This window comes from Nocardia mexicana NBRC 108244, from assembly GCF_001613165.1.
Taxonomy (GTDB): Bacteria; Actinomycetota; Actinomycetes; order Mycobacteriales; family Mycobacteriaceae; genus Nocardia; species Nocardia mexicana.
Map to the genome: position 1 here is coordinate 1 of NZ_BDBV01000050.1, position 57,040 is coordinate 57,040.

Consider the following 57,040-nt stretch of genomic DNA (forward strand, 5'->3'; position numbering starts at 1 on the left):
ACGGTGGCGGTGATGGGGACCCGCGCGGCGTGCGACAGGGCGGAGACCAGATCGGCGAGGGGGCCGTCGTCGGTGGTGTCGGCCGGGATGAGCAGCGTGCCGCCGTCGATGGAGAGCAGCGACAGGGCCGTATCGCCGCAGCGGGTGGCCAGTTCCGCCTGCACACGTCGAAGTTTGCGGCGCGCAACCACTTTCGCGTCCAGTATCGGATTCGACTCCTCCGGATGCGGCGGGATCGCGAGCGCGAGAACGCGATAGGTGTCGGCGATCTCGATGCCGCATTCGCGGGCCATGGTGGAGGTGGGGTGTCCGCCGAGCAGTGCCGAGGTGAGGGTGTGCACGGCCGTATGGTGTTCGGAGACAACGGCTCTGAGTTCGCGGACGTAGGCCATGGAGACCGCGGTGGTCATGGTGTCGAGCATTCCCACGACGCGTTCGGCGCCGCCCATCAACGCCTCGTAGTCGGAGAGGGTGATCGTCATGGTGCCGTCGCCGGTCTTGCGCTGCCGCGCGGCCGTGCCGGACACCACCAGCTCCAGGCCGATCTTGAAGCCCTCGTGGATGGCGTGGTGGATGGTATCGATCGGGACGCCCTCGCGGGCCCATTGCGCGGCGGCGTCTTTCAGCCGTTCGATCTTGTCGGGGATGTCCGTGCCGTCGAGCATGCTGACCGCGAACTCGAGGTTCATCCGGGTGATGGTGGTGACGTCGCCGTGGATGGCGTCGCCGGGCAGCGTCCCGCACGGCGCGACATTCTCGACGAAGTGCCCGACCATCTGCCGCGACAGCGCCCACACATCCTTCAGCGGCGATGAAATCGGGGCTCCGGCGATGGTGAGACCCGGTTGGGCCGAGCTGTCGGCGACCATGCTGACTCCTTCCGCATCGAGTTGTCTGATGCGGCGGTTAACACTAACGGCGGGTGGGTGCCGTACCTCCGGTTCGCCGACGATCTGTGCGAATGCGGAAGTCGCCTCCCGGCCGCTTGTGAGGCATCACAAGCCCGGTGTGGTCAGTGCCACAGGCTGCGGCAGGGCAGGGGGCGCATTCCGGGCCGCACTTTGGTATCGATGGTGACCGCCAATCCCGAATGCACTGCGGCCGCCGCGAATTCCCATGCCTCGGCGCGGGTGGCGGCATATTCGAGCACCAGTTCGTCGCCGGGGTCCGGACCGTCGAAATAGACGGTGACGCGCCTGGTCGGCGCCTCCGTGACGGTGTCGGGAGTGTACATGGCCGTGCTCCTTAGATCCTGCGCCGATGCCGATATGGAGCAGGCAGCGGCGCCGAGTTCGAAGGTACGTTCGTGTAACCGCTGTCAACAGGTTTTCGCGTGATTTCGTCTCGCAACACAGCCTCATATCCGGAGCGCTTGTGAGTTGTCAGGACATGACCCCCCGAGAGGAAGTCGGAAACGAGTCCTATTAATGTTTACGGCCATGGGGAACAACGCATTCCGGCGTGCGCTGGGCGCCTGCGCCGGCAGCTTGCTCTTGCTGGCGGGCGCGGTCGGGGCCGCGTCCGCGCAGCCTATTCTTCCGGCGGCGGATCCGGATCCGTTCTACGGCGCTCCGGCCGACGTCGCCGAGCACGAGCCGGGCGACGTGCTCGGTATCCGGGCGCTGCCGCCGCTGCTGATCTTCCCGGATACCGACGTGTGGCTGGTCAAGTTCCGGTCCACGAATTCGGAGGGGAAGCCGATCGCGGCGACGACCACCGTGCTCTCGCCGCGCAACCGGGCGACGGACGGTCCGCTGCTGTCGTACCAGACCATCATCAACGGGCTCGGCACCGAATGCTCGATCTCGCACACCCTCTACACCAGCGATCCCAATCTGATGGTGCGCGAGGCGCCCGCCTACAACGTGGTGCTGCAGCGCGGCTGGAGCATCGCGCTGCCCGATCATCTCGGACCCCAATTCGCCTACGGCGCCGCCAAATTGGGCGGTCAGATCACCCTGGACGGGATCCGCGCCGCGCAGCAGGTCAAGCAGCTGCGGCTGGAACACAGCCCCGTCACGATGGCCGGGTACTCCGGCGGCGGGATGGCGACGGCCTGGGCGGCGGCGCTCGCGCCCACCTACGCGCCGGAGCTGCGCATCGCAGGCGCCGCGGCGGGTGGCGTGCCGATGAACCTGGTGAAGATGCTGGAGGGGCTCGGCTACGGGTCGCATCCGGTGTTCGGCCTGGCCTTCGCCGCCGGTCTCGGCCTGGAGCGCGAATACCCGGACCGGTTCCCGATCTCGGAGCAGCTCAACGACCAGGGCATGACGATGGGCCGCCGGATCGCCAACGGCTGCACCAACGATCTGCTCGCCGCGGGCGCCGGGCGCGGTGCGCTCGATTTCGCGAAGTCCACCAAGATGACCGAGGATCCCGACGCCCGCAAGGTGATCGAGGAGAACAGCCTCGAGCTGCATGACGGTGTGCCGAATATGCCGGTGTTCGAATGGCATTCGCCGATCGACGGGCTGGTGCCGATCGACGCGATCGTGAACACGAACCGGCGCTGGTGCGCGGCCGGGGTGCGGCTGCAGTCCGAGGCGATCCCGGTGCCCGACCACCTGACCGCCGCGGTCCTCGGACTGCCGCAGGTCATGACCTGGCTGGACGCCCGGATGCGCGGCGAGCCCGCCCCGAGCAACTGCTGAGGGACGTGTTGTCGGGCCGGGATCCAGCAGTGGATCCCGGCCCACGGGGCATTCCGCAATGGCGGTGACGTCTCAGCGGGCCGTGGTGACGGCGCTGGTCAGATAGCCGCGACCGCCTGCGTGATCTCGGTATCCCCGGAGACCAGCTCCAGCGTCTTGCCGAAAGTGCCCGGCGCGCCGAGCGTTTCGGCGAGGACGGCGGCAACGTCCGCGCGCGGGATCGAGCCGTAGTCGCCCGGGGCCTCCACGAGAGTGACCCGGCCCGTGCCGGACTCGTCGGTGAGACGGCCGGGGCGGACGATGGTCCAGTCGAGGTCGCGGCCGCGCAGATCGTCCTCGGCCTGGGTCTTGGCGTCGATGTAGGCGGCCCACACCTCGTCGCGGCCGGGCGCCGGGGGCTTGCCCGCGCCCATGGTGGAGATCTGGACGAACCGCGCGGCCTTCGCCTGCTGCGCCGCCTCCGCCAGCAGTACCGAGCCGTCCCGGTCGACGGTGTACTTGCGGGCCGCGGTGCTGCCCGGCCCGGCCCCGGCGGCGAAGAGTACGGCGTCGGCACCGTCGAGCACGGCCGCCACCTCGGCGGCGGCGGAGTTCTCCAGGTCCAGCACGACCGGCCGCGCACCGGTCGCGGCGACCTCGTCGGCATGGGCGGGATTGCGGATCAGGCTGGTCACCTCGTCGCCGCGCCGGGCGAGGAGTTCCGCCAGCAGTACCGAGATCTTGCCGTGTCCGCCCGCGATGACGATGCGCATGGCCCTCCGTTCGGTTGGTCCGGGTGGTCCGCAGCGGTGAGCTGCGGTGATCCTTACGCACAGCAATCCTACGGACCCGTCCATTCCCGGACAGGCAGGCGGCGGATCGGGGCTCGAACCGCGGACGGTAGGTGGCGGATCGCGGCTCGTAGCGCACCGGAGAGACCCGGGACCGAACTTCGGAGCAGCATGGATACGCGATCGGGGGCCTCTGTCGGCGATTCCGCCGGGGGCACAAGGGAATCCGGACCGACATCCCGTGGCACGGCGTCCGGTATCGAACCGGACTCGTGATGCGCACGAAACGGACAAAACACGGTGTCGGACGATGCCGCGCCGGTAACCTCGAATGACTCGACCCGGCGGGCCCGGGAGTCTTGGGGCCGGACCCGTATGGCGGCGGTCGGGTGCGAGCTCACAGTGGGGGTGAGTCATGCGTGGCTGGCGCGTCCTCGTGACCGGGATGCTGATCGTGTGCGGGCCGACGGCGGTCGTGGCGCAGGGGCAGCCACCGGTGCCCGGTCCGGTAATTCCCGGCCTTCCGGTGCCACCGGCGATGCCGCAGCCGAATGTGCCCGCGGCACCGTCTGTTTCGCTTCCGGACAGCCTCGACCTGCCCGATCTGCAAGAGTGGATCAACGCGGTGGTCCCGCCGCCCCCGATCGTCGCGCCGTCGATGCCCGCGGTATCCGGGGCGCAGGACCTGCCACCGGACCTGGCGCGGTTGCAGCAGGCGGTGATGCCCTCGGCCGTCGGCGATCCGGTGTTCGACGTCTGGCCCGCGAACCTCGCGGAGTACGCGCCGGGGGACGTGATCGAGTTCCGCGACGTCACCGCCACCGCGCAACCGCTGATGGTGGTTCCGGTGCGGCAGGTGCTGCAGCTGAAGTACCGCACCACCGACGCCCACGGCGCCCCCTCGTACGCGACGGCGTCGCTGGCGATCCCGGCCGCGGCGTGGGCGGGTCCCGGGTCCCGCCCGGTGCTGGTGAACAACCTGCCGATCGATGCGCTCGGCCGCGAATGCACGGCGGGCTACACACTGGCGCATGGGTATTCGTTCGACGCCAGCACCACCGACTTCATCCCGCCGACGACCCAGCTGGGGCTGCTGCGCGGCTACTCCGTGCTGATCCCCGACCACGAGGGCCCGCGCATGGCCTATGCCGAACCGTTCGTGGCCGGGCACGCCGTGCTGGATTCCATTCGCGCCGTGCGCAATCAGCTGCCCGCCGAGTACGGCGACAGCCACTACGCCATGCACGGGTACTCCGGCGGTGCGATCGCCACGCGCGGTGCCGTCGCGCTGATCGACTCCTACGCACCGGAACTCGGGGCGGTGATCACGGGTGCGGCGCTCGGCGGCGTCCCGGCCGACTACGAGCTGCTCGGGCGCAGCATGAACGGCAATCTCGCGTCCGGCATATTCCTCGCCGCCACCTTCGGCGTCGCCCGCGAACGCCCGGAGATGCTGGCGCGGATGAACAATCTCGCCCGCTGGGCGGCCACCTCACCGCTGAAGGACACGTGCGCGGGAGTGTTCGCGCTGCCGGGCGTGCTGATGCTGCCGATCGACCTGGCCTCGGACATCCCCGATCCGCTGCGCAGCGACGTCGCCGCCGAGATCTACGAGGTGACGCGCATGCGCGGCATGAAATCGGCGGTGCCGCTGTACATCTACAACGGCGAGCAGGAATGGTGGATCCCCGCCGAGGGCGCCCGCAACCTGTACCGGGAGCAGTGCGACCTGGGTGTGCCCGCGGTGTATCGCAGCGTTCTGGGTGAGCACATTCTCGCGGCGGGACTGGGTTATCCGGAGGTGTTGCACTGGGTGGACCAGCGATTGCAGGGGATTCCGGCGCCCGACGAGTGCTGATTTCTCTGTCAATTCCCCGGCGCGAATTTGTGTGCCGCCCCTAGGGTTCCGGCCCGCCCTTGATGAATCGTCATCGGATTTGCGCTGTTTCGCGCTCGTGGCGATTCCGTAGCCGTACCGTGATGTGACGCGGCGCCGGTGTTTGCGCGGTCGGCGCCGCGTCTGGCATCGGCGCGCCGCACCTCGAGCAGGAAAGGAGGCGCCGGTTCGGTAGCCGGGTCAGCCACCGCCGGGCGGTGCCCCGAGAACAATCAACCCGCCCGCCGGCGCACCGCCGTACCGCGGCATGTGGACTACCAACCCCCTCCGTTGCGCGGTGCGTGTGCGCTGCAGTGGATCCACCCGCCGGGCGCGACCTCACCCCTGGCGCCCGGCGGGTACACACCCCGCGGTCACGACCTTTGGAGCGACCCGATGACATCATCCGCACCGGTCCTGAGTTCGCCGGGCGTGCGTCCGGCCGAGGAGCCCGCGAGACCGAGCGATCTGTCCGCACGACTGGCCGAGTACTTCCTTCGCGAACGCCCCGCGCCCGACTCGCGGGGGAGCGGCGCCGACTTGACCGCGGGCGTGCGCGACTGCCTGGCACTGGCGCTGGGCGTGCTGTCCGCACCCGGTCCGCAGGACGCGGCGCGACTGTCGGAACTGGTCGGCCGGGCGGCCGCGTGGGCCCGCGAGGGCATCGACCTGGACACCGTGCTGCGGACCTATCACGAGACGGTGCGGCGCGGTTTCGACCATGTCGCCGCCGAACAGCGCTGCGGCCCGGCCGAATTGCTGTCCGGCACCGAGCAGGTGCTGCGGCTGCTGGAGACGGTCACGGTCGCGACCTCCTCGGCCTACCTCGACGAGCACCGGCTGGCCGCCCGCCATCACCAAACGGCCGCACAGACTCTCGTGACGGCGCTGCTGAGCGGCCACGGCCGCGAGGCGCTCGAGCGCCGCACCGGCATCACGGTCGCGGACAGCTATCAGGTGGTGGCGCTGTCGATTCCGCCGCATCCCGGCGAGCGGGACCCCCGGTTGAACGTGGAGGGCGTGGCCCGCCGCAAGCTGCGGCGACTGCAGAGCGCGCTGGCGCCGGTCCTGGGATCGCGGGCGCTGTCGCTGCTGTCGGTGGACGGCGGCACGATTCTGGTGCCGGTGGAGGATTCGCCCGCGCTCACCGGCGGGCTCGCGATGACCGCCGACACCCTCGACGTGCTGTCGGCCGCGGCCTCGGTGCCGCTCACCGCCACCGTGGTGGCAGGCGCCACCGAATCCATTCCCGACCTCGCCGAGCAGGCCGGTGAACTGCTGGAACTGGTGCGCACGCTGGGCCGCCCGCCCGGCCTGTACCGGATGGCCGACGTCGCGGTGGAATTCCAGATGACCCGGCCCGGCCCGGCGCGCGAGCATCTCGCGGCGGCGCTGCAGCCGCTGGCGGCGCACCCCGAACTGCTGGAAACGCTGCGGGCCTTCCTCGACTCCGGGCTCGACCGCCGGGCCACCGCGCGGCAGCTGGGCATTCACCCCAACAGCGTGTCGCACCGGCAGCGGCGCATAGAGCGGCTGGCCGGATTCGATCTGTCGCATCCGGAGGGCATCTCCCGCGCCAGCCTCGCCCTGCTGGCCTTCGAACTCGCGACCGTCACCGGCTGAGCCGTTGCCCGAGTGCCGGCAGCGGACGACCGCTTCGCCGCCGGCACCGGCGCGGCGGGTTACGCCGCGGGACCGAACGGAGCGAGCAGCAACGGCGGCAGGCCGTCCGGTGTGAGGGTGCCGATCACCGGAATGCCCGCATCGGCGAAAATCCCGGTGGCCCTGGGCATATGGTCGGCGGAGGTGACCAGCACCGCATCCCCGGTGCCGATCGCCCGCATCAGCACCGCGGAATTGGCGGCGTTCTCGCGGGTGTCCGCGGCGGCCGGTTCGACGTGGATGCGTTCGGGAGCGATGCCGCGCTCGATCAGCCAGCGGGCCATGGCGTCCGCCTCGGTGACGCCGCCGCGCGGATTGCCGCCCGTCACGATGACCGGCGACTGCGGCGAGATGACGGCCTGGACGAATCCGGCCTCCAGCCGCTGGACCAGCTCCGGCCGCATGCGGCCGTCGGGCTCCAGGCCGTAGCCGAGCACCACGATGGCGGTGCCGGGCCCGCGCGGGGTGGGCAGCGGCTGACCGGGCTGGCCGGTCGCGGCCGCTCCGAGCTGACCGATCAGGGCGCCGATCGCGTCGGAGAGCGGATCGCCCAGGGCGGCAGGGGCATTCAGCAGCATCCCGGCCGCGACGACGGTGCCGGCGAGGATTCGGGTGCAGGATCGCAACAGTGGGATCGTATGGTGCGGCATCGGAGACTCCGTGATCAGAACGGCCGGCGTCGGCGGGGTGGAGCGGGAGTAATGCAGGAATGATGCACCTCGCCGCCGTAATTGGATCGTGATAGGTTGCAGTGCTGGAGAATTCACCGTGCCGATCGCTCGGAATTGTGCTGGCGACAGCCGAATATCGCGTGACTTCCCGCGCCTCGCAAATACCGGGTTTGTGTACTTTCACTGCGGTCCGGTGCGCCGCTCGTGAGGTTTCGAAGAGCCTGCGGCAGTTCGTATCCAGTGCCTGATTACCGGACCTAGCGTGTGAACGCGGTTCCGGCCGGACGGAATATCCCGTCCGGCACCGGAACTGGAGAACGCTGTGGTTCTGCAGGAAGGCATGGAATGAGACGAAGTACCCGCCGACGGCCGTTGAGTGCCGCGGTGCTCGTAGGAGTCTCGCTGCTCGCAGTCGGGTTCGGGGCCGCCGGTGCCGGCGCCCAGCCCGCGCAGGCGCCGATCGAGCAGCCGACGGAACAACAACTGGCAGACAACATCGCCCGGGGGCTGAAGAACCCCGCCGCACAACCGATCGCCGAGGACAGCGGCAGCGCCGGCAGTTCCGGGTCGGCGTGCACATCCGGAAGTGGCGCCGGATCCGGGAACGGGTCGGGTGACTGCTACGGCGGCTCCGGTTCGAGCTCGGGCTCCTCGGGCGGACATTCCTCGGACACCGTGGGGTACGGCCCGGCGAGCACCTCGTTCCTCGCCGCGTTCGGCTACGGGCTGCTGAACCCGAATGTGGCGCCCCCCGGCACCAACGACTGGAATTGCAAGCCGACGGCCGAGCATCCGGAGCCGGTGGTGCTGGTGCACGGGACCTGGGAGAACGCCTACAACAACTTCGCGTACATCAGTCAGCCGATCAAGGATGCCGGCTACTGCGTCTACACGTTCAACTACGGGCAGTCGAACCTGCTCGAGGGCGGCGGACTGGGCTCGGTGCTGCCGGGTGCCAACGGCACCGGGTACATCCAGGATTCGGCCAAGCAGCTGGCGCCCTTCGTGGATCGGGTGCTGGCCGCGACCGGTTCGTCGAAGGTGAACCTGGTCGGGCACTCGCAGGGCGGCACCATGTCGCGGCAGTACCTGAAGTTCGAGGGCGGTGCGTCGAAGGTGCACCACATGATGACCTTCGGTGCGACCAACCACGGCACGTCGCTGGACGGGATCGGCGCGCTCGGGCGCGCGATCAACAACTTCGGCATCGACGTGCTCGGTCTGATCGAGATCTTCGTGGGCCACTCGGGCATCCAGCAGACGATCGGCTCGGATTTCATCAACAACCTCAACGAGGGCGGTGACACCGTCCCCGGGGTCGACTACACGGTGGTCGGCACCCGCTACGACGAGGTCACCAACCCGTACGACCTGACGTTCCTGAAGGCCGGACCGGGTGCGACGGTACGCAACATCACGCTGCAGGAGGGGTGCGAACAGGACCTGTCCGACCACCTGACGTTGATGTACTCGCCGCGGGTGCTCTCGATCATCCTGAACGCGCTCGATCCGTCCCAACCGCTGCAGTGCACCTTCAACCCGTGGCTGCTGGGTGGTGGCGGCAAGCTCTGACCACCCACGAGCGGGTGTCCGGTGCGGTGCGAGAGCCCTGATTCCCTGGCGCGCCGCACCGGGACACCGCCCGCCGTAACGTCCGCGCGGGATGGGCACGCCGGCCCAGCTCCGTATCCCGCACACGGCGATTCACATACGGCGGTTCCTGCCCGCCGGGTGGTGGATTACCCACACCGCCCGGCGGGCACCGGCCTGTTCCGGCGAGAAGCGTGCCGGTAATGTTGCCGATCCCCAAGAACAGGAGACTCGAACATGATCCGAAAACTACTGCGCGGCTGCGTGATACCCGCCGTAGTGGTCGCGGCCGGCGCCATGCTGGGGGCGGCGCCGGCCGCGTCGGATGCCCCGGACGGGTCGGCGATCACCGGCTCGTGGCCGGTGGACGGCCGCACGATGCAGCTGCGGGTGCACTCGGCGGCGATGAACACCGACATCATGGTGAACGTGCAGCGGCCCGCCGACGCCGGTGCGCCCGCCCCGGTCCTGTATCTGCTGAACGGCGGTGGCGGGGGCCAGGATTCGGCCACCTGGCAGCGCAACACCGACGTCCTGGGCTTCCTGTCGGAGAAGCAGACCTACGTGGTGCAGCCGGTCGGCGGCAAGTGGAGCTATTACACCGATTGGCGCGCTCCGGACCCGAAACTCGGTGTGTACAAGTGGAAGACGTTCCTCACCGAGGAGCTGCCGCCGCTGATCGACGCCGAATTCCAGACCACCGGCGCCAATGCCGTTGCGGGCCTGTCCACCTCGGGCACCTCGGTGCTGCAGCTGCCGATCGCCAAGCCGGGACTGTACAAGGCGGTGGCCGCCTACAGCGGCTGCGCGCAGATCAGTGATCCGCTCGGGCGGCAGTTCGTGAAGCTGTCGGTGGAGGCCTGGGGCGGCGGCAATACGGTCAATATGTACGGCCCCGACAACGATCCGATGTGGGCCGCCAACGATCCCTACCTGCATGCCGAGCAGCTGCGCGGCCTGGCGCTGTACATCTCCAGCGGCACGGGCGCGCCCGGCGCGTACGACAAGTACGAGGGCAAGTACATGCAGCCCGGCCCGCGCGGCTTCTTCAACCAGATGCTGATCGGCGGCGTCATCGAGGCCGCGGTGAACCACTGCACCCACAATATGCAGAACAAGCTGGGCGAACTCGGCATCCCCGCGACCTTCGAGTTCACGCCCACCGGCACGCATTCGTGGGGCTACTGGCAGGACGCGCTGAAGAACTCGTGGCCCGTGCTGGCCTCGGGGCTCGGCGTGCCCGCATAACCGCACCGTCGACCCCGGCCACCCCGGGCCTGCCCGGGAACGTGGCGGCATGGTCGTACACTTCCGTCGTATAGCCGAGCCGGCGCCGCGCAGGGGCGGCGCCGGGGAATGTCGAACGTCGACGTTTCGAACGAGAGCGACAAGGCGGTCGGAGCGGTGCAGATGAGCTGGGCAGAGCGTGTGGTGACGATCGGTGGCGCGCGGTGACGGCCGCGGCCCTGGAGACCGAGGCCGTGGCCGAACCGGAGGTGCTGCGACCGGCACTCGAGAAGTTCGGATTCTCCGAGTTCCGGCGCACGGCCGCGATCGGGACGGTGCTGGGCGGGTCGGTGACACGCCGGGTGCTGCGGGGCGGCCTGCGGCGGTCGCGGCGGCGGCGCGCCATGGCCGACGGCATGGTCGACGGGTTCGAGGTGCTGGGCCCGATGTTCGTGAAGCTGGGGCAGCTGATCGCGTCGTCGCCGGCGTCGTTCCCCGACGAACTGGCAGACGCCTGCCTGCGCTGCCTCGACGACGTGCCGCCGTTCCCGGCCGTCGACGCGCGCGCCATCATCGAGGCCGACCTCGGGCGGCCGATCGGCGAGCTGTTCCGGGAGTTCGACGACGAGCCGCTGTCGGCGGCATCGGTGGCGCAGGTGCACGGGTGCGTGCTGGCCGACGGCCGTCCGGCGGTGGTGAAGGTGCAGCGCCCCGATATCGCCCGGCGCATGATCGTCGATCTGCGCGCGGCGTACCGGCTGGCCGGGCTCATGGAGCGGCGGTCGGAGAACGCGCGGATCGCCAACGCCCAGGGCGTGGTGCGCGACCTGTACGAGACCACGGTCGCCGAACTGGACTTCCGCAACGAGGCCGACAATCAGACCCGCGCCCGCGCGCATCTGGGCGCCTTCGGTGACAACACGCATGTCGTTGTGCCCGAGGTGTATTGGGGCTACTGCGGGCCCCGGGTGCTGTGCATGGAGCGCATGAGCGGGATGCCGCTGGACCGCTTCGACGATATCCGCGCCGTGCACCCGGATCCGGAGCTGCTGATCCGGCGGCTGGTCAAGGCGTGGGTGGAAAGCGTTGTCGTGCACGGCCTGTTCCACGGCGACGTGCACGCGGGCAATCTCTGGCTGCTCGACGACGGCCGCGCCGCCATGCTCGATTTCGGCATCGTCGGCACCATGACCCCGCAGTGGCGCGAGTTCGTGCGGGCGCTGTTCCACGCCAGCGCCATCGACGGCGACTTCCGGCCGGTCGCACGGGCCCTGCGCGAACTCGACCTGGTCGAGGGCGACGCGGGCGACGATGCCACCATCGGCCGCCAGCTGGCGACGGCGCTGGCGCCGGTGCTGTCGGGCAAGCTGGCCAAGCTCGATATGGGCAAGGTCGCCGCGCGGCTGGTCGAATTCGGCAAGCGCCGCGGCGCGTTCGGACCCGAGCAGCTCATCCTGATGGGCAAGCAGCTCGGGTACTTCGAGCGCTACGCGGTGGCGCTGGCGCCGGGCTGGCGCCTGGGCCAGGACCTGTTCCTGTTCCGCAACGTCTTCCCCGACGAGGTGGCCGCGAAGGCGGCAGAGCAGGGCGTCGAACTGCCCGCCGACTGACTGTCGCGGCGGGTCTGTCGGGCGCCCGTGTCAGTCGACGAATTCTCGATCGCCGTAGCGGACCGCGGCCGGATCCCACGCGGCGCCCAGCCGACCGGCGAGTTCCTGGACCAGCGGCAGGTCGGCCAGGTCGGCGATCAGGATCAGCGTGTCGTTCTCGGTGACGGAGCCGCCCACCAGCCGGGTGCGCGTCTCCGGGTCGGCGACCAGGGCGTCGTGGAAGCGGGTGACGTCGACGCCGGGAATTTCGACGGTGAAGGCGTCGCGAGCGGGGGAGTCGGCGGGCAGCGGCTCGAAGGTCAGCACCGACTCCTGGTGGAAACGGTTGCGGACCTGGTCGGCGATGCGGTGCAGCTCGGGTCCGGCGAGGCAGGCCAGCCGGAACTCCCGCGACCGCTCGTAGGTGGCCCGCTGCTGGGTATCCGACCAGAACACGCCGCTGACCAGCGTCGACCCGACCGGCAGCGTGAGCTCCCGCAGCGCGATCCCGTCGACCTGAAGTTCGAAGCCCTCCAACCGGTTTCGCAGCCTCGGATCGGTCGGGTCGGTGATGTTGTCGGTGTTGTCGGTGGCGAACAACTGCGCCTCGGCCTGCAGCGGATTGCCCGCCGCGCAGTCGCCCGGCCCCGCCTGCGCCGCCGGAGCTCCGGCGAGCAGCCCCGCCGAAATCGCCAGCGCCGCAAGCGCACCCGTAACCCTCGTACCGTTCATATCCACCCTCCATGTCGCTTCGTCAGCATTCGACCATGATTACCGAGAGGCCGTTCGAGCGTGCAGTGCCGCGCTCGAGCGGCTGTCGATGATTCGTTGCCGGGTGTGCTGCGGCTCGTCGTTACGGGGATATGCTCAGCCGAACCGGGACACATGGGCCCCACGATCACCGAAAGGGTGCGTTTCATGACCGACTCCGACCTGGGCGAGCTGCGGGAACGGGCGGCGGGCGGCGACAGCGATGCGATCGGTGAGCTGATCGTGCTGGCCGTCGAGCGCGGCGACATGGACGAGCTGCGCAGCCTGGCCGCCGCCGGAAGTTCCGACGCCGTCGACGAACTCGTCGAGCTGGCGGCCGACCGGGGAGACATGGGTGAGCTGCGGCGCTGGGCCGACAGCGGCAACGCCGACGCCGTCGACGAACTCGTGCAATTGGCGACCGACCAGGGCGACCTCATCGAACTGCGCCGTCTCGCCGCGGGCGGCAACCGCGACGCCGCGGACGCCCTGGCCGAACTCACCTCGGAGTAGTCGGCAACCGCTGCCGGAACGCCGCCGCCCGAACTCCCGGCCATGCCGTCGGTCATCGAATACCCGTGCGGCGGTTGAGATCTGCGTGTGCGAGACTCGTCGCGATGCTGACCTACTTTCAAGCGGCCGTCATCGGGGCGGTGCAGGGTGTCACCGAGTTGTTTCCGGTCTCGAGTCTGGGGCATTCGGTGCTGGTGGCCTCGTGGCTCGGGGGCGACTGGCAGATGATGGTCCGCTCGGACGAGCCCGGCGCGGACACGCCGTATCTGGCGTTCGTGGTCGCATTGCACGTGGCGACGGCCGTCGCACTGCTCGGTTACTACCGGCGGGATTGGCAGGCCATAGTGGCCGGATTCCTCGCGACCCTACGCACCCGGCGACTGCAGACCGTCCCGCAGCGGTTGGCGTGGCTGATCGTGATCGGGACCGGCCCGGTCGCCGTCCTGGGTCCGTTGCTCGAACATCCGCTGCACGTCCTGTTCGCGGCGCCGATCTACGCGAGCGTGTTCTTGACCCTCAACGGTGTCTTGCTGATTGTCGGAGAGGGCCTGCGTCGACGCAACGAACCGACGCTGGCGCAGTATGGTCGCAGGTTCGCGCTGCGGCAGGCGCATGGCGGACTGTGCACGATGGAGGTGCGCCAGTCCGACCGGCCGCTGGCGGCTCTCAGCCTGCGCGATGCTGCCGGTATCGGATTCGCGCAGGCCGGGGCCCTGTTGACGGGGTTCAGTCGATCCGGACTCACCATGGTCGGCGGTCTGTACCGAGGGCTCGAGCACGAGCACGCCGCCAAGTTCGCGTTCCTGCTCGCGACACCGGTGATTCTGGGCGCGGGCGTGGTGGAGCTGCCGGAGCTGACCGGACCGGCGACCGTCGGCATTCGTGGGCCGGTGCTGGTCGGCGCCATCGTGTCGGGCCTCGTGTCGTGGTTGTCGGTCCGGTTCCTGGAACGGTTCTTCCGGACTCGTACGTTGCTGCCGTTCGCGGTGTACTGCCTGGTCGCCGGCTCGCTGTCGATCGTCAGGTTCAGGTGAGAACCTACAGGCTCCTGCCGATGATCATCTTCATGATCTCGTTGGTGCCGCCGTAGATCTTCTGGATTCGGGAGTCGGTGAAGGCGCGGGAGATGGGGTATTCGGCCATGTAGCCGTAGCCGCCGAACAGCTGCAGGCATTCGTCGGCGACGCGGCACTGCTGTTCGGTGAGCCACCATTTCGCCTTCGCGGCGGTCGGCACGTCGAGTTCGCCGCGCAGGTGCTTGGCGACGCAGTCGTCGGTGAAGGACCAGGCCACGCTCTTGATGGTGTCGCATTCGGCGAGGACGAACTGGGTGTTCTGGAACTTGAAGATCGGCTTGCCGAACGCCTCGCGCTCCTTGGTGTAGGCGATCGTCATCTCGACCGTCTTCTCGATGGCGGCGGCGGCCGCGACGGCCAGAATCAGGCGCTCCTGCGGCAGCTGCTGCATGAGCTGGATGAATCCGAGCCCCTCGGCGGTGCCGAGCAGATTCGACTGCGGCACCCGCACCTCGTCGAAGAACAGCTCGCAGGTGTCCTGGCCGTGCTGGCCCACCTTCTCCAGATTGCGCCCGCGCCGGAACCCGTCGCGGGTGGTCTCCACCGCGATCAGCGAAACCGTGTCCGCGCCTTTGCCTTCCGCGGTCTTGACGGCCACGACGACCAGATCGCACAGCAGCCCGTTGGAGATGAAGGTCTTGGCGCCGCTGATGACGTAGTCGTCGCCGTCCTTGACCGCCTTGGTGCGGATGCTCTGCAGATCCGATCCGGTGCCGGGCTCGGTCATGGCGACGGCGGCCACGATCTCGCCGCTGGCCATCTTCGGCAGCCAGGCCCGCTTCTGTTCCTCCGTGCCGTAGGAATTGATGTAGTGGGCGACGATGGTGGAGTGCACCGGGTTGCCGAGGCTCGGCGCCATCGCCCGGGTCTGCTCGACGGCGACGACCGCCTCGTGCGCGAAAGTGCCACCGCCCCCGCCGTATTCCTCGGGAATGCTCAGGCACAGCAGCCCGACGTCGCCGGCCTTGTTCCAGATCTCGCGGTCCACGTGGTGCTGGCGTCCCCACCGGTCCTCGTTGGGGGCGCACTCCTTCTCGAAGAAGCGGCGCGCCAGCTCGGACAGCGCGTCCAGATCCTCGTCCATCCACGGTGAACGGTGCAAAGACACAGCAGAACTCCTCTGTTCGGATGCTTGCCTCCGATGATGCGCAGCGGTCTGTGTGGTGCCAATGACCCGGCCGCTCGATTCCTTGACCGCAGCGCTCGAGCAGGAGCTACCGCTGGTACGACCCCGGAGGACTCCCCGTCCAGCGGCGGAAGGCGCGGGAGAACGCGCTGGGCTCGGAAAAGCCCAGCCGCCGCGACAGCGCGGTGACGGTCTCGTCGCCGCGGACCAGGCTCGCGACGGCGGCGTCGCGCAGGATCTGCTCGCGGATCTCGCGGGCGGAGGTGTGCTCCTCGCGCAGCTTCCGGCGCAGCGTCTGCGGGCTCACGGCCAGTTCGGCGGCGACCTCGTCGACGGTGGGCCACGAGCCCCGCAGGCCGCGCTCCAGAATGCGGCGCACCTGCGCGCTCGGCGCGACCGAGTAGTGGCGGCGGCCGATCACCGCCGACGGCGCGTTGCGCAGGAACTCCAGCAGGTCGGCCTCGTCGCGCACCAGCGGGGTGTCCAGCACCGCGGCATCGAAGACGAGTGCCGGTGCGGGTGCCGAGAAGACAACGGGCGCACCGAATATCAGGTCGTAATCGTCGAGATCCGAGGGGGGATAGGGGACTTCGATCTGTCGCAGCAGAATCCGCCCGCCGACCGCCCAGCCGAGGAAGCGGTGGGTGATCGTCAGCATGGTGTCGATGATCAGCCCCACCGGCTTGCGGACGGCGCCGATATCGAAGGCCACCCGCGCCTGCCCGCCGTCGACCGTGAGCGTCAGCGGCGGGAATCCGGGCAGCGATTTCTGGAAGCCGACGAAACGCCGGATCGCCGCGCCCACGTCGGCGGCGCCGATCAGCGCGAAGCACACCAGCCGGAAGGTACCGCGCGGCATCGGCCCCAGGCCCAGGCCGAACAGTTCGTCGTCGGTGGTGCGCCACAGCCGCTGCACCATCAGCACCGTCTGCTCGACGGTGACGCGAGACCGGCCCTCCGCGAGCAACTCCGGCGAAATACCCGCCTCGCCCAGCATGCCGCCCACATCCCACCCCCGCGCCTCGGCCAGATCGACCATGGCCCGCACCCGCTGAATGGGCAGCGTGTATCCGGCATCGGTCGAGGTCACCTGCCGACCGTAGCAACGGAGCGCGGCGGCTCCGGAGGCCGCCCGGTGAACTTCGTGCACGCGGTTGAAACTTCGCTTCCGTCACCGGAACTGCGGACTATTTCTACGAAGAGTGACATGTCAGTCGGCTAACTGTTATACGCTCTCGCTCGAAGGCGCAGGCGGGTTTGCGGGGAGTGCTATGACGACCATCGAGAAGGTTGTTCGAATATCGGCGCCGATGCTGAGATGGTCGATCGACCTGGTGCTTTCGGGCTTGTGCACCTTCGGGCGCACGCTGCAGATGGGGGTGGCGGCATTCCGCTATCTGGTGCAGGACATCATCGGTCTGCGCCATCCCTGGCGCGACACCCTGCAGCAGGGCTGGTTCATCGTCAGCGTCACCGCGATTCCCGCTGTCCTGGTGGCGATTCCGTTCGGCGTGATCGTCTCGGTGCAGGTCGGCAGCCTCACCCAGCAGGTGGGCGCGACGTCGGTGTCGGGCGCCGCCGGGGGCCTGGGGGTGATCCGCCAGGGCGCCCCGATGGTGACCGCGCTGTTGCTCGGCGGCGCCGCCGGATCGGCGATCGCCGCCGACCTGGGCGCGCGCACCATTCGCGACGAGGTGGACGCCCTGCGCGTGATGGGCATCGATCCGGTGCGGCGGCTGGTGGCCCCGCGGCTGGCGGCGATGCTGGCGCTGACGCCGCTGCTGTGCCTGCTCATCATCTTCATGGGCGTTTTCACCGGATACGTTGTCGCCGTGGTGTTTCAGGGCGTGACGCCCGGGAGCTACCTGGCCTCGTTCTCGTCGTTCGCCTCGATGGCGGATCTGGCGGTGGCCATCGTGAAATCGGTGGTGTTCGGGGTGATCGTGCTGATCGTGGCGTGCCAGCGCGGGCTGGAGGCCACGGCCGGCCCGAAGGGCGTGGCCAATGCGGTCAATGCCGCGGTGGTGCTCGGGGTGATCGCGGCCTTCGGCGTGAATCTCGTGATCACCCAGCTGGTTTCGATGTTCCTGCCGACGAAGGTGGGCTGATGACCGAGGTTCCCTCCCGCTACGTTCCGCTCGGGGCGGTCGGCCGCACGGCGGTTTCCGGTGCGCGCGCCCCGATGACGGTGTTCGAGGCGCTCGGTCACCAGGCGACCTTCGTGGTGCACGTGCTCGGCGCGGTGCCGCACACGCTGCGCGCCTACCGCCGCCAGACCATGCTGATCCTCACCGACATCACCTGGGGCAGCGGCAAGATCATCGTCGGCGGCGGCACGGTCGCGGTGCTGGTGTTCCTCGGGGTCGCGGTCGGCGGGTCGATCGGCGTGGAGGGCTTCACCGCGCTGAACATGGTCGGGATGGGCCCGCTCACGGGGTTCGTCTCGGCCTACGCCAACACCCGCGAGATGGCGCCCATGGTGGCGGCCATCGGGTTCGCCGCGCAGGCCGGGTGCCGGATGACCGCGGAGATCGGCGCCATGCGCATCTCGGAGGAGATCGACGCACTGGAGGCCATCGGGATCCGGCCGATCCCGTTCGTGGTCACCACGCGGGTGATCGCGGGCATCATCACCATCGTCCCGCTGTATCTGCTGACGCTGATCCTGTCCTATATCTCCTGCGCGGTGGTGGTGAACGTGCTGCACGGGCAGTCCTCGGGCACCTACTACCACTACTTCGGGGCCTTCCTGCAACCCAGCGACGTGCTGGCCTCGCTGGTCAAGGCGACGGTGTTCGTGGTGATGATCATCATCATCCACGGCTACCAGGGGTTCTTCGCCACCGGCGGCCCGGAGGGCGTGGGCCGGGCCTCGGGGCGCGCCATCCGCGCCAGCCTGGTGCTGGTGGTGGTCGCGGACATGATCATGACCATCGCGTTCTGGGGCCTGGACGTCGGCATCAGGATCTCGGGGTAGCGCCATGGGTGTATTCGTCGATCATTCGGGCCGGTCCGCGGGACCGTGGTCGCTGCGCCTGCGCGGCGTGGTGATCGCCGCGCTGATAGCGGTGGTGGCGATCGTGGTCACCGGGTATGCGCAGGGCCGCTTCACCGATCGGTTCCGGCTGACCATCGATGCCGTTACCCTCGGCGAGGGGCTGGCGCCGGGCGCGGAGGTGAAGTTCCACGGCTTCGCCATCGGCCGGGTGCGGCACGTGGAGACCGTCGGCTACGGGCATCAGCGCATCGAGCTCGATCTCGACCGCGGGCAGGCCCGCGCGCTCACCGACGCGATCTCGGCGCGGTTCACCTCCTCGAATGTGTTCGGTTCCAGCGCAATCGAATTGGTCCCCACGGGCCAGGGCGCGCCGCTGCCCGAGAACGCCACCCTGCACATCGGCGAGAACGCGCAGAACGCCACCGTCGCCGGGATGTTCCGCCGGGCGGCGCGGCTGACGCAGGTGCTCGACTCCGATACCGTCCGGCACCTGTTCGACCTGCTGATCGACAACAGCGACGCGCTCGGCCCGACCGTGGAGTCGTTCTTCGAGACCGCCCGCATGCTGGCGACCGACCAGCGGGCGCCGCTGGCCCACTATCTCGGCGTCGGCGCCGAGGTCAGCGGCGGCGCCGCCGAGCTGAGCCCGCCGGTGGTCGAGGCGATCCTCGGAATCCTGGACCAGAGCGTGTATTTCGGCGAGGCCGCGAACCGCGCCCGCACCAACCGCTCGCTCGACGGGGTGGACACGGTGCTGCTGCGCGGTGTCGCCGATCTGCTGGAGCGCGGAAATCCGGATCTGGCGCGGATTCTCGGCGGCGTCCTGGACGTCGCGGTGCCCATCGGAGTGTCCCTGGGCACCGTCGCGCCCGCCTACGACCGCGTCCACGGCCTGATCGAGCACATGGGGGAGGCCTTCCCGGTGGTCGACGGGCGGGTGCAGCTGCAACTCGAGGTGATCGTGAAAACCATGCCGTACCTGGTGGATTCGATCGCCGCACCGGGAGCGCGCTGATGCGGAGCGTGGGCGCCGCGAGCGCGAAACTGGTCGTCTTCCTCGTCGTGGTCGTGGTGTGCGCGGTATTCGTCGTCTCCGCGCTGAACACCCCGGTCCCCGACGACCGGGAGGCCTACGAGGCGGTGTTCACCGACGTCTCCGGCCTGTACGAGGGCAATACGGTGCGGCTGTCCGGCGTGGCGGTCGGCACGGTGGAATCGGTGCGCCTGGACGGTGAGCTGGCCCGCGTCCGTTTCACCGTCGACCGGGCCCGCCCGCTCTACGACAACACGCGCGCCGCGGTGCGGTATCAGGATCTGGTCGGACAGCGGTACGTGGAGCTGCTTCCGGATCGGATGCCCGGCCGCAAGGTGGCCCCGGGCGCCACCATCCCGCTCGATCGCACGACGCCCAGTTTCGATGTGTCCAAGCTGTTCAACGGGTTCAAGCCGCTGTTCGAGACCATCGATACCGCGCAGCTCAACCAGTTCGGGCAGAACCTGCTGCGGGTGCTGCGCGGCGACGGCAGCGGTATCGGGCCCGCGCTGGCCGACCTAGACCGGCTCACCAAGTACGCGAAGAACAGCGAGGCGGTGATCGTGCTGCTGATCCGCAACCTGGGCGAGGTATCGGAGGCGATCGGCGGAAAGTCCGCCGCCGTAGGGGATCTCGTGGATCAGCTGAGCGGGATCCTGCGCCAGTTCAGCACCCAGACCGGCGCCATTCTCGATGCGGTGACGCGGGCCAATCGCACCATGGGGCCGCTGATCCCGCTGCTGGAGGAGTTGCGTGACATCTACGACGGCAACTACCAGCCGCTGGACGCGCTGCTGCGGCGGCTGCTGCCGCAGACCGACCAGATCGTGGAGATCCTGTCCCTGATGCCCGCGCTGCTGCAGGGGCTCAACAGCGCGGTGCCGCCGAAGGGGCAGCCGGTCGCGCTGAACTGCTCGTCGGGCCCGGCCCCGATCCCGGGCATCGGTGCGCAGGTGCTCGGCAATCAGAACCTGGTGGTGTGCCGATGATTTCGCTGATACCGAGCGGTGCGCGACTGCGTGACTTCCTGGCCGACCACGGCGTGCAGACCTCCCAATTGCGCTGGGGCATAGCCGGAGTGGTCGTCAGCGTCGTCGCGCTGCTGGCCGCCGCGGTGGTCTACGCGGTGCCGTTCGAGGAGCGGACCTACACCGCCGACTTCCGGACCTCCGGTGCCGCCCGGCCCGGGGACGAGGTGCGGATCGCGGGAATCAAGGTGGGGGAGGTGCGTTCGGTGCGGCTGGCCGGTGATCACGTCGAGATCCGGTTCGGCGTGCAACGTTCGGTGCCGGTGGGCGAGCAGAGTTCGGCCGCGGTCAAGATGCTCACCCCGATCGGCGGACACTATCTCGCGCTGTCGCCCAAGGGAGCGAAGGCGCTGGGCGGCAAGCATATTCCGCCGGAGCGGACCACGACGCCGTTCGAGCTGTCGGACATCATCGAGGCCGCCACCCCGAAGCTCGAGGAGGTGGACGGCGCCACGTTGCGGGCCACTGTCTCCGAGGTGAATCGCGCGCTGGCCGGACAGCCCGATGCCGTCCGCAACATCATCGGCAACTTCACCGGGCTGTCCCAGGTGCTGGCCGATCGCGACCGGGAGCTGAACCAGGCGGTGCAGGTGTCCGACGAGTACATCGGCGCCGTCGCCACCGACCGCGCCGTGCTCGCCGATTTCGTGCGCCAGTTGGGCGTTGTCGGAGTCACCCTGGGGCAGCGCAAGGCCGACGTGGTGCGCACCTTCGATCTGCTGCAGCGGCTGGCCGACGTCCTGCACCGGCCGATCATGGCCTACGGCGACAGCATCGAGCCCGCCGTGACGGAGTTCGAGCAGCTGTTCGACAAGGTGTTCCAGGATCCGGCCAAGATCCAGACCGTCATCGACGGCATCAAGGAGTTCGTCGCCAAGATCTCGGCGATGCTCGGCCCCGACGGCCTGCGCATCGCGCCGCCGCCCGCGCCGGGCGCCGGAGTGGCGATCTGTATTCCCTACCAGGGGAAGGCGTGCTGATGAGGTCGATGGGCAGACGAACGCGCTGGACGGCCCTGATCATGACGGGGCTGGCGCTGGTCATCGTGTTGGGCGTGGGTGCGGCCGCGGCTTTCAACGGCATCGCCCGGCCCTGGCTGGACGAGGTGCATCCGGCGCAGCGAGAACTGTGCGCGGAGCTCGCCGACACCGTCGGCCTGTACGAGGGCAACAGCGTCACCATGCTCGGCGTGGAAATCGGCCGGGTCACCGAGATCCGGCCCGAGGGTGACCGGATGCGGGTGGCCATGAGCATCGACCACTCGGTGCGGCTGCCCGCCGACGCCGAGGCGGTGACCATGTCGAGTTCGATCGTCACCGACCGGCACCTCGAACTCACCAAGCCCTACCGGGGCGGGCCGGCGTTCGATGCGTCGCACTGTATTCCCCTGGAGCGCACCAGAACTCCCATCGGCATCAGCGATGCACTCGACGCCCTGGGCAAGCTGTCGGGCGACCTGCTCGGCCAGCAGGGTACCGCTTCGGCGCCGGGCGGCACCCGTGACACCGTCGTCGAGCAGACGCTCACCGCCGCCGACGCCGCCGTCGCGGGCACCGGGCAGCAGTGGAATGTGCTGCTGCAGAAGATGTCCCAGATCGTCGGGGATCCCGCCGACCGCGACACCACCTTCCGCAAACTGGTCGACAACCTCGACATCCTCACCACCATGTTCGTCAGCAACTGGCCGGATATGCAGGCGGTGCTGGACAATCTGCACGACGGCATCCAGATGATCGACGGCGTCTCCACTCACCTGTCCCGGATGGTGGACCTGGCCGTCGAGCTGCTGCCCGTGATCGTGCGCAATGTCGAGAAGTACGACAAGCGGGCCTACGAGCTGCTGGACCAGTTCCTGCCGCAGGTCAAGGTGTACGCGGGAATGGCGGGCGATATCGCGGACATCCTCATGCACCTCCCGCCGATCGCGGAACGGCTGCCGCGGGTGGATTCGGCCGGGGGTGGTGCGCGATGAGACGACTGCTGCCCCTCCTGCTCATGGTGTGCGCAATGGTGGTGTCCGGGTGCGGGATTCGAGCCACCGACGTGCCGATTCCGGGCACTTACCTGTCCGGGCCGCAGTATCGGATCCGGATCGAATTCGGCTCCGTGCTGAACCTGCCCGATCGGGCGAAGGTGATCTCCGAAGGGGTCGGGGTCGGGGTACTGGACCGCATCGATCTCGTCGGCAGCCTCGCCGTCGCCACCGTCGACCTGCGGTCGGATGTGCAGCTGCCGGTCGGCACCACCGCCGAGCTGCGGCAGAGCACCATTCTGGGCGATATTCACATCGCGCTGGCGGTCCCGAAGGGCGGGGGCGGGCCGTTCCTCGGCGACGGCGACACCATCCCGCTCGCGCACACCCTTCCGGCGGCGAACGTCGAGGACATTCTGCGGGCGCTGTCGAACATCGTCACCGGCGGCCGGTTCGCCGAGGTGCAGGAGCTGGTCCGCACGGTCAACTCGGCCTTCCCGTCCGACCCGGCGGACGTGGACCGCATCGTCGCCGCGGGCAAGGCGGCCCTGCACGATCTGGGCTCGCACACCGACGATCTGGATCGCATCCTGGCGGGTGCGGCGTCGGTCTCGACCACCCTGCAGCAGAACAAGGGCGGCGTGGATCGGACGCTGGAACTGGGGCCCAGCCGGGCGTCGGGCCTGTCCGACGTGCTGCTGGGAGTGGTTCGGCTGCTGCTGGATTCGCGTGGGCTGGCCGATCGGGTGGGCGATCTCGCGCTGCCGCACGTCGGCGATTTCCGCAGCCTGATCGCGATCCTGGCGCCCGCGCTGCGGACCATCTCGACCGCGGACCTCACCGTCGCGCAGAACGTCTCCGCGCTGGACAAGTTGTTGCGGGAGAAGCTGATTCCGTTCTTCAGCGCGCCACCCAACGTCCGCATCCACGATGCCACGCCGCAGGCGATCGCCGACGACGCGGCGGCGCGGTCGGATCAGCTGGTCCGCGTGCTGCACTCGATAGGAATGGTCCGATGAAGCTGTCCGGCCCCCTCTCCATGGTGATGCTGCTGGTGATGACCGTGGCGTGCGCGGCGTACCTGACCGTCGGTGTGCTCGACATCGATCCCCGCCGCGACACCAATTCCGTGACAGTGCTGGTGAAGTCGTCGGGCGGGCTGATGCCGACCTCGCAGGTGGATCTGCGGGGCATGCGGATCGGGCGGGTGCGGCAGATCAGCACCACGCCCGAGGGGCTGGCGGTCCGGCTGGAACTCGATGGGCGCTACCGGGTTCCGGCGGACAGCGAGGTGCGCATCGCGAATCTGTCCGCGGCCGGTGAGCAGTTCCTCGACTTCCGTCCGCAGTCGTCGCAGGGCCCGTACCTGCGTGACGGCAGCGTGATCCCGGCCGGGCAGGTGCGGGTGGCCACCACCGTGAGCGACGCGCTGGCCCGCTTGGACGGCCTCAACAGCCAGATCGATCCGGAAAAGGTTGCCGGGCTGGCGAATACGCTGTCGGCGGGCTTCGAGGGCCGCGACGCCGACCTGCAGAACCTGACCACCGCCCTCACCATGACGGCTCGAATGCTGCACGACAAGCGCGCACAACTGACCCGCCTGTACAGCAATGTGCAGACCCTGGGCGACAACTTCGCGGGGACCGGGCCGGTGTTCAGCACCGGCGCCACCGATGTGGATCAGGCGATACCGGATGTGCTGCACGTGATCCGGGCGTTCGAGGACTATTCCCGGGCCGGGGAGCACGTCTGGGATGCCCCGCTCGGCCCGCTGGTGGACAAGATCGACCAGTACATCGCGCTGCTCGGGCCCGACCTGGCCCACATCGCCACCGCGCTGAAACCCGCCACCAGCGTGATCAAACCCCTGCGCGTGGACGCGGGATCCATAGTCGACCTGCTCTCGGCGATGTTCCCGGGCGGCCCGGCCCGGGTGACCGTCGAAGTGCCGAGATGAGTGAGGAGAAGTCGTTGGCGACTGCGAAAGAGACCACGAAAGCCGAAGAGCAGGAGCAGGATACGGTCGAGGCGAAGGGTGGAGAGCAGGATACGCGGCAGCCTGCCGACGCCGCCGAGACGGGCAAGGTGTCCGGGGCAGCGAGTAGGTCGAGCGGTGATGTGGGGGACTCGTCCGGCGGGAAGCGGCTTTCGGCCGCAGGCGCGAAGGCGTCGCTGTCGGATGCTTCTCGCCGCGTTACCTATCTCTTGGTCGCGCTCGTGATTGTCCTGATCGCCACGGCGGGCGTCCTCGCCTACCAATGGCGCAGCAGCGCAAGCGATCTCAGTACGCTGCGCCAGCAGAACGCCGACCGCGCGCATGCCGCCGAACTGGCCAAGGACTACACCCTGCGCTCGCTCACCTACGACTACAACAATCTGCCCGCGTTCTTCGACGGTGTGCAGCGCGATACCTCCGAGGCGCTGCGCAAGCGCTACGCCGACGTGCACGACACCCTGGCGAAGATCATGACCGAGGCCCACGTGGTCGCGACCGGCCAGGTGGTGGCCACCGCGGTGGAACCCACGGGCAACAACCAGTACACGGTCACGGTCTTCGCCACCCAGCGCACCCAGAACATCCAGCAGCCCGAGCCCGCGACGACGCCGAACCTGCTGTCGGTGACCGTCGCCGGGACCGGAAACTCCTGGCAGGTCACCGATTACGGGCCCAAGTGATGCCGCGCCCGCCAGGCGGCGTCGAGGGCGCCGAGTTCGGTGGCGGGCGGATCGCCGTACACCCATTCGCGGGCGATGCGGTGCCAGTTCGCGGTGGCGCCGAGCTGGCCCAGCATTCCGAAGGTGTAGAAATCGGCCCGTCGCGAGAAGAAATGCTCCGGCGGCAGATCCTCGCGCCGCATGCGGTCGAAGTCCCGCGAGCGGGGATCGGCGACGACCATGAAGGCGCCGCCGGCGATCTCGGTCGTCATGGTCAGCCGCTCGTCGTCGAACGTCCACGGTGAGGCGTCGTAGACGTATTCGAGAAGTTCGGCGGCCGTGACCACGGAGCCGGCGCGCAGGGCACCGGATCGGCACATCACGTCGCGCAGCGCCTCCGCCCGGCCCTCCATCGCCGCGCGCAGGCCCTCGCGCTCCAATTCCACCGCGTCCCGGCGCATCCGCTTGAACAGCCCGAAGTCGAGGAATGCCACCCGGCCGTCCGGGGTGAGCAGCACATTGCCCGGATGCGGGTCCCCGTTGAACCGGAGGTCGCGAAACAGCGCGCCGATATAGAAGCGAAAGACGATCTCACCGACCCGGTCGCGCACGGCCGCCGGTTGCGAGCACACGTCGTCGAACCGCGCACCGTCGACGTACTCGGTGACGAGCACCCGCGGACCGCACAGCTCGGACACGGTGTCGGGCACCATGATCGCGGGGTGCCCGGCGTAGAAGCGGGACAGTTCCTGCTGGGTGGCGGCCTCGTGCAGATAGTCGAGCTCCTCCTCCAGATGCAGGCGCAGCTCGTCCATGAACGCGTCGGCGCTGAATCCGGGAAAGACCGGCTTGGACATCTTCAGCAGCAGCGCAAGGTTTTTCAGGTCCGCCCGGACCGCTCTCGCGATACCCGCGTACTGCACCTTCACCGCGACCGCACGGCCGTCGGGCAGGCGCGCCCGGTATACCTGGCCGATCGACGCCGCGGCCACGGGTTCGGTGTCGAATTCGGCGAACGCGTCGCCGAGCGGCCGCCCGAGGTCTTCCTCGAGGACCGGTCGCATCCGCTCGAACGACACGCTGGGCGCCCGATCCCGCAGGGCGGCGAACCTGGTCCGGAAGCGCTCCCGATGGCTGCGGGGGATCATCTCGATATCGATGACGGACAGCATCTGGCCGACCTTCATCGCCGCGCCCTTCATGCTGCCGAGAATTCCGACGAGTTCGTCCACGCCGCGCAGCAGGGCCGCATCGGCCGCCTGTCGGTCCGCCTCGCCGCCGTTGGCGAATCGGTCGAACCGCAGCCGTGCGTTGCGAACCGCCTGCTGGGCAGCGAATTTGCCCAGCTTCCCGCTGCGCGCCAACCGGGAGGTGGGCATATCGACCATGGCGCGATCGTAACGGCTACTCGGCGCCCAGGCCGTGGCGCAACAGGTCCGCCAGCCCGGTCACGAAGTCGTCGCCGGAGAGCTCGTCGGGCTCGGACAGCGCGCCGAGCGCGGTGGCGAAGATCAGCGACATCACCGATCGCCCGACGACCGCGCTGTCGAGATCCGGACGCAGATATCCGGCCCGGATGCCGTCGTCGAGCCGCGTCCGCGAAAGCAGCGCCATATTCTCGAGAATCTTGTCGAGCCGATCGATGAGCTGCTGGTCGATGGCGGGCGCCTCGAACAGGACGAACCGCACCAGGCCCGGATCCTCGGTCAGCGCCGTATGCAGTCGTTGCGCGATACCCGTTGCGGCGGTGAGGAATTCCTCCATCGTCCGGGCGGGCGCGCCGTCGCCGCCGATGACGCGGTCGTAGATCGCGTCGAACCGGGTGTCGATGACCGCGTCCAGGATGTCGCGGCGGTTGTCGAAGTAGTTGTAGAACGTCCCGTGGCTGACGCCGAGCTCGGCCGCGATATCGGCGACGGTGACCTCGTGGTAGCCGCGCTCGAAGATGAGCCGGGATGCCGTGTCGATCAGTTCGGTGCGGCGCTGTTCGGTGCGCGCAGTCGTGGCCTTGGCCGGGATCTCGGCCGGTTTCACGGGGCCGTCCCGTTCCGCAGGGCCCGTTCCAGCAGGTCGCTGACCGCGGCCGCGTGCCGGGCGCGCAGCGACGGCGTCATGCGCGCGTAGAACATATCGGTGAAGCCCGGCAGCACCAGGCTGATCAGCAGGTGGCCGTAGACGCGGGCCGGCACGCCGGATCGTATGCGCCCGTTGTCGATTCCGGCGGCGAGCGCCTCGGCGATCCGCGAGGCCAGCATCTGCTCGAGGCCCACCACACGCTGCTGGAGTTCCGGGTCGGCGGCACTGGCCTCGACGGCGAGCAGCTTGAGCAGACGCGGATCCTGATCGGCCAGTTCGGTGAGGGCGTCGGCCAGGTTGCGGATGCGATCCGACAGCTCGGCGAACGAATCCACCGGTGCGGCAAGCTTTTCCAGATCCAGGGCGGTGAATCCCCGCTGGGCCGACCAGTCGAAGACCTCCCGCAGAATCTCGACCTTGCTGTCGAAGTAGCGGTACACGGTGCCCTGACCGACCCCGGCGTGGCGGGCGATCTCCGATACCGTCGTCGCGCGATACCCCTGCTCGGTGAACACCTCGTAGGCGGCCTGGACTATCTGCTCGCGCCGCTGCTCGGCCAGACCCTCCTGTTTGGGGCGCCCGCGGGGCCTCCGGGTCGGGGTGGTCATAGCCGCCTTTCGGGAATTCGATTGTCTGCTGGCACGACTCGGTCGAGTGTATGGCACCGCGCGAGAACAATCGGCCGATGGCCCGGGCCTCCCCGGCGCTCCGCCAGATTACGACTGATACATCAGTCGACTATATAACACGGTCACCCCGCGCGGAGCCTCTCCAGCAACGGACCCGCAGCCTTGGTGAGGAATTCCTCCTGCCGCTCGTCGCCGACCTGAACGATGGTGACATCGGTGCATCCGGCCTGCTGGAACGGGCGGATGGCCTGCACCATCGCATCGAGGTCCGGCCCGCAGGGGATGCTGTCCGCGACATCCTGGGCCCGGACGAACTGGCTCGCGTCCGCGAATCCGGCGGGCGTCGTCACCGTGCTGTTGACCGCCCAGCCACCTGCGAACCAGCGGAACTGGTCGTGGGCGCGGTCGATCGCGCTGTCGCGGTGGGTGTCCCAGGAGACCGGCACCTGGCAGGTGACCCGGCTTCGGGTGCTGTCGCCGAGCACCAGGGACCGGGTTCGATGCCACTGTTCGATCAGCTCCGAATCCGGTGCGGTGAGCACCATTTCGTCGGCCAGCGGCGCGAAGCGGTCCACCGAGCGGGATCCGGATACCGCGACCGCGATCGGGACCGGCGTCTCCGGCAGATCCCACAGCCGCGCGGCGTCGGCGCGGTACCAGCGGCCGTGGCGGGTGACGGTGTTGCCGCTGTGCAACTCTCGGATCAGCTGCACCGCCTCGCGCAGGCGCTCCTGACGTTCGGCCACGCTCGGCCAGCCGACCCCGATCACGTGCTCGTTGAGGTTCTCCCCGCTGCCCAGGCCCAGGGTGAACCGGCCGTCGGAGAGAATCTGCATGGTCGCGGCCTTCTGCGCTACGACCGCCGGGTGGTATCGCATGGTCGGGCAGGTCACGTACGTCATCAGGTCCATGCGCCGGGTGACGGCCGCGACCGCGCCCAGCACCGACCACGCATACGGTGAATGTCCCTGCGACGCCAGCCAGGGCGAGTAATGGTCGCTGATCGTGGCGAAGTCGAACCCGACCTCCTCGGCGGCCTGTGCGTACCGCACCAGTTCCTTCGGCCCGCTCTGCTCGGTCATCAAGGTGTATCCGAACCGCGTCACAACGCACCTCCGCTCTCGAGACTGCCAGTGGTACTGGCGTGCTACCCGATCGAGAGCGGGTGAATCGGGAGCTACGACCCGGCGCCGAACACCTCGTCGATGGAGACTGCGTCGATGGCGCGGTCGAGCCAGGTGTTGAGTAGTTGGAGGTCGTCGCAGCCGATGATGCGGTCCCGGGCGCTGTCGGGTACCGGAATGTGCCGATGATCGAGGATGCGCAGGATGCTGCCCGCGATACCTTCGACGCGGCCCTCGTCGCGCAGCATCTGCGAACTCGCCGAGCGGAAGAACGACAGGTCGGTCATCAACTGCCTCCAGATCTGGGCGGCCGGGGTGGTGCCCAGGCCGAGTTCGGTGAGTTCGGCGAGGATGGCTCGGTCCTCCTCGTCGGTGACCTGCTTCAGCGCGGTGGCCAGCGCCTTCAGTATGTCACCGATGCACGGTTCCTTGGCGTGCGCGACGGCGGAGAGTGCGGCCAAGGGGATATCGTCGGCGGCGGTCTCCGTATCGGTGACCACCGGCAGGTTGTGCGGGCCGAGCACCATGGGCTGCACGGTGAGGCTGGGCCACATCGGCAGGCCGATGATCGGCGGCCGGGCGGCCCAGAGCGCGGTCACCTTGTCGTGACAGACGACCAGCAAGATGACGGGCAGCCGGTATTTGCTGTGGGCATGGGCGAGGTAGTACGCCCACGCCGCGGGCTTGTCCGGATCGTCGCGGCTCTGCGCCTCGACGAGCAGCAGGAACGCGCCGTCGGCGGTCTCGATGCGGAGCAGCGTGTCCACCCGGCGTTCGAGAGGTTCGATCTCGGTGAGGTCGGTGGGCATGAGATCGACTGCCACGGGATCGGGGAGTGGCAGGTCCATGACGCGGAACGCGCGGGCGAAGATACCCGGGTCGTGTCGGAAGATGCGGTGCATCGCCTCGTGTCGGGAGCTGACCATGCGGACGAGGATAGCTCGAGATTCGAAAATATGTTCGATTGCACCGGTAGTAATCTCGAGGGCGAGAATCTGCGGAGAGGGGCGGCAGTGAGTACGCAGGACGGCACGATGACGGCGTGGCGGGTGCTGCGCCCCGGCCCGATCGACGGGCGGCCGATGGATCGGGTGCGCGCGCCGATCCGGCGGCCGCGCGCGGGTGAGCTGCTGGTGCGGGTGCTGGCGTGCGGGGTGTGCCGCACGGATCTGCATGTGGCAGAGGGGGATCTGCCCGTACATCGGACGGGAGTGGTGCCCGGGCACGAGGTGGTCGGCGAGGTCGTGGAGCTCGGGCCGGGCGAGGGGGAGTGGTTCGCGATCGGTGACCGGGTGGGCATCGCATGGCTGCGGCACACCTGTGGCGAGTGCAAGTTCTGCCGCCGCGGCGCGGAGAACCTGTGCCCCGGCTCCCGCTACACCGGCTGGGACGCCGACGGCGGATACGCCGAATTCGCCACCGTGCCAGCCGATTACGCGCATCCGCTGCCACCCGGCTACGCGGATGCCGAACTGGCTCCGCTGCTGTGCGCGGGAATCATCGGCTATCGGGCGCTGCAGCGGGCCGCGCTGCCGCCCGGCGGACGGCTGGGCATCTACGGATTCGGCGGCAGCGCGCATCTCGCCGCGCAGGTGGCCCTCGCCCGGGGCGCCGAGGTGCATGTCATGACGCGCGACCCGAAGGCGCGGGAGCTGGCCCTCGAGCTGGGCGCCGCCTCCGCGCAGGGCGCCGCCGACGCGCCACCCGTGGCGCTGGATTCGGCGATCCTGTTCGCTCCGGTCGGCGATCTCGTCCCGCCCGCGCTCGAGGCGCTCGACCGGGGCGGCGTGCTGGCCATCGCGGGTATCCATCTCACCGACGTTCCCGCGCTGAACTATCAGCGGCAGCTGTTCCAGGAGCGCGAGATTCGCTCGGTCACCGCCAACACGCGAGCGGATGCCCGCGAATTCCTGGCGTTCGCGGCGGAGCATCGTCTCGATGTCACCGTGCAGCCATATCCGCTGGCCGCGGCCGACCGGGCGCTGACCGATCTGGCGCACGGGAAGTTTGCGGGCGCCGCGGTCCTGATCCCCTGACACGCCGCAGACACGCCGAGTTTTCCACTCCGAGTTCGCGATTCGAGTCCATTATTCCGGGTTCTGCTGCTTTGCTGTGAAATAAGTGGCGAAAGGAACCGGAGGCTTGGACGATGCATCGGGTAACACAGCAGCAACACATCCGCGCCGCGCGGCCGTGGTTGTTCACGGCGCTGGCTGTGGGGGTCGTGGTCGCGGCCGCGATGTGGGTATCCAGACCTGAGCCCGCCGTCTGCCGAACCTCGCCCGGGGCGGCGGCGCCGCCCGCGCCGCCGGCGCCGCTGCCGAGTATCACCGTGCCGCAGCTGATTACGCCCGTCGAGCAGCGCGATCCGGCACAGCCCGGCGAGGCGCGCTACTACGCGTTCAACCAGGGCGTGGCCTGCTCGTTCCCGGAGCTGCCGCTCGACGGCTTCTATATCGGCGTGCCGACCGGCGAGTACGCGGGGAGCGCGGCGTGCGGCACCCTGGTCGAGCTCGAGGGGCCGCTCGGGTCCGTGCGCGCCCAGATCGTCGACCGCTGTCCGGGATGTGCTCCGGGACAGTACGACCTGAGCACCGCGGCCTTCACCCGGATCGCCGATCAGAGCGCCGGGGTCGCGCAGATCCAGATGCGCCGGGTGCGCAACCCGGTCCCGATTCCCGAGCTGATTTACCGGGTCAAGGACGGCTCGTCGGCGCACTGGCTGGGGCTGCTGTTCGGCAATGCCGGAAACCCGTTGAGCCGCGTGGAAATTCGCCCCGACGCGGGCGGTCCCGGTGTCACGCTGACCCGCGGCATGGACAACTACTGGTCGACCTCCGGCGCGGGCCCCGGCCCGTTCACCGCCCTGGTGACCGATGTCGAGGGGCACCAGGTCCGTATTCCGGGGATCGGTGTGAAACCGGGGGAGATGCGGCACACCGGCGCGGGCCTCTACGACATACCCGCACCCCCACCGCCTCCCGCCGCCCCGCCCGCCCCGGTTCCGATGGCGACGACGACCACCCTCGATGCCTGCTCCTGACGCCGCGGCACCGGGCGACGTGCCGCGCTGTGGCATCATGTAGTGAAACGTGTTCTACTTTGCTCCGCCAGGAGGCATTCGATGGTGAACCCGGACCTGGTATCGGTGGACGGCGGACGGGCCGCGGGCGGGCCGCGGCGGCCGAAACGTCGCTTCGGGCGGCGCGTCTCACGGGTGACCGAGGTGCCCGCGGGCCGGATGGTGGAGCTGCCCGGGCGCGGTACCACCTATCTGGTGGATATCCCCGGGCCGATGGATGCGCCGACGGTATTCCTCCTGCACGGCGTGGTCACCACGGCCATGCTCAACTGGTTCCCGGCGCTCGAGGAGCTGTCGCAGCACTACCGGGTGGTGCTCTACGATCAGCGCTGGCACGGACACGGAATCCGCTCGCCCCAATGGAAATTGGATGATCTGGCCGACGATGTGGTAGCGGTCGCCGATCTGCTCGGAGTCGAGAAGCCGATCCTGGCAGGGTATTCCATGGGCGGCGTCGTGGCTCAGCTTGCGGCGCACCGGAATCCGGACCGATTCGGTGGAATCGTGCTGTGCGCCACCACCTATCGATTCCAGGAGAAGTGGCGCGAGCGGGCGTTCCACCGCGCCATGGGGACGATGATGGGTGGGCTGTCGCAGACGGTGACGCGGCGCGTCGCGCTGGCCGCACGGCGACTACCGGAAGTCCCGCTGAGCACTTGGGATACCGGCCGCATGGATCGGTGGGCGATGGCCGAGCTGCGCAGCACCAGCGGCTGGGCCATCGCACAGGCCATCGCGGAGCTCGGCCGTTTCGATTCGTCGGCCTGGTTGCCGAGTGTGCAGGTGCCCGCGGCCGTCGTCATCACGACCCACGATCGCGCGCTGCCGGTGTATCGGCAGCTGGAGATGGCGAAACTCATTCCGGGAGCGGAGATCTTCCTGGCCCGCGCCGGGCATGCGGCATGCGCGCTCGAGGCGGACGTCTTCGTCCCGGTTCTCCTCGACGCCTGCGCGGCGGTGGCCGCCCGGCAGTAGCTTCCGGACAGAAGGTCACAGACTGTCGGGTTCGTTGCCTTGAAGTTGCTGCCGGATAACGAAATTCACCGGCGGCCGTCGGCGTGCGGCAATTGGGTATCCCTCCAGCAGACTTCATTGCCGCTACCGGATCCCCTCCTTACCTTGGGTCACATGGCGGGCCGAAGACAATAGTCTCTGACAACAGTCAGTACGGCCTCTCACAACGGCGTGAGCAGGTGAGGAAAATGAGCGACCGGAAGGTGTTGCTGTCTGGAAAGTGGCGTATCGCTTGGATATTCGCTGCATTACTACTACTGATGGGCGTGGTGTATCCCGCACCGCAGGCGAGCGCGCAATGGTGCGCGGATGTGGATCTGGTGGTGGCCAGGGGAACCGGGGAACCGGGTTACCTCGGCGCCGGACTCGGTGATCCGCTCTACGACGCGGTATGGGACCGGCTGCCGGTGAGCGTCAGCGCCTATCCCGTGAACTATCCGGCGGATCTGACCGATGTGTTCTCGGTGGGTAAGGGGAGCGCGGATCTCGTTGCGCATCTTGCCCATCAGTCCGCGGTCTGCCCCGACCAGCGGTTCATTCTGGCGGGATATTCACAGGGCGCGGCTGTCGTACACACGGCCCTGGGCACCGGGATCACCAACGGTATTCCCGGAGCGGTCCGACTGGACGGCAATCTCGGTTCCCGGGTGTCGTCGGTACTGCTGTTCGGCGACCCGCTGCGGTTGATCGGCTGGGTCGTGCCCGAGCCGTACCTGTGGCGGACCGCGAACTACTGCGCCGACGGTGACCCCGTCTGCGGCGGTGGGCTGAACCCGGGCGCGCACAACGTGTACGCCGGATTCACCGGCACCGCCGCCGACTTCGCTGCCTCCCGGCTGTAGGCCACGGTCAGCGACGTTCGATCCGGCCCGGCGGAGGCTCGACCGCACCACGAGTCCGCAGATAGGACTCGAGGGCGTCGAGATCCGTCGGGCCGACCGCTGCCCGGGTGCCGCGGGTGAACATGCTGAATCCGTCGCCTCCGGAGGCGAGGAAATTGTTGGTCGAAACATGGTAGGCGGCAACCGGATTCAGCGGCTGCCCGCCGATCCGCACCGTATCGGTGGCGACCTTGCGGCCCGCGGGTGCGGAATCGGAGTAGGCGTAGGTGATCCCGGCGACCGAGAGCACCCCGGGCTTGTCGGCGTTGTTCCACTGCTGCTCCAGCAGTTCCAGGATTTGCTGACCGGTCAGCTGCACCGTGACGATCTGATTGCCGAACGGCTGCACGGTGTAGGCCTGCTCGTAGGTGATGGCGCCGCCGCCCAGATCGGCCCGGACGCCACCGGGATTCATGAACGCGGCGACGGCCTGATTCGGCGCCATGGCCGTCAGCATGGCGTCGGCGATGAGGTCGCCGAGCGGGGAGTCGCCGGGCGGCGCGGGTTCGCTGGGCAGCGGCGCGGTGGCGGTGCCGATGACCCGCTCGGCGCGCGGCCGGGCCTGGGCGGCAAAGAAATCGACGAGCCGCGCGGTCTCCGGATCGGGTGTGATGTCGCGGGTGACGACGCGGTTGGTGGCGGTGGCGTCGATGGTTCCGTCGTGGAAACGCAGGGCGATATCGGTGATGAGCCTGCCGTTGGAGGCGGCCTGGGTGACGACCTTGCCGCCGATGGTGCAGTTGTAGGCCTGGTGGCTGTGGCCGGTGATCAGGACGCGCACGGCCGGATCGGTGCGTTCGGCGAGGGCGGTGACGCCGGGGGTGATGTCGGCGCACCCGTTGTAGTCCAGTGGCGCGCCGTGGGTTCGCTGCGCGCCGCCGTCGTGCACCAGCGCCACAACGGCTTCCGCGCCCGCGGCCCGCAGCTGCGGAACCTGCTTGTTGACGGCGTCGATCGGATCGCCGAACGTGTACCCCCGAATCCCCTCGGGCATCACGATATTCGCGGTATCGGAGGTGACGGCGCCGACCACGCCGATCTTGTGGCCGCCCACCTCGAGCATGGTCGACGGCCGCAGGCCGGGCGGGAGCTGACCGTTGGCGTCGGTGACGTTGGCGGCCAGGTACGGGAACTTCGCCCCGGCGAAGGGTGCTCCCGGCGAACACCCGTCCCAGGCGCACCCGCCCTGCTGCAGGCGCGCCAATTCCAGTACGCCGTCGTCGAACTCGTGGTTTCCGACGGAAGAGGCCGCCGTGCCGACCGAATTGAGGAAGGCGATGGTGGGCTCGTCGTGGAACAGCGCCGACATCAGCGGGCTGGCGCCGACATTGTCGCCGGCGGCGAGGACGGCGCTGTCCGGATATGCCGCCTGCAGCCGGGCGAGATGTGCGGCCAGGTAGGCGGCGCCGCCCGCGGGGTAACTCGCGATATGGCCGTTGCTTCCGGCCGGCGGCTGCAGGTTGCCGTGCAGGTCGTTGAGGCCGAACAGATGCACCTCGCCCGGCTGCGCCCGCGGCAGGCTGTTCGTCGACACGAGCGGCACCGCGGAATTTCCCGAGACGGGCGGCGATGGCTTCTCGCCGGATTCACCGCACCCGGCCACTACGAGCGTCGCGAGTGCGGTCGCGAGTAACGCACCGACGCGATGACGAGCCTTCATAGGACGACTTTGGCAGACGTCGCTGGACGATGCACGACCGGCGGGTGAATTCGCAGCTGTCGCACTCGGCCGCTAACGCCGGCGCTCGGGTGGTCGGAATCGGGTCAGCTACCGGGCAATTGGGATACCGTGACGAACCGATAGCCCTGTGCGCGCAACTCGCTCGCGATCCGCGGAATCGCGGCGAGCGACGCGGAGTGGTGCATCGCATGCAGCAGAATGATGGATCCGGGCCGCACCGCACCGAGCGTGTCGGCGACGATGCGGTCGGTGTCGGCGCCACCGCGCGAATCCGGCTCGACATCCCACATCACCGTGGCCCGATCGTGGTCGGCCAGATACTTCGGCAGCGCGAAGAGCTTCTTGCCGTGCGGCGGACGGAAGGTGATGGGGCCGCCGTAGCCGGTGCTCCGGATCTCGGCGTCGGTGCGTTCGACCTCCTCGCGCACGGTGCCGGGCGTGACGAAGACCAGGCGGCGATGGGTGTAGCTGTGGTTGCCGATCTCGTGTCCCGCCGCGGCGACGGCGGCGCCGTACTCCGGCCGGGCGGCGAGCTGCTCGCCGACGAGGTAAAAGGTGGCGGGAATCCCGGCGTCGGCCAGCGCCCGGAGGATCTCCGGCGTCCGCTCGGTCGGCCCGTCGTCGAGGGTGAGCGCGACCACCTTGTCGGTGGTATCCGCTCGCTGCACCAAGCGTCCCGCCACCTGGTATGTGCGCGAATTCATCAGGAAGTACAGGCCGGTCCACGTCGTCACCAGAATCACGAGGACCAGTGCGCCGATGATCAGGAACCTCCGCCTCATCCGCGAAATTTAGCACCGGGGGTGGGCGGAGCTACCGGTACCGTCACGTAGCAGCGGAGGCGGGCAGCAGATTCCGGGCGACGCGAACGCTGTGTAGCTGGATCGGTGGTCGCACCCCACGGTGTGGCGCGTTCCGGTGGCCTGGCCTACCAGTGCAGCCCGGGAATTCGGTTCATGATCCGGGCGGCGGGGGTGGGCAGGCTCATCAGGGGCTGCACTATCGGTGCGAGGGCGAGCAGCGGACTGCGGCCTTCGGAATGATCGGCCTCCATACCGCTTTCCGCCGCACGGGATTCGCCGAGGCGGCGGAAGCCCTGGTGCAGGATCGCCTTCTTCACCGAGGGCAGCACCGTATCCACCAGCTGCGCGAAAGTGCCGATGGGCGTGTCGATTCGGGACGGGCGCTCCTCCAGGGCGCGCACGACGATCGCGGCCGCCTGATCCGGGGTGTGCACCGGGACGGAGCGGTAGAGATCGGTCGGCGCGATCATCGGGGTGCGCACTAGCGGCATGCGCACAGACGTGAATGTTATTCCGGCATCGGCGTTCTCGACGGCCGCGATATCGCTGAAGGTGTCCAGCGCCGACTTGCTCGCCACGTAGGCGGCGAAACGCGGCACCTTGGTCTGCACGGCGATGGAGGAGATGTTCACGAAGTGCCCGAACCGCCGCTCGCGCATCGCGGGCAGCAGCGCCAGGATCAGCCGCACCGCGCCGAAGTAGTTGACCGCCATGGTGCGCTCGAAATCGTGCATTCGGTCGGTGGAGTCGAGCACCGAGCGACGGATCGAGCGGCCCGCGTTGTTGACCGCGTAGTCGACGTGGTGATGATCGGCCAGCACCTGCTTGACCAGCAGCTCGACCGCCTTCTCATCGGTGATGTCGCACGAATACGCCTGTGCCGCACCGCTTTCGGCGCGCACGGCGGCGGCCGCGGCCTCCAGCTCGTCGAGGTTGCGGGCGACCATCAGCACGGTGGCGCCGCGGCGGGCCACGGCGTGTGCGGTGGCCAGGCCGATGCCCGAGGACGCGCCGGTGATGAGCACGATGCGGCCGCGCAGCGGATCGCCGCTCTCGCCGCGGCGGGCGCGGTCGGGATCCAGGTGCGCACTCCAGTACTCCCAGAGCTTGGTGGCATAGGAGTCGAAGGACGGCACCGGCAGACCGCGCAACCGGGAGCGGGTGGAGTCGGAGACGAATTCCGATTCGAACGACACGTGCGGCGCGACCTCGGCGGGAATTCCCACCTGCTGCAGCAACAGATTCCGGACCCGGGTGGCGCCCGGCAGATGGGCCAGCGCCTGCAGCCCGGTGCGGCTGCCCGGCACCGCGCCCAGCCCGGCCGGCGCCCCGGCGGCGCGGGCGAGGGCGGCGTAGATCTCCGCGAACGGCTGCGGATCGGGATTGACCAGGTGGAAGGTCCGCTTGGGCAGTCCGGGACGACGGATCAGACGCACCATCGCCGCCGCGACGTAGTCGACGGGAACGATATTGGTGGCGCCCAGATCCGGCAGCGGCAGCGGCAGTTCGGACGGCAGGGCCGCCATCCGGGCGATGGCCGGGAAGAAGTAGTACGGGCCGTCGATCTTGTCCATCTCGCCGGTGCGCGAATCGCCGACGATGATCGCGGGCCGATACACCCGCCAGCGCAGTCCCTTCGCCTCCCGGACCAGCTTCTCGGCCGCGAACTTGGTGCGGTGGTAGGGAGAATTCAGGTTCTGGCCGAGGTCGAAATCGTCCTCGAAGAATTTGCCGCGGTGGTCGCCCGCGACCGCGACCGACGACACGTGGTGCAGTACGGCGCCCAGTCCGGTGGCGAGTGCGATGACACCCCGGGTGCCGGTGACGTTGGCGGCGTAGGCGGATTCCTCGTCGGCGGTCATGTCGTAGACCGCGCCCAGGTGCACCACGTGCTCCGCGGTCGGCGGATCATCCTGCAGCCCAAGGCCTTCCGCGGCCAGGTCACCGATCAGCGGGAAGACCCGGTCCTGTGCGTTCCAGCCCGCGGCGAGTTCGGCGAGCTTGGCGGCGGAGGCCTCACGCACCAGCACATGGATCACCGCGGCCGGATCGTCGTCGAGGAGCCCCTGCACCACTCGCCGTCCCAGAAATCCCGTGCCACCCGTCACGATGTAGGAGACCATCGCCCCTCCTGCTTGTCGAACCTGTTGTCGCACACCGAGTTTCATCTGAGGTGCAACACTGCTCGTCCGACATTCGTCGGTGGATGCGGACGTGGAAGATACGGCCCACTAACAGAAGTCGGGCCGAGGTAGGAACACCTTCGTGCCTAACTGATGGGTAACTTTAGCGGCGACAGGTATGTGCTCGCAACCGAACGGCGCCCCGCATGGTGTGTGTCGTGTCACCACGTGAGGCGCCGTTCGGTATGTGTGTCAACGGTTTTCGTGTAACCGTGAGGTGCGGCTGGTAACTGTCGGGCAAACTTCGATTCGGCGGAAATCAGCCCTGGCGCCGCACCGGGAATTCGGCGGCGAGGTCCGCGAACAGGGCGGTGTTGAGCGAGAACGCGCGCTGGCACTCGCCGAGTACGCGCTGCTTCTCGAGATCGTCGACGGCGAGCTGATCGAGCAGGACGCGGTATTCGCGCTTGAACGCCGCGGGGTTCGGGATCTGATCGAAGACATAGAACCGCACCCCGTCGCCGCGCTTGGGTAGCTGCCACAGCTTCTCGGCGGTCCCGCGGATCACCTGGCCGCCGGACAGGTCGCCGAGGTAGCGGGTGTAGTGGTGCGCGACGTAGCCGCCCGGCCAGGTCCGCGCACACTCCTCGACCCGCGCGGCATAGGTGGCGGTGGACGGCAGCGGATCGAGGTCGGCGCGCCAGTCCGGGCCGCCGAGATGCGCCAGGTCGGCCTCGATATTGGCCAGCCGGGCCAGCTCCGGGCGGACGAACGGACCGGCGACCGGATCCCCCGCGAGGGTGTCCCAGTGCGCCTCGAGCGCGCGGTACACATGCCACAGCTGCCCGGTGTAGCGATAGAACGCCTCCACACCGAGGGCACCGCCGAGCATGTCGCTCATGAACGTGGAATTCTCCGCATCCGCATGTTGCCGCTCGGTAGCGGTGCGGATCTGCGCGGAGAACGGCGCGGCCTCCGACGATGTGCTGGTGTCCGGCATGGTCCTGCTTCCTCGTCCACTCCACGAACGCAACTATGGGTTACCTAACTTCACTCCTGACGATACCGGGGAACGAGCGCCCATGAATCAAACTTTCGGAGGGTTAGGGGGTGGTCGTCGGATCCGGAGATACCGCCCGGGCCGGTCGACGGCCGGGTCCGCCCGCTGCCCGTGAGCGTGATCACTGAGTTTCCGTTGCCCTGGACCGATGCCGTGCATCGAGTGGTTCCGAGTACCGGGCGGAGCTTGGTACTCGCTCAAGCTCCGATCGGAGCCGTACGGTTCGGACCGGCGATCTCTTCCATGAGCATCCGCAGCGTGAGGGAATGTTTCTCCGGAGGTAGTGCATCGAGGGCGGTCCGTGCGAGCCGCACGCCTTGGTCACGGTCCCCGGCGCGGACCAGCATCAGACCACGATGCATGGCGAGGTGCGTTGCGAAACGCGGCAGCTCCGGCGGCAGTTCGGCGCGGGCATCGTCTTGTGCCTTGACCGCGACCTTCTCGTCGCCGAGGCGAGCGGCCAGCAGTGAGAGGAAGACATTCACACGCCACCAGGGCACGGCGTAGTCCGAGGTCTGTTCTTCCGAGTACGACACGTCGAACTCACGGCGGCCGGTGTCGATCAAGTTGCGGGCCGTCGCCTGATCGCCTTGGATCGCTGCGGCGTGTGCCTTGCCCCAGAGAGCATTCAGTCTGCCGAGGCTGTGATGGTCGGATATGGCCAAGGCCTGATCGGCGAAGACATGAGCCACGGGAAGGGAGGCGCCTTCGTATCCGAGAGCGATTGCCGCCCGGCCACGTACCCAGACGCGAATCTCGGTGTCGCCAGACCGGTCGGCCGCCAGTGCTGCCATCCGGTACCACGAGATCGCCTTGTTGCCGTCGCTGCCCGGGTACGTCTTGGCGAACAGCGTCATGAGGCGGGCAGCCACAGCCCACATACGAGGAGAATCCAATTGCTGTTGCAGCACAACCAGATCGGCCGCCAATCGCTGTTGGATCTGGCCTGCGCCCTGGCTCATGTAGTCGGTGCCGTACCTCGCGAGCATGCCCTCCCACTCCTCGAGTTGGGGGCCGCTGGAGTGCAAGCGGGTCGAAAACCCCTGTGACAAGAGATCGGACGCCACCACCGGCGCTACAGAGGTCGCAGCCAGGTGCGACAGGAATTCGCGACGGTTCACGTCGGCCTCCAACAGTTCCGGCGGACAATCGAGGACCGTCGCGAGATGACGCAGCCAGAACGGCGACGGTTCGGTCTTGCCCGACTCCCAGTGCCGCGAGATGTATTCCCGGGTCATGTTGTAGCCCGACACCTTGGACAACTCGCCGGCCAGCTTGCCCTGGCTCCAACCTTTGGCAACGCGAAGTTGCTTGATCAATGTTCCGGTGGCCACCGACATGCCACCAAGCCTGCCACCCTCCGGGCCTGCAGCGAAGCTCTTGCGCACCCCATGCCACCCCCGATGCCACTGGCAGCCGGCCGCTCTCACCGTCGTGGACGAACCAGCGTCGCAATGCCACCCTCTTGCCACTCCTGACGGCACCTGCCTGCCCGGGAGGCTCGAAGCAGGCCCCGCCGCCGGGTCGTAGCTGACGAACTCTCCAGATCCGGCTCCCCGGCGGTGGGCGCCCTACCACCAAACGGCAGACGGAGGGACTGGGGCAATGAGGGCGCATCCGACAGCTTTCGCTTGGGTGGATCCGGACGTCAGCCGGTGGTTGGAATGGGAGAACGCCGGAATTCGCAGGCTCGCACGCCAACTCGGGTATGCCTTGTATTGGCCCGGCCCGTCGGTGCTTCCGTTGGTCGACCAGGTGCGTGCCGCCGACGTCGATGCGGTGGTTACCCCGTCGCCGAAGCACTTGGACGTGATTCAGCTGCACGCACTGATGTGCCTCGTGGATGTCGAAACTGCGGTGCCGCGAATGAGTTTCGCGCGGTGGGCGATGGTTGCCTGTCAGGTGGGGCGGGAATGAGTATCGCGGCGTGGGTGTCGTTCGTTGCTCTCGTGGCGGTTGCTTGCGCATTCATCTGCGTGTTGGTGCGTGCCGAGCTGGGCAACAGTGCAGATGATGAGAAGTCCAGCGAGACAATCGAATTCGGGCCGTACTCCCACGCTGCGCCGGGGCGGCCGTTCACTGTGGCGCAGGCGCACGAGGTGATGCAGCTGCATCGGGGGTGTTGTCGGAGGGATTGCCCGCGTAAGTGGGCGGCGTATCGGGTGTTGCGGGATGCGGGGCGGTTGCGGCCGGATTCCGGGCGCGGTTGCTGAGAGGTGCTGTGGCGCTGAGAAGTACCCGCCGGAACTGGTGTTGCGGGAATCCCGGCCTTCGTACACTTTGTCGGTGGGCAAGAACGACTGGTGGCGCGATCACTGGCGTGAGCTGTGGGAGGCCGACTACCGAGTTCGAACGGGAGGGCAGTCGCCGCGTCCGCCACCGTGGCGGCGGTGGGAGATCGTCCTGTACGCAAGCCTGCTGATGCTCGCCGTCGTCGCGATTGTCGCGGCGCTGTGGTTGTCCTGACGCGTCAGCTTTCCGGGGGCGAGTCGGTGGGGGTGAAGTCGTCGAGGCCGTTGACTCGTGTGTTGTGGGCGGCTCGGATCAGCCAGGTGCCGGTGTGTTTGACCATGACGAGGGTGATGAGGCCGTGGCGGTCCTCGGCCTGGTTCGTGCCGGGGAGGCGGTGGTCGGGCCAGGCCCATGTGGTGTGGACGAGGGCGACATTCGGGGCTATTTCCTGGATGTCGGCGATTTCCTGGGTGTAGTTCCGCTTCTGTCGGATGACAGAGTCCGGGGCGTCCTTGTGCCCTGCCACGTTGTCCTGCCGGGTGCGCCACCAGATTCCGCGGTGCGTGATGAAATCCGACTTCTCGGTGAAGAACCTGCCCCACTCGTCCATCTCGTGGCGGATCCAGAGGTCGGTGTATTCCGCGAGTGCGGACCTGATCGCCCGGTCGTCGTCCTGATCCATTGGCCCAGTGTGGAACCTGAACAGAACTCGAGGTCAAGGGTGCTGACCGGCCTGGACGGACATAAATCGCTTCCGCGCAGCATATTTTGCTGTGACAGCGGGGTTAGTGACCGCTCAGGCCAGGTCCATCGGTTGCCCTCCCGCAGCCGCCCACGAATCCGCCAGCACTCGAGGTCAAGAGGCGGAGTCCCGGACGGCGACGACGATGAACAGCGTCACCGAGGCGAAGAAGGGTTCGGTGGAGAGGTGGTCGAGCCATCGGGTGGCGTCATCGGGGGTGAGGTGGCCGGTGTCGACCGCTCGGTTGCTTACTCGCTGTAAGCCGAGCACCTGATCGGCGGCCTGGACGTCGCGGAAGACGGCGGTGATGGGCAGGACGTCACGGACGTCGAATCCCCGGGCCGCCGCGAGGGCCGGTAGGCGCCTGCCGATGTGGCCGTTTCGTACGACCACGTCGGTGACGAATCGGGTGTACGCGCGCGATATACCGATGTCGGGGTGGTCGATGATCAGCGTGTGCCAATCGGGTTCGGCGAACACCGCGGTGCCGCCGGGCCGCAGGACCCGTGCGACCTCTCGCAGCACGGTGTCCGGTTCGGCGACATGCTGCAGTACCCGGTCGGTGTGAGCGCGGTCCGCGCTGTCGGTGTCCAGATCCAGCGTGTGAATATCGCCGTGGCGCAGCTCGACGTGCGGCAGTCCGGCCGTTTGCCGTGAGACAGTGGCCAAGGCGGCGGCGTCGCTGTCGAATCCGATCACTCGACCGCCGGGTCCGGCCGCGGCGGCGAACGCTTCGAGATCCGCGCCTGGGCCGCACCCCAGATCGACAACGGTGTCGCCGGTCTGAATATCGAGCTGTTCCAACGCGGTTCGCTTGTACTGGCGGCCGATCGCGGAGTTGGCGAGACGCTGGAGGTAGTTGTCGGGGCGACTGTCCTCGTAGATCACGGCGGCCATGGAGACGAGGGTACCGACAGCCTGCGGGGGCGGTCTGCGTATCGCCGTGCCGTGCTCAGGCGAGGACGTGCGCGACCGTCTCGGCCATCCGGGTGCGGAATGCGGTGGGGGAGTAGGACTCGGCGTGGGCGCGGATGGTGGTGGGGTTGTAGGCGGAGGGGTCGAATTCGCGCATGGCGGTGGCGAAGCGGGTCACCACGGCGGAGTCGTCGCCGAACCGGAGATGCTCGCCCGTGACGCCGGGGCGGACGGTATCCAGGGCGCCACCCTCGCCGACCGCGAGAACCGGTGTGCCGCAGGCCATTGCCTCCACTGGGACGATGCCGAAGTCTTCCACGCCGGGCATGAGCAGGGCGCGGCAGCGACGGTACATGTCGATGAGGACGTCGTCGGGAGCGGCGCCGAGGAAGGTGGTCTCCGGGCCCGCCAGGGTTTCGAGGTGGGCGCGGAACCGGCCGTCGCCCAGCACGACCAGGCGGCATCCGGCCTGCTGGGCCGCGCGGATCGCGAGATCCGGTCGCTTGTAGGGGACCAGGCGCCCCGCGAACAGGAAGAAGTCCTCGCGCGCGATTCCGGGATCGGGGGAGAAGCGGTCGATGCGGACTGGCGGATTCACGACCGAAGAGTTCAGGCCCCACCAGTCCCGGACGCGGTCGGCGACCGCCTGCGAATTGGCGACCACATGCGCGAGCCGGGGCGCGGCGCGTATCTCAGCTCGGCGGGCCAGGTGACCGAGCGCCGTGAGTGCGAATTGTCCTGCGCGGCCGCCCGCTTCGCGTTCGCGGAAGCCGCGATCCCACGCCCAGCGGGCGGGGCTGTGCACGTACGCGATCACCGGTGCATCGGTAGCGAATGCCGCCTGGATGGCGAAGGCGTGATGGCTGACCAGCACGGCGTCGTACCGACCAGCGAGTGGGAGCCGGCGTAGCGCCCGGGGCACGAACGGCAGCAGCGGAGCATGCGACCGGCGGCCTGTCAGATCGTGTGCGCGGGTCAACCAGGTGGTGTGAAAGGTGTGGCGCCGAGCGGCGGACGGATGACGGGCGATGGTCCAGCCCCGAGCATCGTTCGACGACAGCATCGTGCCCGAATGGACTGTGCTGGAAGGGAGGTGAGTGGTCCCCAGCTCCGGCGGCCGTGCGAGGCCGCCGTCGTCCGCCTCGACCGCCGTGCGCATCGCCGCCAAACACTCCGGCGTCACGATCGGCGCATGCATCCGCGCCTCCGGCCAGATCTTCATGAACTCGGCGACCACGGCCTCGGACCCCCCGAACTCCGTGAATCGCTCGTGCACCACGGCGATGCGATGCCCGCTCACGACTACCCCCGCCCTTTCCCGCACCCCTCGAGTGTTCTCGCACCGGTTGCAGGGCCTCGAAAGGGGTGCGGGAACACACAAGGGGTGCGGGAAGTGTGGGGCCGGGTTTTCATAGGGGAGGCTCGGTGGGGTCGATGTAGCGGGGGGTGGCCTTGCGGCGGAGGGCGGGGGCGACGGGTCGGCCCCGCAGCAGCCCGTCGACGCCGCCCTGGTCCAGGGCGCGCCGGTAGACCTCTGCGGCCTCCGCGCAGGCGTCGATGGTGTGGTCGATGGCGGCCTCACCGTGTGCCGCCGATGTGACGAAGGACTGGCCCAGTACGCCCCGCTCCAGCAGTTCCTGCAGGAACAGGGTGCGGAACGGCTGCGAGGGCCGCCCGTCGAGGTCGCGGGTGGTGAAGATCAGGCAGGACGGGCGCCCGATCACCTGCAGGTGTTCGGTGATGCCGAGTTCTGCGGCGACCTTGTTCACCCCGTCGGCCAGCCGCCGCCCGGCGTGCTCCATACGTGTGATGGGATCGGTGTCGGCGTAGGCGCGCACGACGGCACGGAACGCCGCCAGCGAGCCGGTTTCCGGGCCGTGCGTGGTGGACATCAGGAATACGCGGTCGCGCTCGGTGCGCAGCCCGCCCAGTTCCATATGCTCCCGCTTGCCCGCCAGCGCCGAGATCGGGAACCCGTTGCCCATCGCCTTGCCCCAGCAGGACAGATCCGGTGTCACCCCGTAAACCTGTTGTGCCCCACCGGAAGACCACCGGAAGCCCGTGATCATCTCGTCGAACACCAGCAGCGCGCCGTGCCGGTCGCACAGCGCGCGCACGCCCTCCAGATATCCGGGATCGGGCTCGGCGAGCGCGGTGGCGGCCTCCATGATCACGCAGGCGACCCGCTGTGAATCGAGCACGGCCGCCAGGGAATCCAGCTCGTTGTAGCGGAAGCGCAGTGTCGAGTTCGCGGTGGGGATCCCGGCTTTCATGGCGGTGGTGCCTATGAACCAGTCGTCCACGGAGAAGAAGGGCTGGTCGCAGATCGCCACCGCCTCCCGCCCCGTGACGGCCCGCGCGAGACGCACCGCCGCGGTGGTCGCGTCGGAACCGTTCTTGGCGAACTTCACCATGTCGGCTCCCGGCACCAACGCCAGAAAGTCCTCGGCGGCAAGCAGTTCCAGCTCCGTCGGGCGGGAGAAGTTCATGCCGTCGGCGACGGCGCGGGCGGCCGCCCGCACCACCGGCGGATACCCATGGCCGAGGGTGACCGACCGCAGGCCCATGCCGTACTCGACGTACTCGTTGCCGTCGCAGTCCCAGACGTGACATCCGCTGCCGCGCACCAGAATCGGTGCCATCGCTTCCGGATACTGGTCCGGGCCGCGGGCGTAGGTGTGGGCGCCGCCGGGAACCACCTCGTGCAGGCGGCGCTGGATCTCGTTGCTGCGGGCGAAGTGTCGCATCAGGAGTGCTCCTCGTCCGGTAGCGCCACGGTCAGTGCCCACAGCGCGTGGTCGGTGTGCCGCCCGGCGGGACCCGGGTAGTTGCGCATGATTCCCTCCTTCAGCAGGCCCGCCCGGGCGGCGACGTCGGCGGATTCGCGGTCCTCGGAATCGATCTCCGTCGCGACCCGCAGCAGTCCGAGCGTGCCGAAAGCATGGTCGAGCAGCGCCCGGGTCGCCGCCGCGCGGACGGCCTCGTCGGCGTGAGCGGGATCGGCCCAGACCCGCATGCGGGCGTTGCGATCGAACATGTCCAGGTCGAACAGGCGGCCCTCGCCGGCGTAGGTGCCGTCGACGTCGAGCACCAGCACCAGCCCGGCGGGTGAGCGCAGTCCACCGTGGCTGCGGGCGATCTCGCGCCACCAGGCCCGGGGGCGGGAGCCGCCGAAGTGGGCCGGGTTGCGCCGCCGCGCCGCGGCCCAGCCGAGCCGGTCGGACAGGCGTCTGCTGCGCAGGACGGCGTAGGGGTATCCGGGAATTTCCAGGCATACCCGGCAACCGCCGCCCAGCCCCGTGGCTCGCCGCCATACCTGCCCGATCGCGAGTCGCAGGGCGGTGCTGAAAAGAGCTGCGGCACAATGTAAGCGCTCACTGCTGACCCCCTGCTGTCCGGCCGAGTCGTCGTCGGCCGACTCGACCGAACCCCGTTCCATGGTCGGGCGCGGGGAGGTTGCCGGAATAGAGGCGGAAGTCCCTTCGGCGTCTTTGGCGAGAATTCTGCGAATCCAGCTCGCGGCGAATCCTTCTGGCGGCCTGTCGTCGCGCGTGAGGGCCCACAGTTCGTGGTCGCGACGCGCCCCGCCCGCGTCGAAGTACCGCGTCATCAGCGCTTCACGCACGAAACCCAGCTCGGCGGCGCCGCGCGCCGCGGCGGTGTTGCCCGGCGATATGGGTGCGATGATGCGCGCCAGGCCGAGCGTCTCGAACCCGTGATCGACGACGAGCCCGGCGGCGAGGCCGCCGAATCCGTGCCTGGCGAGCCGGGAGTCGATCCAGATGCTCATTTCGGCTGTGCCGCGCCGGAGATCGATGGAGCACAGCTCGCACTGCCCGGCGAACCGCCCATCGATCTCGATCACCCCGGGCAACCGCCGCCCGGCCCGCATCTCCGCCCGGCTGACGAGATACTCACGGACCCACTGCTTTTCGGTGTGCCGCGTGGCCCAGTCCAGTCGCGAGCTGTACCAGAAGGGTTCGATGAGCGCGCGATCACGCAGCCGGAGCCGTCGCCACTGCGGATGGTCGCCCGGCCGCGGCGGGCGGATGACGACGGTACTGCCGTGCAGGCCCATCGGGCCGAGCCGCGCGGCCGTGCGGTGCCTCATGATCGGGGCCGCTGTCTGCCCAGCGACGCCGCCCGCACGGCCCCGTCCGTGCCGACCGACAGCCGCCAGTATCCGCCCGCGGCATCGCGCAGCACGATCCCGCTGTCGGCCCGCTCGGACAGCCAGGCGCCGCCGGGCAGGACGGCCGACAGCACCGCGCCGTCGCGGTCCTGGATCTGCAGCACATCGGCGTCGGGCCGCGTGGCCTGCGCGACGACGGTCCCCGAGAACCGTGCCCCGTGCACCCGCCCGCGGCCGAGGACGTGCCAGCCGTCGGGGAACACGCGGGGATCGACGTCGTCGTGCGAACCGGAGATCAGGTTGATCGCGGTGCCCTCCGGGCATCCGGCGGCGTCGATGCGCACCTCCGTGGGCGGTGTGTCGAGGTCCGGATCGAACTGCACATTGGCCAGATAGGGCTGGCGGCAGTGGGTCAGCTCGAGGCAGGTGGTGCGGGCGGCGACTTTGCAGTTGACCATCCCGAACTGCGCGGGCCCACCGCCGTTGCCGCCGATCGCCAGCGCGGTGTCGGCCCCCTCGAACCAGACGTTGGTGAACCACCAGTCGTTGGCGGGGCCGTCGACGACCACGTGCCGGTCGGTGGTTCCCGGATCCTCGTCGGAGACGAATTCGACGTTGGACAGCGCCAATCCGGCATTGTGATCGCCGCCGGTGCCCAGTACCGAGATCCGGTTGTTGGTGAACTTCGAAGAGGTGACGTAGTTCTGGATGCACGAGGTGACCAGGCCGTACCCGAAGTTGTTGATATCGCAGTCGATGAACGCCGTGCCGCCGGTATTGCCGTCGAGCACCACCCCGCGCTGGCGGGTGTACTTGGGAAAGTTCTCCGACAGGTGGTTGCCGCGCAGCAGGACCGAGTCGAAGGAGCAGCGGAAGCATTCGGTCAGCTGCACCGCGGTGGCCGCGGCGCCGGAGAGGAAGAAGCCGAGGCGCGCGAAGCGGACCCGCTGTTTGCCGCGCAGCGAGATCAACGTCCCGTCACCCTCGTACACGATCGTGGTGACATCCGCGCCGTCACCGAGAATCGTTGCGTAGTCGGGCAATTCGGGCCACCGGGTGACCCGGTAGTGCCCGGCCGGGAGATACATCACCAGCGGCCGGTCGCCCACCGCGACGGCCGCGGCGAGGGCCGCCGTGTCGTCGGCGTGCCCGTCGCCCACGGCGCCGAAGTCGCGGATATTGCGTGCCGACGGCGCGTCGGTCACGTGCGGGGACCGGAACTCGGAACTCGGGTCGGCCTCCGAGGAGCACGCCGCGAGCGATCCGGCCGCCGCCGCGCCGAGCGTGACGGCGAGCAGCCGCCTGCGGCGCACGAGATCGGCATCCGCACCGTGCCCGCCCGGCGTCATGTGCGTCTCCCCAAGCGGCCCAACGCCTTCCGTAGCCCATCGGCGGGAGCCGAGTAGGCGACCGTCCCCGTCAACCGGTCGGTCCCGAACGTCGCCAGCGCCCCGCGCACCCGGGGTGCGGTGCTGGTCCCGAGCTGCACGACACCGATCGTCGCGTCGCAGCGCCGCGACAGCGCGAGGGCATCGGCGGCCGTCGCGACCGGCGCGCCCTCGACCACGATGCGGTCGAACTCGCTGCGCAACTTGGACATGATCTCGGCGAACCGCTCGGAGGCCAGCAGATCCGGTGTGCGGGAATCCAGTACGCCGATCGGCAGGACGCTGAGGCCCGCCTCCAGCCATTCCGTCACCGCGTCGTCGAGCGGGGAAGCGTGGCGGAGCAGTTCGGACAGTCCGGCCGTGGCCTGCACCGGCACCCGCCCGGAGCTGCCCTCCCCGGTGGTGTCGGCGTCGACGAGCACCACCCGGTCGCCGGTATCGGCGAAGGTGCGCGCCAGCCCGATCGCCACCTCGGGCCGGGAGCGGTCCGACAGCGACGTGAGCAGGACGCTCGCGGTGTCGTCGCCGAGCCGTGTACGCAGCCGCCGGAATTCGCCGGGGGCGCCGGGCCGCCCGTCGTCGATGATGGCGAGGGTCGGCACCGGTGCGGCGGCCGCGAGATCACCGGAGGTCCGCAGCCGCCGGTCCAGGCGGTCCCGCGCGATCGCGGCGAGCAGTCCGAGGATCATCCCGGCGACCACGCCGAGCATGAGAGTGCGCTGAGTCTGCGGCCCGCTGGGCGCCCCCGGCAGCTGCGCCTTGTCGACCACCGCCACGCGGGCGGCGGGGGCGGCCTCGCGCTGGATGGTCTCGAGCTGGCCGACCATGAGGCGGAACTGCGAGACCACCTCGTCGGCCAGTATCCGGGCACCGTCGGCGGTGCCGTCGCGCACCGATATCACGATGATCATGGTGGCGGGCGGGGACGAGGCGGTGATGCGGCCGCGCAGCTCGCCGGTCGACATCGACAGTCCGAGTTGATCTTTGACCCGCTGCGCCACCGTCTCGCTGCCCGCCAGGTCGAGATAGGACCGCACCCGCTGCTGCGCGGCCAGCCCGCCCTGGTAGGAGTCGTTGACCGAGGTGCCGGTCGCCATCGACACGTAGCAGGTGCTGGAGGCGGTGTAGGTGACCGGTTGGCTCTGCGCGTACGCGTAGGCCACGGCCGAGCACAACACCAGCACGCCGAGCAGTATCAGCCACCGCCGCCGGATGATATGCCAGAGATCGATCAAACCCATTGCCCTGCCCTCGTTTTCCCGGCGGCGGGCAGCCCGGCGAGCGCCGGCCGCTCTGCCGCCTGCCGCCGATATTCGGCGATCAGTAGATATGTGACCCACACCAGCACCACGGCCTGCAGATACTTGCCGAGTGTTTCGACCGTGCCGAGCATTCCGCGCTCGAACAACACCGGCACCTCGATCATCGCGAGCGCGAGCACGGGCATCGCGAGATGCCTGCTGTAGAGCGCGCGAGTCCAGCCGAGCAACAGCACGAAGGTGATCGAGACCCCCAGGGCGACACCGAGATACCCGCCCAGGACATAGCCCTCGTTGATATTCCCCTCCGCCAGCGACACCGACACCTGTGTCATGTCCACCGATCCGCCGCGCACCGCATCGGCCCAGGCGGCGCCGGAGCGGAACTTCTCCGCGCCGAGCAGCTGGGTGGGGATGAGGCTCTGGACGGCGTGCAGCAGCACCTCGGGCGGCGCCAGCCAGGAGCGCGGGCCCGCATAGTAGGCGTCGGTGGCCGCCTCCAGCCCGTCGAAGCGGCGCAGCAGGCTCAGGAACGGGCGCACCGCGGCCGGATAGCCGGAATCGCCCACCGCCGCCTCGGCTTTGGCGGTGTCGGTGGCCTTCAGCGACTGTAGCCAGCCGAATCCGCCGACGGCCAGCGCGGTGATCGCCAGCACGGCGGCCACCTTGGCGCGCGTCCAGCCGGTCATGGCGCAGCGCACCGCGATCGCCAGCGCGGCACCGACGATGGGGGTCTTCGACTGCACCGCGGCCGTCCACAGCAGCTCGCCGCAGGTCAGGGCGGCGATGATCAGGAGCGTGGTGCGCGCCGTCGCGGTCCGGACGTACACGATGATTCCGACGGCGCCGAGCGTGGCGAGCAGGGTGACCAGATTGATCACGGGGTTCGGGCTTTCCAATTCCCCTGCGCGGCCGTTGTTTCCGGTCGCCACCGCGACCAGGCGGCCGAGCGTGCCGATGCCGTAGAGGATGCCCAGCGTCCGGATGAAGACCGGGTCGTGGGCGAAGTGCACGAAGGGCAGCCGGGCCGTCTCGCCGCCCGGCCGAGTCTCCCGCCGTCGCGACCAAATCGTGTACGCCACAACCAGTCCCGCATACAGCCACAGCCCGAACACGACGGGCTGCAGCACCGCCGCGATCCCGTGGTCGTAGCCGAGCTGGGCCAGCCGCGGGTCGGGAATGTTGTCGCCGTACCGCGGTTGCGGCTGCACCCACAGCAGCACCGCCGGTCGCGCCAGGTAGGAAAGGGTCCAGTGCGCGACCTGTGCGATCAGGAAGATCCGGATCGGCCCGGACAGCCAGAAGGCGGCGACCACCATGCTCGCCAATGCCCCTGCGACGAGGAATACTTCGGGCTGCGCGGCGCCCATCACCCCATGTCCTTCATCACCCTTATGTCAGTTCGGGCGGTCCCGCCGTTACCCGATCGCCTCGACGATTTCGCGGGCGCGATCGAGGTAGCGGTGCCGCCCGGCGGTGATGCGGCGATACCCGGCCTCGGCGACCTTGATCGCCTGGTCGGGATGGCGGGCGCAGCGGGTGAGGATGTCGCGCAGCTCCGCCGTCGAGGAGAAGAGGAAACACTCGGTGTCCTCGGCCAGCAGCGCGGCGTGCTCCTCGGTCCTTTCGCCGACGAAAAGACCGCCGGCGGCGGGGATTTCGTAGCTGCGGCAGGTGTGGGTATCGCGATTCGCGGAGTTGAGCAGGACCAGGTTCGCGGTGACGGCCGCGACGGCCACGGAGAAGTGTTCGCCGTAGACCGGCCCGCGCACCGCGGCGCCGGTGCGCCACAGCGGCGCCACCCGCCGCCATCCAGGCCCGTATACCGCCAGGCCGCCGCCGTATTCGCGGGCGAGGTCGACGAGCAGGCCGCGTCGATCGGGACGGCAGGCGCCGATGAAACCGGTCAGGAATCGGTCGCCGCGGCGCGCGGCCGGATGGTGCCACGCGGGATCGTAGGCGCTGGAGACGAACGCGACGGAGCCGACGCCGCGCTCGCGCAGTTCGGGGACGTTGTGCCGCTTGGTGGTGACGATGAGATCCCAATTTGCCTCGTGCGCGAGGTAGTCGGCGCTGATGTTCTCCGGATTGGCGACATCGTCGGGGCTGTAGTGCACGTGCAGGGCCGCCGGAACCGACAGCAGCCGGGCCTGGTCCAGATGTACGGCCTTGAACGCGAAGACCATATCTGGTGCGAAATCGGCGGCCAGATAGTCGATCTCGTCGTGGACGTCGGCGACCCGCCACGGCGCCCGCCGGTGCGCGACCTTCGCGTACACCCACGGCGGCGACAATCGGGGCGGCAGCGTGACCGCGGTGGTGTCGACCACGACCACCTCGTGCCCGGCCTGGCGGAACCCGTCGGCGAGCGAGCGGGCGTTGCTCCCGACCCAATCATCGCCCACGAACAGAATTCTCATGATCGATCCCCCTCCTCGTGACCCGCCACCCCGACGGATTCTGTCGTGTCGCGCCGCGCGGCGCGCTCGGTGACGACGAGCCACCGCATCCGCACGACGTACCACAGCGCCACCGTGATCTCCGCCGCGACCGTGCCGTACACCAGGGTCCACACCGATTCGGTGTGCACGGCGATCGCCAGCGCCCCGGCGGCCACGCAGGTGCCGATGACGGCCCCGATCAGGACACCCGTGGTGTCCTGCCGCACCGGCAGCACCGCGGTGGTGACCAGCGAGGTGATGGTGGTGGCGGGCAGGATGAGCACCTCGACCCGCAGCAGCGGCACCGCGGCGGCGAAGGCGTTGCCGAACATCACGTGCACGAGAATCGGGGCGGCCAGCCAGACGCCCAGCGTCGCGACACCGGCCGCCGCCAGGCAGGCCAGCAGCGAGCGAGTGGCGTTGCGCCAGAACGTTTCCTCCGCGCCGCGCCGCGCCATGCGGGGCAGCAGCGCGAAACCGATCGGGTCCAGCAGCGACTGGAAGGCGCGCACCAGCCGGTCCCCGGCCGAATACAGCCCGAGCGAGGCGGTGTCGAGCACGGCGGCGTACACCGCCGCCGACCCCTGCCCGTAGCTGGTGACCAGCGCCCGGGAGGTGAGTACCGGGGCGCCGATCCGCAGCACCTGCCGCAGCTGCCGCGGCCTTCCCGGAATTCCGTAGGTGCGCAACGCATCCCACCACGTGAGTGCGATGGTGAGCAGCGACGACAGCAACAGGCACAGCATGGCCGTCGTGGCGGTGGGCATGCGCGGCAGCCACAGCACCAGCAGCACCAGGTAACCGATCCGGCCCGCACCCTGATAGAGCGTCGAGGTCCCGAACCGGCCCTGCCCGATCAGCAGCCAATCCTCCGAGATCGACCAGAGCCCACCGGCGAACAGGCCGAGCAGGATCATGTGCAGCGCCGCGGGCACCCCGATCGGCAGGCTGACCAGCAGTGCGGCCCCGAGCACGCTCAGCGTGGTGGCGCGGACGGCCAGATAGGTGCCGCGCAGCCGTTCGATGGTCGCCCCGTCGGTCGCGTCGTGCACCTTCGCGGCCAGGAACGAGGTGATGCCCAGGTCCACCGCGAGCGATCCGATGAAATACGACGACATACCGATCGCGAGCAGCCCGACCCCGTGCGGCCCGAGCAGGCGGGAGATGAGTGGCAGCGTGACCACCGTGATCACGTACTGGCCGTATTTCCCGAAGCTGACGTAGCCGATATCGCGGAGGATCGCGATCCGGCCGTGCTGCAGCGGGCGGTGCCGGCGGCGCGGCCGGGCCGCCGGGCGCTGCTCGGTCTCCGCGGAATCAGCCATGCCGCACCCGCTTTCGCGGCATCGAGGTCAGCAGCGCGGCGACCGTGCGGGCGGTCTCCTCGATACCGAAATGCCGCGCGCGAACCTGGCCCGCGTCGGCGAGTTTGCGGCGCAGTCCGGCATCGGCGATGAGCCGGTCCAGGGCGGCGGTGAGCTGCCCGCGGTCTCCGGCGTCGACCAGCAGTCCGCTGATCTCCGGTTCGACGATCTCCGCCGGGCCGCCGGGCCCGGTGGCCACGACCGCGCAGCCCGCGCGCATTCCCTCGACCACGACCTGGCCGAACGGTTCCGGCAGCACGGAGCAGTGCACGAGGATATCGGCCTGCGGGAGCAGGCTTTCCGGATCGTCGATGTGTCCGGTGAAGGTCACCGGCAGCGCGAGTTCGGCGGCCAGGCGCTCGAGTTCGGCGCGGTAGGGCTCCTCGTCGAAGAACGCGCCGCCGACGAGGTAGATCCGCTGCGGCCGGATCGCCGTATCGGCGACCGCGCGGAGGAAGACGTCCTGCCCCTTCCACGGGGCCAGCCGCCCGACGACCGCGACCACCGTCTCCGCCGGTGGGCGCTGACCGGGACGCGGTGCGGGCGGGCGCGGTTCCAGGCCCGGAGGGGCGACGGCGACCGGTTTGCGCCCGGTGCGCAGCGATGCCCGGGTGGTGTGGCTGTTGGCGATGTACCCGTCCGCGACGACCCGGCCGAGCAGGCGGATCAGCGGCGCCAGCCATCGGCCGAAGTAATCGGGCGTGATGCGGTCGTGCACCTGCCAGATCAGCGGTATGCGGGCGCGGCGAGCCGCCACCGCGCCCATCAGCAGCGCTTTCGTGCTCTCCGCGACCAGCACCGACGCCTCCGTTCCACGCGCGGTGGCGCCCAGCGCCCAGCCCACGCGCACCAGGGCGACCGCGCCGGTCAGCAGTCGGCGCGCATCCGCCTTCCCGATGGTCATCGCGCGGCTGTCGAAAGTGTTGCGTAACAAATGGGTTTCGATGCCCCGCGCGCGCATCCGCTCGAGCATCGGGCCGTCGGCGGTGTAGACGGCGGCGACGTCCATATGGGCGCGTAGCGCCGACACCAGCCGCAGCGTGGCCAGTTCGGCTCCCGACGGCGCCGCGGTGTGCGCGACGAAGACGGCCTTCACGGTCCGGCCAGTTCGCGATAGAGGGCGACGTGGCGGCGGGCGGCCGCGTCCCAGGAGAACGATTCGGCATGCGCGCGGCACTGTTTCGTGGTCGGGACGCCGCCGTCGAGGGCCGCGGCGAGGCGCTCGGCGAGTGCGTCGGGATCGCCGGGCGGCACGATCAGCGACGGGTCGAGCCCTCGGACCGAATCGGGCAGCCCACCGCATTCGGAGACGATCGGCGCGCGCCCCGCGGCGAGCGATTCCAGGGCGATGAGCCCGAAACCCTCGAGCGCGACCGACGGCACCACCGTGCAGTGCGCCCGCGCATAGAGTTCGGTGAGCCGCTCATCGGTGACGCGCCCCGTGAACTCGATGGACGGCTGTTCCGCGGCCAGGGTGCGCAATTCCGTTGCCGCGGTGCCGGTTCCGGCGACCGTGAGGCGGGCGCCGGGGTGGCGGTCCAGCACGGTGGGCCACGCGCGGATGAGCGTGTCCAGGCCCATGCGGCGTTCCAGCCGCCGGACGCACAGCACCCGCGGCGCCGAATCCGCGGGGGTGTCGGAGGCGGTGAACCGATCGAGGTCGACGCCCGGCGCGATGACGGCGATCCGCTCCGCGGGCACCCGGTAATCGGAGATCAGGAGGTCGCGAAACCGGCCGGATAGCACGACGAACCGATCCGCCCGCGCGTACCGGAGACGTTCGAGCAGGTACTTCGCGCGCACGCTGCGGCCGGACGCTCCGGCCAGCCGGCTCTCCTGCGCCCACGGGCCGTGGAAATGGACGACCAGCGGTCCGCGGGCCGGGGGACCGTAGAGGCAGAAGTGCCTGTCCACGAGAGCGCCGAGCGGCGGGCGGTCGAGAAAGGCGCGGCGGGCCCGGTGCAGTGTCGTCCCACCGGTCGGCCCCCAGGATTGCCCGCCGGGCGGCGGGTCGCCGAAAGCTGTTGCGGTGATCGAGATCTCGGGCCTGCGGGCCAGCGCCGAATACAGGTCGGTGAAGTATCGGTTCAACCCGCCGGGTGCCGCACCGAACCACTCCGACCCGGTCATATGGACCTGTAGCGGACCCATCGCGCACCCCCGCGATCTGTTCTCCGTCGACCGCGGCTGCGATCGCACCGCCCCTGGGTGGGAAGTCTATTCGAATCCTGCCGTCGCGGTCGGCCAACCGCGAGCAATCGTGCCGGTTTGTTTTCGGGGCTGGTGGCGGGGAGTCCGGCTGTGCTAGAGGCGAATCCGGGCCGGAGCGCCTACCGCGGCATGTCCAGCTTGTCGACGTCGGCGAGAACCTTTTCGTGCCAGTCGATCTCGGCCTGAATGCGGATTCGGGCATGATCGACGACGAGATCGTCGACGGTGCTCTGGTCGGGCCAGCGCCGGTCGAGCTGGTGCTCGATCCCGGCGGCCCGGGCGCGCAGGGCGGCGATGCGGTCGGTGAGGTATCCCCGCAGCAGGTCCGGATCCAGGTCGGCGCTGACCGCCAGCGCGAGATCGACGGGGTCCGGGCGGATGGCGACGTCGGTGAACGCCTCGTCGCGCAGCGCACGGAGTTCGCGCTGGCCCTCGTCGGTGATCTCGTAGACCGTCCGTGCGGGCTGCGCGCCGGGCTGTTCGGTGCGCAGCGGCCGGATCAGGCCCTCGTCGCTCATGCGGTGCAGCGCCCCGTAGAGCGAGCCCGGCTTCACCCGCGACCACAGGTCGGCGCGGTCCAGCCGGGCATCGCGGCGCAGCTGGTGGCCGTGCATGGGGCCGCGCTTGGCCAACGCGGCGAGGACGAAGAGCCGGGTCTCGTTCACCCCCTCAGTCTGACACGACTACTCGCATTTG

Annotated in this window: 52 protein-coding genes and 2 pseudogenes; 23 read left to right on the forward strand and 31 right to left on the reverse strand. The window is 69.1% G+C overall.

Annotation, left to right across the window (positions count from 1 at the left end; genetic code table 11):
* Positions 1-869 (reverse strand): RsbRD N-terminal domain-containing protein (locus NM1_RS20020; RefSeq protein ID WP_068021773.1); only part of this gene is annotated, 869 nt, incomplete at its 3' end.
* 143 nt (positions 870-1,012) lie between these two features.
* Complete coding sequence (locus tag NM1_RS20025; RefSeq protein WP_040748009.1) at positions 1,013-1,234, reverse strand: hypothetical protein; 222 nt, start codon at positions 1,232-1,234, stop codon at positions 1,013-1,015.
* A gap of 205 nt (positions 1,235-1,439) precedes the next feature.
* Here NM1_RS20025 and NM1_RS20030 point away from each other — a divergent pair, with 205 nt between their 5' ends.
* Positions 1,440-2,651: a lipase family protein gene (locus tag NM1_RS20030; RefSeq protein ID WP_084519816.1), complete on the forward strand. Its 1,212-nt coding sequence runs from the start codon at positions 1,440-1,442 to the stop codon at positions 2,649-2,651.
* Between the two features lie 98 nt (positions 2,652-2,749).
* On the opposite strand, the gene NM1_RS20035 is transcribed toward NM1_RS20030, so the two are convergent.
* Positions 2,750-3,403 (reverse strand): SDR family oxidoreductase, encoded by a 654-nt coding sequence (locus tag NM1_RS20035; RefSeq protein WP_068021785.1) that lies wholly within the window; start codon positions 3,401-3,403, stop codon positions 2,750-2,752.
* Positions 3,404-3,836: 433 nt separating this feature from the next.
* Here NM1_RS20035 and NM1_RS20040 point away from each other — a divergent pair, with 433 nt between their 5' ends.
* On the forward strand, positions 3,837-5,279 hold the full coding sequence (locus tag NM1_RS20040; protein WP_068021788.1) for a lipase family protein: 1,443 nt from the start codon (positions 3,837-3,839) through the stop codon (positions 5,277-5,279).
* Positions 5,280-5,693: 414 nt separating this feature from the next.
* The gene (locus tag NM1_RS20045; protein ID WP_068021790.1) at positions 5,694-6,920 is read left to right on the forward strand and encodes a PucR family transcriptional regulator; all 1,227 of its coding nucleotides are present in this window, start codon (positions 5,694-5,696) and stop codon (positions 6,918-6,920) included.
* Between the two features lie 59 nt (positions 6,921-6,979).
* Here the strand turns inward: NM1_RS20045 and NM1_RS20050 are convergent, their stop codons facing one another.
* Positions 6,980-7,609: a YdcF family protein gene (locus NM1_RS20050; RefSeq protein ID WP_068021792.1), complete on the reverse strand. Its 630-nt coding sequence runs from the start codon at positions 7,607-7,609 to the stop codon at positions 6,980-6,982.
* Between the two features lie 366 nt (positions 7,610-7,975).
* On the opposite strand from NM1_RS20050, the gene NM1_RS20055 reads away from it, so the two are divergent.
* From NM1_RS20055 to NM1_RS20065, 3 genes are all read left to right on the forward strand, one after another.
* Positions 7,976-9,202 (forward strand): esterase/lipase family protein, encoded by a 1,227-nt coding sequence (locus tag NM1_RS20055; RefSeq protein ID WP_068021797.1) that lies wholly within the window; start codon positions 7,976-7,978, stop codon positions 9,200-9,202.
* Positions 9,203-9,457: 255 nt separating this feature from the next.
* A complete protein-coding gene (locus NM1_RS20060) occupies positions 9,458-10,468 on the forward strand; it encodes an alpha/beta hydrolase (protein WP_068021800.1) in 1,011 nt (336 codons plus the stop codon).
* A gap of 203 nt (positions 10,469-10,671) precedes the next feature.
* A complete protein-coding gene (locus NM1_RS20065; protein WP_068021806.1) occupies positions 10,672-12,057 on the forward strand; it encodes an ABC1 kinase family protein in 1,386 nt (461 codons plus the stop codon).
* 30 nt (positions 12,058-12,087) lie between these two features.
* Here NM1_RS20065 and NM1_RS20070 read toward each other — a convergent pair whose 3' ends face one another.
* Complete coding sequence (locus NM1_RS20070; protein WP_211339302.1) at positions 12,088-12,768, reverse strand: hypothetical protein; 681 nt, start codon at positions 12,766-12,768, stop codon at positions 12,088-12,090.
* Between the two features lie 186 nt (positions 12,769-12,954).
* Here NM1_RS20070 and NM1_RS20075 point away from each other — a divergent pair, with 186 nt between their 5' ends.
* Positions 12,955-13,299, forward strand: a complete 345-nt coding sequence (locus NM1_RS20075; protein WP_246010746.1) for a hypothetical protein — start codon at positions 12,955-12,957, stop codon at positions 13,297-13,299.
* Positions 13,300-13,403: 104 nt separating this feature from the next.
* Positions 13,404-14,333: an undecaprenyl-diphosphate phosphatase gene (locus tag NM1_RS20080; RefSeq protein WP_068021807.1), complete on the forward strand. Its 930-nt coding sequence runs from the start codon at positions 13,404-13,406 to the stop codon at positions 14,331-14,333.
* 4 nt (positions 14,334-14,337) lie between these two features.
* Here the strand turns inward: NM1_RS20080 and NM1_RS20085 are convergent, their stop codons facing one another.
* Together NM1_RS20085 and NM1_RS20090 are read right to left on the reverse strand one after the other, a co-directional pair.
* Positions 14,338-15,459 (reverse strand): acyl-CoA dehydrogenase family protein, encoded by a 1,122-nt coding sequence (locus tag NM1_RS20085; protein WP_068021809.1) that lies wholly within the window; start codon positions 15,457-15,459, stop codon positions 14,338-14,340.
* Positions 15,460-15,589: 130 nt separating this feature from the next.
* Positions 15,590-16,591: an AraC family transcriptional regulator gene (locus NM1_RS20090; RefSeq protein WP_084519817.1), complete on the reverse strand. Its 1,002-nt coding sequence runs from the start codon at positions 16,589-16,591 to the stop codon at positions 15,590-15,592.
* A gap of 181 nt (positions 16,592-16,772) precedes the next feature.
* Here NM1_RS20090 and NM1_RS20095 point away from each other — a divergent pair, with 181 nt between their 5' ends.
* Genes NM1_RS20095 through NM1_RS20135 form a run of 9 tightly spaced genes read left to right on the forward strand, consistent with a single transcriptional unit; the run spans position 16,773 to position 25,208 of the window.
* The gene (locus tag NM1_RS20095; RefSeq protein ID WP_084519818.1) at positions 16,773-17,609 is read left to right on the forward strand and encodes an ABC transporter permease; all 837 of its coding nucleotides are present in this window, start codon (positions 16,773-16,775) and stop codon (positions 17,607-17,609) included.
* Entirely contained in the window at positions 17,609-18,478 is an 870-nt protein-coding gene (locus NM1_RS20100; protein WP_068021811.1) for an MlaE family ABC transporter permease, read from the forward strand. Before NM1_RS20095 ends, NM1_RS20100 begins: the two co-directional genes overlap by 1 nt.
* Before the next feature lie 4 nt (positions 18,479-18,482).
* Positions 18,483-19,514 carry an MlaD family protein gene (locus tag NM1_RS20105; protein WP_068021814.1) on the forward strand — a complete coding sequence of 344 codons (1,032 nt, stop codon included), beginning with the start codon at positions 18,483-18,485 and terminating at the stop codon, positions 19,512-19,514.
* Complete coding sequence (locus tag NM1_RS20110; RefSeq protein WP_068021818.1) at positions 19,514-20,521, forward strand: MCE family protein; 1,008 nt, start codon at positions 19,514-19,516, stop codon at positions 20,519-20,521. Before NM1_RS20105 ends, NM1_RS20110 begins: the two co-directional genes overlap by 1 nt.
* A complete protein-coding gene (locus NM1_RS20115) occupies positions 20,518-21,540 on the forward strand; it encodes an MCE family protein (protein ID WP_084519836.1) in 1,023 nt (340 codons plus the stop codon). The genes NM1_RS20110 and NM1_RS20115 overlap by 4 nt, the downstream gene beginning before the upstream one ends.
* Before the next feature lie 8 nt (positions 21,541-21,548).
* The gene (locus NM1_RS20120) at positions 21,549-22,532 is read left to right on the forward strand and encodes an MCE family protein (protein WP_169814296.1); all 984 of its coding nucleotides are present in this window, start codon (positions 21,549-21,551) and stop codon (positions 22,530-22,532) included.
* Positions 22,529-23,551: an MlaD family protein gene (locus NM1_RS20125; protein ID WP_068021830.1), complete on the forward strand. Its 1,023-nt coding sequence runs from the start codon at positions 22,529-22,531 to the stop codon at positions 23,549-23,551. Before NM1_RS20120 ends, NM1_RS20125 begins: the two co-directional genes overlap by 4 nt.
* Complete coding sequence (locus NM1_RS20130) at positions 23,548-24,489, forward strand: MlaD family protein (protein WP_068021833.1); 942 nt, start codon at positions 23,548-23,550, stop codon at positions 24,487-24,489. The genes NM1_RS20125 and NM1_RS20130 overlap by 4 nt, the downstream gene beginning before the upstream one ends.
* Before the next feature lie 14 nt (positions 24,490-24,503).
* Positions 24,504-25,208 carry an Rv1363c family protein gene (locus NM1_RS20135; RefSeq protein ID WP_147288815.1) on the forward strand — a complete coding sequence of 235 codons (705 nt, stop codon included), beginning with the start codon at positions 24,504-24,506 and terminating at the stop codon, positions 25,206-25,208.
* On the opposite strand, the gene NM1_RS20140 is transcribed toward NM1_RS20135, so the two are convergent.
* The 5 genes from NM1_RS20140 to NM1_RS20160 form a co-directional block, all read right to left on the reverse strand.
* Positions 25,193-26,575, reverse strand: coding sequence for an ABC1 kinase family protein (locus NM1_RS20140; protein ID WP_068021841.1), 1,383 nt, complete (start codon positions 26,573-26,575; stop codon positions 25,193-25,195). The genes NM1_RS20135 and NM1_RS20140 overlap by 16 nt on opposite strands.
* A gap of 16 nt (positions 26,576-26,591) precedes the next feature.
* On the reverse strand, positions 26,592-27,221 hold the full coding sequence (locus NM1_RS43065) for a TetR/AcrR family transcriptional regulator (RefSeq protein WP_068021842.1): 630 nt from the start codon (positions 27,219-27,221) through the stop codon (positions 26,592-26,594).
* Positions 27,218-27,871 (reverse strand): TetR/AcrR family transcriptional regulator, encoded by a 654-nt coding sequence (locus tag NM1_RS20150; RefSeq protein WP_068021845.1) that lies wholly within the window; start codon positions 27,869-27,871, stop codon positions 27,218-27,220. The genes NM1_RS43065 and NM1_RS20150 overlap by 4 nt, the downstream gene beginning before the upstream one ends.
* Positions 27,872-28,014: 143 nt before the next feature.
* Positions 28,015-28,998 (reverse strand): TIGR03557 family F420-dependent LLM class oxidoreductase, encoded by a 984-nt coding sequence (locus tag NM1_RS20155; RefSeq protein ID WP_068021849.1) that lies wholly within the window; start codon positions 28,996-28,998, stop codon positions 28,015-28,017.
* 71 nt (positions 28,999-29,069) lie between these two features.
* Positions 29,070-29,942, reverse strand: a complete 873-nt coding sequence (locus NM1_RS20160) for an RpnC/YadD family protein (RefSeq protein ID WP_068021852.1) — start codon at positions 29,940-29,942, stop codon at positions 29,070-29,072.
* Positions 29,943-30,050: 108 nt separating this feature from the next.
* Between NM1_RS20160 and NM1_RS20165 the strand changes: the two genes are divergently transcribed.
* The 4 genes from NM1_RS20165 to NM1_RS20180 all read left to right on the forward strand — a co-directional run bounded on the left by NM1_RS20165 (position 30,051) and on the right by NM1_RS20180 (position 33,954).
* Entirely contained in the window at positions 30,051-31,052 is a 1,002-nt protein-coding gene (locus NM1_RS20165; protein ID WP_068022130.1) for a zinc-binding alcohol dehydrogenase family protein, read from the forward strand.
* 113 nt (positions 31,053-31,165) lie between these two features.
* Positions 31,166-32,059 carry an expansin EXLX1 family cellulose-binding protein gene (locus NM1_RS20170; RefSeq protein ID WP_068021855.1) on the forward strand — a complete coding sequence of 298 codons (894 nt, stop codon included), beginning with the start codon at positions 31,166-31,168 and terminating at the stop codon, positions 32,057-32,059.
* 81 nt (positions 32,060-32,140) lie between these two features.
* A complete protein-coding gene (locus tag NM1_RS20175) occupies positions 32,141-33,073 on the forward strand; it encodes an alpha/beta fold hydrolase (RefSeq protein WP_084519821.1) in 933 nt (310 codons plus the stop codon).
* Between the two features lie 227 nt (positions 33,074-33,300).
* Positions 33,301-33,954, forward strand: coding sequence for a cutinase family protein (locus tag NM1_RS20180; protein WP_068021857.1), 654 nt, complete (start codon positions 33,301-33,303; stop codon positions 33,952-33,954).
* A gap of 7 nt (positions 33,955-33,961) precedes the next feature.
* Here the strand turns inward: NM1_RS20180 and NM1_RS20185 are convergent, their stop codons facing one another.
* From NM1_RS20185 to NM1_RS20205, 5 genes are all read right to left on the reverse strand, one after another.
* A complete protein-coding gene (locus tag NM1_RS20185) occupies positions 33,962-35,527 on the reverse strand; it encodes a bifunctional metallophosphatase/5'-nucleotidase (protein WP_246010739.1) in 1,566 nt (521 codons plus the stop codon).
* Positions 35,528-35,757: 230 nt separating this feature from the next.
* Positions 35,758-36,456, reverse strand: a complete 699-nt coding sequence (locus NM1_RS20190; RefSeq protein ID WP_068021864.1) for a polysaccharide deacetylase family protein — start codon at positions 36,454-36,456, stop codon at positions 35,758-35,760.
* Between the two features lie 146 nt (positions 36,457-36,602).
* The gene (locus tag NM1_RS20195; RefSeq protein ID WP_068021866.1) at positions 36,603-38,600 is read right to left on the reverse strand and encodes an SDR family oxidoreductase; all 1,998 of its coding nucleotides are present in this window, start codon (positions 38,598-38,600) and stop codon (positions 36,603-36,605) included.
* A 319-nt stretch (positions 38,601-38,919) separates the two neighbouring features.
* Positions 38,920-39,600 carry a biliverdin-producing heme oxygenase gene (locus NM1_RS20200; RefSeq protein WP_068021869.1) on the reverse strand — a complete coding sequence of 227 codons (681 nt, stop codon included), beginning with the start codon at positions 39,598-39,600 and terminating at the stop codon, positions 38,920-38,922.
* Between the two features lie 257 nt (positions 39,601-39,857).
* Complete coding sequence (locus NM1_RS20205; protein ID WP_084519822.1) at positions 39,858-41,000, reverse strand: helix-turn-helix transcriptional regulator; 1,143 nt, start codon at positions 40,998-41,000, stop codon at positions 39,858-39,860.
* 265 nt (positions 41,001-41,265) lie between these two features.
* Here NM1_RS20205 and NM1_RS20210 point away from each other — a divergent pair, with 265 nt between their 5' ends.
* Together NM1_RS20210 and NM1_RS20215 are read left to right on the forward strand one after the other, a co-directional pair.
* Positions 41,266-41,577, forward strand: a complete 312-nt coding sequence (locus NM1_RS20210) for a hypothetical protein (RefSeq protein WP_068021872.1) — start codon at positions 41,266-41,268, stop codon at positions 41,575-41,577.
* A gap of 369 nt (positions 41,578-41,946) precedes the next feature.
* Complete coding sequence (locus NM1_RS20215) at positions 41,947-42,126, forward strand: hypothetical protein (protein WP_068021875.1); 180 nt, start codon at positions 41,947-41,949, stop codon at positions 42,124-42,126.
* 4 nt (positions 42,127-42,130) lie between these two features.
* Here NM1_RS20215 and NM1_RS20220 read toward each other — a convergent pair whose 3' ends face one another.
* From NM1_RS20220 to NM1_RS20280, 14 genes and pseudogenes are all read right to left on the reverse strand, one after another.
* Positions 42,131-42,574 (reverse strand): SgcJ/EcaC family oxidoreductase, encoded by a 444-nt coding sequence (locus NM1_RS20220; RefSeq protein WP_068021880.1) that lies wholly within the window; start codon positions 42,572-42,574, stop codon positions 42,131-42,133.
* A 174-nt stretch (positions 42,575-42,748) separates the two neighbouring features.
* Complete coding sequence (locus NM1_RS20225; RefSeq protein WP_068021887.1) at positions 42,749-43,531, reverse strand: methyltransferase domain-containing protein; 783 nt, start codon at positions 43,529-43,531, stop codon at positions 42,749-42,751.
* A gap of 55 nt (positions 43,532-43,586) precedes the next feature.
* Positions 43,587-44,534 (reverse strand): annotated as a pseudogene (locus tag NM1_RS20230) (glycosyltransferase); the annotation flags it as partial.
* A 188-nt stretch (positions 44,535-44,722) separates the two neighbouring features.
* A pseudogene (locus NM1_RS44665) lies at positions 44,723-44,849 on the reverse strand (glycosyltransferase); the annotation flags it as partial.
* 109 nt (positions 44,850-44,958) lie between these two features.
* Entirely contained in the window at positions 44,959-46,296 is a 1,338-nt protein-coding gene (locus NM1_RS20235) for a glutamate-1-semialdehyde 2,1-aminomutase (protein ID WP_068021889.1), read from the reverse strand.
* The gene (locus NM1_RS20240) at positions 46,296-47,660 is read right to left on the reverse strand and encodes a GNAT family N-acetyltransferase (protein WP_068021893.1); all 1,365 of its coding nucleotides are present in this window, start codon (positions 47,658-47,660) and stop codon (positions 46,296-46,298) included. Before NM1_RS20240 ends, NM1_RS20235 begins: the two co-directional genes overlap by 1 nt.
* Positions 47,657-49,030, reverse strand: coding sequence for a glycosyl hydrolase family 28-related protein (locus tag NM1_RS20245; RefSeq protein ID WP_068021896.1), 1,374 nt, complete (start codon positions 49,028-49,030; stop codon positions 47,657-47,659). The genes NM1_RS20240 and NM1_RS20245 overlap by 4 nt, the downstream gene beginning before the upstream one ends.
* A complete protein-coding gene (locus tag NM1_RS20250) occupies positions 49,027-50,310 on the reverse strand; it encodes a Wzz/FepE/Etk N-terminal domain-containing protein (protein ID WP_068021899.1) in 1,284 nt (427 codons plus the stop codon). The genes NM1_RS20245 and NM1_RS20250 overlap by 4 nt, the downstream gene beginning before the upstream one ends.
* Positions 50,301-51,698: a hypothetical protein gene (locus tag NM1_RS20255; protein ID WP_084519823.1), complete on the reverse strand. Its 1,398-nt coding sequence runs from the start codon at positions 51,696-51,698 to the stop codon at positions 50,301-50,303. Before NM1_RS20255 ends, NM1_RS20250 begins: the two co-directional genes overlap by 10 nt.
* A gap of 48 nt (positions 51,699-51,746) precedes the next feature.
* Positions 51,747-52,748 carry a CgeB family protein gene (locus tag NM1_RS20260; RefSeq protein ID WP_068021905.1) on the reverse strand — a complete coding sequence of 334 codons (1,002 nt, stop codon included), beginning with the start codon at positions 52,746-52,748 and terminating at the stop codon, positions 51,747-51,749.
* Positions 52,745-54,094 carry a lipopolysaccharide biosynthesis protein gene (locus NM1_RS20265; protein WP_084519824.1) on the reverse strand — a complete coding sequence of 450 codons (1,350 nt, stop codon included), beginning with the start codon at positions 54,092-54,094 and terminating at the stop codon, positions 52,745-52,747. Before NM1_RS20265 ends, NM1_RS20260 begins: the two co-directional genes overlap by 4 nt.
* Positions 54,087-55,229, reverse strand: a complete 1,143-nt coding sequence (locus NM1_RS20270; RefSeq protein WP_068021908.1) for a glycosyltransferase family 4 protein — start codon at positions 55,227-55,229, stop codon at positions 54,087-54,089. Before NM1_RS20270 ends, NM1_RS20265 begins: the two co-directional genes overlap by 8 nt.
* Entirely contained in the window at positions 55,226-56,263 is a 1,038-nt protein-coding gene (locus NM1_RS20275; protein ID WP_068022143.1) for a glycosyltransferase family 4 protein, read from the reverse strand. The genes NM1_RS20270 and NM1_RS20275 overlap by 4 nt, the downstream gene beginning before the upstream one ends.
* Positions 56,264-56,463: 200 nt before the next feature.
* Complete coding sequence (locus NM1_RS20280) at positions 56,464-57,009, reverse strand: PadR family transcriptional regulator (RefSeq protein ID WP_068021911.1); 546 nt, start codon at positions 57,007-57,009, stop codon at positions 56,464-56,466.
* Between the last annotated feature and the right edge of the window lie 31 nt (positions 57,010-57,040).

Bases quoted from the DNA above. Each gene is read 5' to 3' on its own strand.
- NM1_RS20190 (WP_068021864.1), bottom strand. From the start codon at position 36,456: ATGAGGCGGAGGTTCCTGATCATCGGCGCACTGGTCCTCGTGATTCTG.
- NM1_RS20210 (WP_068021872.1), top strand. From the start codon at position 41,266: ATGAGGGCGCATCCGACAGCTTTCGCTTGGGTGGATCCGGACGTCAGC.
- NM1_RS20255 (WP_084519823.1), bottom strand. From the start codon at position 51,698: ATGGGCGCCGCGCAGCCCGAAGTATTCCTCGTCGCAGGGGCATTGGCG.
- NM1_RS20085 (WP_068021809.1), bottom strand. From the start codon at position 15,459: ATGGACGAGGATCTGGACGCGCTGTCCGAGCTGGCGCGCCGCTTCTTC.
- NM1_RS20060 (WP_068021800.1), top strand. From the start codon at position 9,458: ATGATCCGAAAACTACTGCGCGGCTGCGTGATACCCGCCGTAGTGGTC.
- NM1_RS20175 (WP_084519821.1), top strand. From the start codon at position 32,141: ATGGTGAACCCGGACCTGGTATCGGTGGACGGCGGACGGGCCGCGGGC.
- NM1_RS20035 (WP_068021785.1), bottom strand. From the start codon at position 3,403: ATGCGCATCGTCATCGCGGGCGGACACGGCAAGATCTCGGTACTGCTG.
- NM1_RS20095 (WP_084519818.1), top strand. From the start codon at position 16,773: ATGACGACCATCGAGAAGGTTGTTCGAATATCGGCGCCGATGCTGAGA.
- NM1_RS20125 (WP_068021830.1), top strand. From the start codon at position 22,529: ATGAGACGACTGCTGCCCCTCCTGCTCATGGTGTGCGCAATGGTGGTG.
- NM1_RS20075 (WP_246010746.1), top strand. From the start codon at position 12,955: ATGACCGACTCCGACCTGGGCGAGCTGCGGGAACGGGCGGCGGGCGGC.
- NM1_RS20275 (WP_068022143.1), bottom strand. From the start codon at position 56,263: ATGACCGGGTCGGAGTGGTTCGGTGCGGCACCCGGCGGGTTGAACCGA.
- NM1_RS20080 (WP_068021807.1), top strand. From the start codon at position 13,404: ATGCTGACCTACTTTCAAGCGGCCGTCATCGGGGCGGTGCAGGGTGTC.
- NM1_RS20200 (WP_068021869.1), bottom strand. From the start codon at position 39,600: ATGCCGGACACCAGCACATCGTCGGAGGCCGCGCCGTTCTCCGCGCAG.
- NM1_RS20150 (WP_068021845.1), bottom strand. From the start codon at position 27,871: ATGACCACCCCGACCCGGAGGCCCCGCGGGCGCCCCAAACAGGAGGGT.
- NM1_RS20225 (WP_068021887.1), bottom strand. From the start codon at position 43,531: ATGGCCGCCGTGATCTACGAGGACAGTCGCCCCGACAACTACCTCCAG.
- NM1_RS20100 (WP_068021811.1), top strand. From the start codon at position 17,609: ATGACCGAGGTTCCCTCCCGCTACGTTCCGCTCGGGGCGGTCGGCCGC.
- NM1_RS20195 (WP_068021866.1), bottom strand. From the start codon at position 38,600: ATGGTCTCCTACATCGTGACGGGTGGCACGGGATTTCTGGGACGGCGA.
- NM1_RS20045 (WP_068021790.1), top strand. From the start codon at position 5,694: ATGACATCATCCGCACCGGTCCTGAGTTCGCCGGGCGTGCGTCCGGCC.
- NM1_RS20235 (WP_068021889.1), bottom strand. From the start codon at position 46,296: ATGCGACACTTCGCCCGCAGCAACGAGATCCAGCGCCGCCTGCACGAG.
- NM1_RS20265 (WP_084519824.1), bottom strand. From the start codon at position 54,094: ATGGCTGATTCCGCGGAGACCGAGCAGCGCCCGGCGGCCCGGCCGCGC.
- NM1_RS20260 (WP_068021905.1), bottom strand. From the start codon at position 52,748: ATGAGAATTCTGTTCGTGGGCGATGATTGGGTCGGGAGCAACGCCCGC.
- NM1_RS20140 (WP_068021841.1), bottom strand. From the start codon at position 26,575: ATGGTCGATATGCCCACCTCCCGGTTGGCGCGCAGCGGGAAGCTGGGC.
- NM1_RS20115 (WP_084519836.1), top strand. From the start codon at position 20,518: ATGATTTCGCTGATACCGAGCGGTGCGCGACTGCGTGACTTCCTGGCC.
- NM1_RS20105 (WP_068021814.1), top strand. From the start codon at position 18,483: ATGGGTGTATTCGTCGATCATTCGGGCCGGTCCGCGGGACCGTGGTCG.
- NM1_RS20130 (WP_068021833.1), top strand. From the start codon at position 23,548: ATGAAGCTGTCCGGCCCCCTCTCCATGGTGATGCTGCTGGTGATGACC.
- NM1_RS20245 (WP_068021896.1), bottom strand. From the start codon at position 49,030: ATGACGCCGGGCGGGCACGGTGCGGATGCCGATCTCGTGCGCCGCAGG.
- NM1_RS20040 (WP_068021788.1), top strand. From the start codon at position 3,837: ATGCGTGGCTGGCGCGTCCTCGTGACCGGGATGCTGATCGTGTGCGGG.
- NM1_RS20120 (WP_169814296.1), top strand. From the start codon at position 21,549: ATGGGCAGACGAACGCGCTGGACGGCCCTGATCATGACGGGGCTGGCG.
- NM1_RS20055 (WP_068021797.1), top strand. From the start codon at position 7,976: ATGAGACGAAGTACCCGCCGACGGCCGTTGAGTGCCGCGGTGCTCGTA.
- NM1_RS20170 (WP_068021855.1), top strand. From the start codon at position 31,166: ATGCATCGGGTAACACAGCAGCAACACATCCGCGCCGCGCGGCCGTGG.
- NM1_RS20240 (WP_068021893.1), bottom strand. From the start codon at position 47,660: ATGAGGCACCGCACGGCCGCGCGGCTCGGCCCGATGGGCCTGCACGGC.
- NM1_RS20050 (WP_068021792.1), bottom strand. From the start codon at position 7,609: ATGCCGCACCATACGATCCCACTGTTGCGATCCTGCACCCGAATCCTC.
- NM1_RS20165 (WP_068022130.1), top strand. From the start codon at position 30,051: ATGACGGCGTGGCGGGTGCTGCGCCCCGGCCCGATCGACGGGCGGCCG.
- NM1_RS20220 (WP_068021880.1), bottom strand. From the start codon at position 42,574: ATGGATCAGGACGACGACCGGGCGATCAGGTCCGCACTCGCGGAATAC.
- NM1_RS20030 (WP_084519816.1), top strand. From the start codon at position 1,440: ATGGGGAACAACGCATTCCGGCGTGCGCTGGGCGCCTGCGCCGGCAGC.
- NM1_RS20025 (WP_040748009.1), bottom strand. From the start codon at position 1,234: ATGTACACTCCCGACACCGTCACGGAGGCGCCGACCAGGCGCGTCACC.
- NM1_RS20160 (WP_068021852.1), bottom strand. From the start codon at position 29,942: ATGGTCAGCTCCCGACACGAGGCGATGCACCGCATCTTCCGACACGAC.
- NM1_RS20110 (WP_068021818.1), top strand. From the start codon at position 19,514: ATGCGGAGCGTGGGCGCCGCGAGCGCGAAACTGGTCGTCTTCCTCGTC.
- NM1_RS20070 (WP_211339302.1), bottom strand. From the start codon at position 12,768: ATGAACGGTACGAGGGTTACGGGTGCGCTTGCGGCGCTGGCGATTTCG.
- NM1_RS20250 (WP_068021899.1), bottom strand. From the start codon at position 50,310: ATGGGTTTGATCGATCTCTGGCATATCATCCGGCGGCGGTGGCTGATA.
- NM1_RS20180 (WP_068021857.1), top strand. From the start codon at position 33,301: ATGAGCGACCGGAAGGTGTTGCTGTCTGGAAAGTGGCGTATCGCTTGG.
- NM1_RS20205 (WP_084519822.1), bottom strand. From the start codon at position 41,000: ATGTCGGTGGCCACCGGAACATTGATCAAGCAACTTCGCGTTGCCAAA.